This window comes from Streptacidiphilus sp. EB129, from assembly GCF_041262645.1.
Lineage (GTDB): Bacteria > Actinomycetota > Actinomycetes > Streptomycetales > Streptomycetaceae > Streptacidiphilus.
The window spans coordinates 1-57,671 of the sequence record NZ_JBGCCS010000032.1; the positions used below are offsets into that span (position 1 = coordinate 1).

At 72.0% G+C, this 57,671-nt stretch carries 50 protein-coding genes (1 of these 50 running past the window's edge); 26 read left to right on the plus strand and 24 right to left on the minus strand.

Annotation, left to right across the window (positions count from 1 at the left end):
- The first annotated feature begins 553 nt into the window (after positions 1-553).
- Entirely contained in the window at positions 554-1,873 is a 1,320-nt protein-coding gene (locus tag ABH925_RS29405; RefSeq protein ID WP_370152749.1) for a DUF222 domain-containing protein, read from the plus strand.
- A gap of 146 nt (positions 1,874-2,019) precedes the next feature.
- On the opposite strand, the gene ABH925_RS29410 is transcribed toward ABH925_RS29405, so the two are convergent.
- On the minus strand, positions 2,020-2,973 hold the full coding sequence (locus ABH925_RS29410) for a zinc-binding alcohol dehydrogenase family protein (RefSeq protein WP_370152750.1): 954 nt from the start codon (positions 2,971-2,973) through the stop codon (positions 2,020-2,022).
- Between the two features lie 192 nt (positions 2,974-3,165).
- Between ABH925_RS29410 and ABH925_RS29415 the strand changes: the two genes are divergently transcribed.
- Positions 3,166-4,917, plus strand: a complete 1,752-nt coding sequence (locus ABH925_RS29415) for an alpha-galactosidase (protein ID WP_370152751.1) — start codon at positions 3,166-3,168, stop codon at positions 4,915-4,917.
- Between the two features lie 724 nt (positions 4,918-5,641).
- Here ABH925_RS29415 and ABH925_RS29420 read toward each other — a convergent pair.
- The 6 genes from ABH925_RS29420 to ABH925_RS29445 form a co-directional block, all read right to left on the minus strand.
- On the minus strand, positions 5,642-7,024 hold the full coding sequence (locus ABH925_RS29420; protein WP_370152753.1) for an 8-oxoguanine deaminase: 1,383 nt from the start codon (positions 7,022-7,024) through the stop codon (positions 5,642-5,644).
- Between the two features lie 159 nt (positions 7,025-7,183).
- Positions 7,184-8,092 (minus strand): factor-independent urate hydroxylase, encoded by a 909-nt coding sequence (gene pucL / locus ABH925_RS29425; protein WP_370152755.1) that lies wholly within the window; start codon positions 8,090-8,092, stop codon positions 7,184-7,186.
- Positions 8,093-8,099: 7 nt separating this feature from the next.
- Positions 8,100-8,417 (minus strand): hydroxyisourate hydrolase, encoded by a 318-nt coding sequence (uraH, locus tag ABH925_RS29430; RefSeq protein ID WP_370152757.1) that lies wholly within the window; start codon positions 8,415-8,417, stop codon positions 8,100-8,102.
- A gap of 57 nt (positions 8,418-8,474) precedes the next feature.
- A complete protein-coding gene (gene uraD / locus ABH925_RS29435) occupies positions 8,475-8,990 on the minus strand; it encodes a 2-oxo-4-hydroxy-4-carboxy-5-ureidoimidazoline decarboxylase (protein WP_370152760.1) in 516 nt (171 codons plus the stop codon).
- Positions 8,991-9,105: 115 nt separating this feature from the next.
- On the minus strand, positions 9,106-9,486 hold the full coding sequence (locus tag ABH925_RS29440; protein ID WP_370152761.1) for a helix-turn-helix domain-containing protein: 381 nt from the start codon (positions 9,484-9,486) through the stop codon (positions 9,106-9,108).
- Positions 9,483-9,761 carry a thiamine-binding protein gene (locus ABH925_RS29445; RefSeq protein ID WP_370152763.1) on the minus strand — a complete coding sequence of 93 codons (279 nt, stop codon included), beginning with the start codon at positions 9,759-9,761 and terminating at the stop codon, positions 9,483-9,485. The genes ABH925_RS29440 and ABH925_RS29445 overlap by 4 nt, the downstream gene beginning before the upstream one ends.
- A 160-nt stretch (positions 9,762-9,921) precedes the next feature.
- Here ABH925_RS29445 and ABH925_RS29450 point away from each other — a divergent pair, with 160 nt between their 5' ends.
- From ABH925_RS29450 to ABH925_RS29490, 9 genes are all read left to right on the plus strand, one after another.
- A complete protein-coding gene (locus ABH925_RS29450; RefSeq protein ID WP_370152765.1) occupies positions 9,922-10,791 on the plus strand; it encodes a TIM barrel protein in 870 nt (289 codons plus the stop codon).
- A gap of 118 nt (positions 10,792-10,909) precedes the next feature.
- Positions 10,910-11,797 (plus strand): 2-hydroxy-3-oxopropionate reductase, encoded by an 888-nt coding sequence (locus ABH925_RS29455; RefSeq protein WP_370152767.1) that lies wholly within the window; start codon positions 10,910-10,912, stop codon positions 11,795-11,797.
- Between the two features lie 28 nt (positions 11,798-11,825).
- Complete coding sequence (gene gcl / locus ABH925_RS29460; protein WP_370152769.1) at positions 11,826-13,607, plus strand: glyoxylate carboligase; 1,782 nt, start codon at positions 11,826-11,828, stop codon at positions 13,605-13,607.
- A gap of 218 nt (positions 13,608-13,825) precedes the next feature.
- Positions 13,826-14,959: a glycerate kinase gene (locus tag ABH925_RS29465; RefSeq protein WP_370152771.1), complete on the plus strand. Its 1,134-nt coding sequence runs from the start codon at positions 13,826-13,828 to the stop codon at positions 14,957-14,959.
- A 247-nt stretch (positions 14,960-15,206) separates the two neighbouring features.
- On the plus strand, positions 15,207-16,565 hold the full coding sequence (gene allB / locus ABH925_RS29470) for an allantoinase AllB (RefSeq protein ID WP_370152773.1): 1,359 nt from the start codon (positions 15,207-15,209) through the stop codon (positions 16,563-16,565).
- Positions 16,562-17,797, plus strand: coding sequence for an allantoicase (gene alc / locus ABH925_RS29475; protein ID WP_370152775.1), 1,236 nt, complete (start codon positions 16,562-16,564; stop codon positions 17,795-17,797). Before allB ends, alc begins: the two co-directional genes overlap by 4 nt.
- A gap of 66 nt (positions 17,798-17,863) precedes the next feature.
- A complete protein-coding gene (locus ABH925_RS29480) occupies positions 17,864-19,324 on the plus strand; it encodes a catalase (protein WP_370152777.1) in 1,461 nt (486 codons plus the stop codon).
- 172 nt (positions 19,325-19,496) lie between these two features.
- Positions 19,497-20,273, plus strand: coding sequence for a VOC family protein (locus tag ABH925_RS29485; RefSeq protein ID WP_370152779.1), 777 nt, complete (start codon positions 19,497-19,499; stop codon positions 20,271-20,273).
- A gap of 59 nt (positions 20,274-20,332) precedes the next feature.
- Complete coding sequence (locus ABH925_RS29490) at positions 20,333-21,115, plus strand: IclR family transcriptional regulator (RefSeq protein WP_370152781.1); 783 nt, start codon at positions 20,333-20,335, stop codon at positions 21,113-21,115.
- A 134-nt stretch (positions 21,116-21,249) separates the two neighbouring features.
- Here the strand turns inward: ABH925_RS29490 and ABH925_RS29495 are convergent, their stop codons facing one another.
- From ABH925_RS29495 to ABH925_RS29515, 5 genes are all read right to left on the minus strand, one after another.
- Positions 21,250-22,458: an XdhC family protein gene (locus ABH925_RS29495; RefSeq protein ID WP_370152783.1), complete on the minus strand. Its 1,209-nt coding sequence runs from the start codon at positions 22,456-22,458 to the stop codon at positions 21,250-21,252.
- An 88-nt stretch (positions 22,459-22,546) separates the two neighbouring features.
- Positions 22,547-24,031 (minus strand): NCS2 family permease, encoded by a 1,485-nt coding sequence (locus ABH925_RS29500; protein ID WP_370152785.1) that lies wholly within the window; start codon positions 24,029-24,031, stop codon positions 22,547-22,549.
- A 326-nt stretch (positions 24,032-24,357) separates the two neighbouring features.
- Complete coding sequence (gene pucD, locus ABH925_RS29505; RefSeq protein WP_370152892.1) at positions 24,358-26,700, minus strand: xanthine dehydrogenase subunit D; 2,343 nt, start codon at positions 26,698-26,700, stop codon at positions 24,358-24,360.
- Positions 26,701-26,726: 26 nt separating this feature from the next.
- Complete coding sequence (locus ABH925_RS29510; RefSeq protein ID WP_370152787.1) at positions 26,727-27,212, minus strand: (2Fe-2S)-binding protein; 486 nt, start codon at positions 27,210-27,212, stop codon at positions 26,727-26,729.
- Complete coding sequence (locus ABH925_RS29515) at positions 27,209-28,114, minus strand: xanthine dehydrogenase family protein subunit M (RefSeq protein WP_370152789.1); 906 nt, start codon at positions 28,112-28,114, stop codon at positions 27,209-27,211. The genes ABH925_RS29510 and ABH925_RS29515 overlap by 4 nt, the downstream gene beginning before the upstream one ends.
- Positions 28,115-28,700: 586 nt before the next feature.
- Here ABH925_RS29515 and ABH925_RS29520 point away from each other — a divergent pair.
- The 4 genes from ABH925_RS29520 (at position 28,701) to ABH925_RS29535 (ending at position 34,460) form a co-directional block, all read left to right on the plus strand.
- Positions 28,701-30,722 (plus strand): M3 family metallopeptidase, encoded by a 2,022-nt coding sequence (locus ABH925_RS29520; RefSeq protein ID WP_370152791.1) that lies wholly within the window; start codon positions 28,701-28,703, stop codon positions 30,720-30,722.
- A gap of 138 nt (positions 30,723-30,860) precedes the next feature.
- Complete coding sequence (locus ABH925_RS29525) at positions 30,861-32,429, plus strand: PucR family transcriptional regulator (RefSeq protein ID WP_370152793.1); 1,569 nt, start codon at positions 30,861-30,863, stop codon at positions 32,427-32,429.
- 101 nt (positions 32,430-32,530) lie between these two features.
- Entirely contained in the window at positions 32,531-33,619 is a 1,089-nt protein-coding gene (locus ABH925_RS29530) for an ROK family glucokinase (RefSeq protein ID WP_370152795.1), read from the plus strand.
- Positions 33,620-33,821: 202 nt separating this feature from the next.
- Positions 33,822-34,460 carry an MBL fold metallo-hydrolase gene (locus tag ABH925_RS29535; RefSeq protein ID WP_370152797.1) on the plus strand — a complete coding sequence of 213 codons (639 nt, stop codon included), beginning with the start codon at positions 33,822-33,824 and terminating at the stop codon, positions 34,458-34,460.
- Between the two features lie 92 nt (positions 34,461-34,552).
- Here the strand turns inward: ABH925_RS29535 and ABH925_RS29540 are convergent, their stop codons facing one another.
- Together ABH925_RS29540 and ABH925_RS29545 are read right to left on the minus strand one after the other, a co-directional pair.
- Entirely contained in the window at positions 34,553-35,167 is a 615-nt protein-coding gene (locus tag ABH925_RS29540; RefSeq protein WP_370152799.1) for a phosphatase PAP2 family protein, read from the minus strand.
- The gene (locus tag ABH925_RS29545; protein WP_370152801.1) at positions 35,164-35,841 is read right to left on the minus strand and encodes a DedA family protein; all 678 of its coding nucleotides are present in this window, start codon (positions 35,839-35,841) and stop codon (positions 35,164-35,166) included. The genes ABH925_RS29540 and ABH925_RS29545 overlap by 4 nt, the downstream gene beginning before the upstream one ends.
- 160 nt (positions 35,842-36,001) lie before the next feature.
- On the opposite strand from ABH925_RS29545, the gene ABH925_RS29550 reads away from it, so the two are divergent.
- The 4 genes from ABH925_RS29550 (at position 36,002) to ABH925_RS29565 (ending at position 39,028) form a co-directional block, all read left to right on the plus strand.
- Positions 36,002-36,496: a BlaI/MecI/CopY family transcriptional regulator gene (locus tag ABH925_RS29550; protein ID WP_370152802.1), complete on the plus strand. Its 495-nt coding sequence runs from the start codon at positions 36,002-36,004 to the stop codon at positions 36,494-36,496.
- Positions 36,493-37,593 carry a M48 family metalloprotease gene (locus tag ABH925_RS29555; protein WP_370152804.1) on the plus strand — a complete coding sequence of 367 codons (1,101 nt, stop codon included), beginning with the start codon at positions 36,493-36,495 and terminating at the stop codon, positions 37,591-37,593. Before ABH925_RS29550 ends, ABH925_RS29555 begins: the two co-directional genes overlap by 4 nt.
- Positions 37,594-37,668: 75 nt before the next feature.
- Entirely contained in the window at positions 37,669-38,085 is a 417-nt protein-coding gene (locus tag ABH925_RS29560) for a secondary thiamine-phosphate synthase enzyme YjbQ (protein ID WP_370152807.1), read from the plus strand.
- A gap of 130 nt (positions 38,086-38,215) precedes the next feature.
- The gene (locus tag ABH925_RS29565; RefSeq protein ID WP_370152809.1) at positions 38,216-39,028 is read left to right on the plus strand and encodes an SGNH/GDSL hydrolase family protein; all 813 of its coding nucleotides are present in this window, start codon (positions 38,216-38,218) and stop codon (positions 39,026-39,028) included.
- 109 nt (positions 39,029-39,137) lie between these two features.
- Here ABH925_RS29565 and ABH925_RS29570 read toward each other — a convergent pair whose 3' ends face one another.
- Positions 39,138-39,347: a hypothetical protein gene (locus ABH925_RS29570; RefSeq protein ID WP_370152899.1), complete on the minus strand. Its 210-nt coding sequence runs from the start codon at positions 39,345-39,347 to the stop codon at positions 39,138-39,140.
- A 118-nt stretch (positions 39,348-39,465) separates the two neighbouring features.
- The gene (locus ABH925_RS29575; protein ID WP_370152811.1) at positions 39,466-41,316 is read right to left on the minus strand and encodes a long-chain fatty acid--CoA ligase; all 1,851 of its coding nucleotides are present in this window, start codon (positions 41,314-41,316) and stop codon (positions 39,466-39,468) included.
- Positions 41,317-41,622: 306 nt separating this feature from the next.
- Here ABH925_RS29575 and ABH925_RS29580 point away from each other — a divergent pair, with 306 nt between their 5' ends.
- The 4 genes from ABH925_RS29580 (at position 41,623) to ABH925_RS29595 (ending at position 46,186) form a co-directional block, all read left to right on the plus strand.
- On the plus strand, positions 41,623-42,591 hold the full coding sequence (locus tag ABH925_RS29580) for an alpha/beta fold hydrolase (protein ID WP_370152813.1): 969 nt from the start codon (positions 41,623-41,625) through the stop codon (positions 42,589-42,591).
- Between the two features lie 210 nt (positions 42,592-42,801).
- Positions 42,802-45,330: a nitrate- and nitrite sensing domain-containing protein gene (locus ABH925_RS29585; protein ID WP_370152815.1), complete on the plus strand. Its 2,529-nt coding sequence runs from the start codon at positions 42,802-42,804 to the stop codon at positions 45,328-45,330.
- The gene (locus ABH925_RS29590; RefSeq protein ID WP_370152817.1) at positions 45,327-45,743 is read left to right on the plus strand and encodes a roadblock/LC7 domain-containing protein; all 417 of its coding nucleotides are present in this window, start codon (positions 45,327-45,329) and stop codon (positions 45,741-45,743) included. Before ABH925_RS29585 ends, ABH925_RS29590 begins: the two co-directional genes overlap by 4 nt.
- A 5-nt stretch (positions 45,744-45,748) precedes the next feature.
- The gene (locus tag ABH925_RS29595; protein ID WP_370152819.1) at positions 45,749-46,186 is read left to right on the plus strand and encodes a DUF742 domain-containing protein; all 438 of its coding nucleotides are present in this window, start codon (positions 45,749-45,751) and stop codon (positions 46,184-46,186) included.
- On the opposite strand, the gene ABH925_RS29600 is transcribed toward ABH925_RS29595, so the two are convergent.
- The 7 genes from ABH925_RS29600 to ABH925_RS29630 form a co-directional block, all read right to left on the minus strand.
- Positions 46,161-47,159, minus strand: coding sequence for a carbohydrate kinase (locus tag ABH925_RS29600; RefSeq protein ID WP_370152821.1), 999 nt, complete (start codon positions 47,157-47,159; stop codon positions 46,161-46,163). The genes ABH925_RS29595 and ABH925_RS29600 overlap by 26 nt on opposite strands.
- A gap of 77 nt (positions 47,160-47,236) precedes the next feature.
- Positions 47,237-48,226 (minus strand): zinc-dependent alcohol dehydrogenase family protein, encoded by a 990-nt coding sequence (locus ABH925_RS29605; protein WP_370152823.1) that lies wholly within the window; start codon positions 48,224-48,226, stop codon positions 47,237-47,239.
- On the minus strand, positions 48,223-49,026 hold the full coding sequence (locus tag ABH925_RS29610; RefSeq protein ID WP_370152894.1) for a carbohydrate ABC transporter permease: 804 nt from the start codon (positions 49,024-49,026) through the stop codon (positions 48,223-48,225). Before ABH925_RS29610 ends, ABH925_RS29605 begins: the two co-directional genes overlap by 4 nt.
- Positions 49,027-49,109: 83 nt before the next feature.
- Positions 49,110-50,075: a carbohydrate ABC transporter permease gene (locus ABH925_RS29615; protein ID WP_370152825.1), complete on the minus strand. Its 966-nt coding sequence runs from the start codon at positions 50,073-50,075 to the stop codon at positions 49,110-49,112.
- Positions 50,076-50,079: 4 nt separating this feature from the next.
- Positions 50,080-51,450 carry a sugar ABC transporter substrate-binding protein gene (locus ABH925_RS29620; protein ID WP_370152827.1) on the minus strand — a complete coding sequence of 457 codons (1,371 nt, stop codon included), beginning with the start codon at positions 51,448-51,450 and terminating at the stop codon, positions 50,080-50,082.
- 97 nt (positions 51,451-51,547) lie between these two features.
- Positions 51,548-52,309, minus strand: a complete 762-nt coding sequence (locus ABH925_RS29625; protein WP_370152829.1) for a DeoR/GlpR family DNA-binding transcription regulator — start codon at positions 52,307-52,309, stop codon at positions 51,548-51,550.
- Positions 52,310-52,695: 386 nt separating this feature from the next.
- A complete protein-coding gene (locus ABH925_RS29630) occupies positions 52,696-54,900 on the minus strand; it encodes an alkaline phosphatase family protein (protein ID WP_370152831.1) in 2,205 nt (734 codons plus the stop codon).
- Positions 54,901-55,296: 396 nt separating this feature from the next.
- Between ABH925_RS29630 and ABH925_RS29635 the strand changes: the two genes are divergently transcribed.
- The 3 genes from ABH925_RS29635 (at position 55,297) to ABH925_RS29645 (ending at position 57,069) form a co-directional block, all read left to right on the plus strand.
- A complete protein-coding gene (locus ABH925_RS29635) occupies positions 55,297-55,641 on the plus strand; it encodes a hypothetical protein (protein ID WP_370152833.1) in 345 nt (114 codons plus the stop codon).
- Positions 55,638-56,366: a hypothetical protein gene (locus ABH925_RS29640; protein WP_370152835.1), complete on the plus strand. Its 729-nt coding sequence runs from the start codon at positions 55,638-55,640 to the stop codon at positions 56,364-56,366. The genes ABH925_RS29635 and ABH925_RS29640 overlap by 4 nt, the downstream gene beginning before the upstream one ends.
- Positions 56,367-56,448: 82 nt before the next feature.
- Positions 56,449-57,069 (plus strand): ATP/GTP-binding protein, encoded by a 621-nt coding sequence (locus ABH925_RS29645; RefSeq protein ID WP_370152837.1) that lies wholly within the window; start codon positions 56,449-56,451, stop codon positions 57,067-57,069.
- A 13-nt stretch (positions 57,070-57,082) separates the two neighbouring features.
- On the opposite strand, the gene ABH925_RS29650 is transcribed toward ABH925_RS29645, so the two are convergent.
- On the minus strand, positions 57,083-57,671 hold the end of the coding sequence (locus ABH925_RS29650) for a hypothetical protein (RefSeq protein WP_370152839.1). The gene runs 1,166 nt beyond the window's last position; only the last 589 of its 1,755 coding nucleotides appear in the window; its start codon lies beyond the right edge, outside the window — the gene reads right to left on this strand; it ends in the stop codon at positions 57,083-57,085.

Consider the following 57,671-nt stretch of genomic DNA (forward strand, 5'->3'; position numbering starts at 1 on the left):
CCGCCCGGGGCTTGTCCGCCATCCCACCCCCCCCCGGGAGCCCGCGCGTGCCCCGGGGGGCCCCCCCCCCCGGGGGGGGGCCCCGCCCCCCCCGGGGGGCGCCCCCCCCCCCCCCCCCCCCCCCGCCACCCCTCCTGCGGAGAACTGTCCGCCGTCACCGGAGACCTGTATCACCGGCTGCTTCCCCGGAAGCCCCGACAGGCGGGTCACCTGGTCTGAGCTGGGGTTTTTCACTCGTGTGGGTGATGGTTCGGGCTTGGTTGGGGAGTGGAGGGGGTGACATAATTGTTCTATGGACGCCTCGTTGTTCGGGGGCGAGTGTGGTGACGGCGATGCGTCCATGGGTGGGGTGGTCTCCCCGTCGGTGGTCACGTTCGGGTCGCAGGCTCGGTCTCCCCATACGCTCACACCACCGGCCGGGTCTGCGGCCGGGCCCGGGGATTCGTCGGCTGACTGGTCGTCGGGCTGGTTGGGCCTGCCGCGTGACGCGGACGGTGCCCGGCACATTGTGGGTACGCCGTGGTCCTCGCGGCAGGCGCGGTTCGCTGATCCGTTGCGGACCCTGCCCTCGGCCGTGCACGCGCTGCTGGCCGGGCTGGCGGGGCAGGACGAGCGGCAGTTGCAGGATGCCGGGGCGCGGGAGTTGGCGGAGCAGGTGCTGGCGTTGCAGCGGCTGGGGGAGATGCTGGCAGCGGAGCAGTCGCGTCGCCTGGCGGTGTTCGACCGCACGGGTGGGGCGGGTGTGGTGCGGTGCCGGTCGACCAAGGGGTTCCTGCGTACCCATGGGCAGTTGGCCGAGGGGCGGGCCGGGCGGATGGTGACGTTGGCGCGGGAGCTGGACCGGCTGCCCGGGGTGCGTGCGGCGCAGGCGCGTGGGGAGCTGTCGTGTGATCAGGTGGAGATCCTGGCCCGTGAGCTGGCCCCGATCCAGGATGACACGGCGCGTGGGCAGGCTGAGACGTTGATGGTGGAGCAGGCCCCGAAGCTGCACCTGGCGCATGTGCGTCAGGCCGCGAAGCAGATCCACGCCCACCTGGTCACCGACGCTCAGCCTGCCCAGACGGAGGCGCCGGCGGCGTTCCAGTCCTGGGTGAAGCTGTCGCCCACCGGGACCTCGGACGATCCGTTCTGGGTGCTGTCCGGGGAGCTGTCGCCGCTGGCCGGTGAGCGGCTGCGGATCGCGCTGGAGGCCGCCACCGCCGCCCCGGCCGACGGCGACCCGCGCAGCCACGCCCAGCGCATGGGCGACGCCCTGGCCACCGTCGCGGACCTGGCCCTGCGGTCGGACACCCTGCCCACCACCGGCGGCCAGCGCCCCCAGCTGACCCTGATCGCCGACCTCGACACCCTCGCACCCAACTGCCCCACCCACCCCACCCTCACCCCAAACGAGAACACCCACGCAGACACGGACACGGGTGAGGCCCGGCCCGGGAACCTGCTGGCGGGACTGCTGCGCCCGGTGGCCTCGGCGGCCACCACCCGTGGCTACCCGCTGGCGTCGGGGCAGCTGCGCAAGGAGGCGTGTGACTGCCGGCTGCGGGTGATCCTGACCCGGGGTCAGGACCGGCCGGTGTCCATCGGCCGCGCCACCCGGACCGTGCCCGCGCACCTGCGCGATGCGGTCGTCGCCCGCGACCGGCACTGCGTGTGGCCCGGCTGCACCCGGCCCCCGACCTGGTGCGAGGCCCACCACCTGGTCCACTGGGCCGACGGCGGCGACACCAGCCTGGACAACCTCGCCCTGCTCTGCGGCGAACACCACACCGACCTGCACCAGACCGGCTGGGAACTCCAGATGCGCAACGGCACCCCCCATGCCGTCCCTCCACCCGACATGTCCCCACCCCCCAACACCCGCCACCCCCACTGAACGCGCCCGTCGACGTCGCGGCATGGCACCGTAGTTGGACGGGGATCTGTTGTGTTCGACAACGAGGGCGTCACGGGCGTTTCGAGGGTCGGGGTCGGCATCCCGGACGACCGGACGGACAATGTCCGGTCGCCCGGGGGCGGGGCTCAGCGGGTGGGGTCGAGGATGAGCTTGCCGGTGGTGCGGCGGGCGCGGAGGTCCTCGTGGGCGCGGGTGGCCTCGGACATCGGGTAGGCCTCGCCGACCTGCGGGCGCAGCTCGCCGTTCGCGGTGAGCCGGAACAGCTCGGCCATCGGCTCGGCGTGCAGGGCCGGCTTGCCCACGCAGTGCATCAGCCAGAAGCCGACGACGGCACTGGAGTGCGCCATCAGGTTGGCGGCGGTGACCGGCTTGGGCTCCGTACGCGACGCCATGCCGTAGGTGACCAGCCGTCCGAACGGGGCCAGCGCGGCGAGTGAGGCGTCGAAGACCGGGCCGCCGGTCATCTCCAGCACGACGTCGACGGGCTTGCCGCCGTTCGCCGCGATCAGCCGGTCCCTGAGGCCTTCCGCCTCGGCCTCCACCGCGACGTCGGCGCCCAGCTCCAGGGCCAGGTCGCGCTTCTCCTTGGTGGAGGCGGTGGCGATCACCCGCCCCGCGCCGAAGTGCTTGGCGAGCTGGACCGCCAGTGAGCCGGTGCCACCGGCGGCCGCGTGGACGACCACTGTCTCCCCGGGGGCGATCCGCGCGGACGTGCGGAGCAGGTGCCAGGCCGTGAGGCCCTGCACGACGAGTGCCAGCGCCGCGCCGTCGGACACCCCGTCCGGGACGTCCAGCGCCATGTTCTCCCAGGCCACGGCCCGCTCGGCGTAGCCGCCGGTGGCGGTGAGCGCGACCACCCGGCGCCCGTCCGGGGTCCGGCCGACGACCTCGCCGCCCGGGACCATCGGCAGCGAGCTCCGGGAGAGGTAGGAGTCCTCGACGGAGTGGGTGTCCGCGTAGTTGACCCCGGCGGCGGCCACCTCGATCAGCAGCTGCCCCGGCTGGGGGGCCGGTTCGGGGACCTCCGCCAGGTGCAGCACCTCGGGTCCGCCGAACTCCGTGATCTGGATCGCCCGCATGCCAGCTCCTTACCTGTGAGTAGTACCTGCTGCAGTCAACATACCCGCTGGTATGTCGATGCGGCAGCGGCGGGTCGAAAGCCAAGTGATCAAACAAATATCGGCTGTGTTTCGCTCATTCTGCAACGGATATTGACTTGGGGCCTGCTCCGGAGTTGAGTGCTGCCGCCCCGGAGAGGATGGAGAACCCCCATGCACATCGGTACCCCCACCAGAATCGGACGGCTGGTAGCCGGCTTAGCGGCCGGCGCGGCCCTGGTCACCACGGCCCTGCTGTCCGCACCCCCGGTACAGGCGGAGAGCAACGGTGTCGGGCTCACGCCCGCACTGGGCTGGAGCAGTTGGAGTTTCGTCCGGCACGACCCCACCGCCGCGAAGATCGACGCCCAGGCGGACGCCATGAAGAGCAGCGGGCTGGCGGCCGCCGGCTTCACGTATGTCAACGTCGACGACTTCTGGTACCAGTGCCCGGGCAGTCAGGGGCCCAGCGTGGACCAGTACGGCCGTTGGGTCACCGATATCACCAAGTTCCCCAACTCGGGTTCCATCGACGGCATCCAGGCGGTGGCGGCGCATGTCCACGCGGACGGGCTGAAGTTCGGCCTGTACGTCACCCCGGGCATCTCGGCCCAGGCCGTCGCCCAGAACACCGCGATCCAGGGCACCGGTTACCACGCCAAGGACATCGCCACCACGGCCGGGGAGAAGAACTACAACTGCAAGGGCATGGTCGGCATCGACTACAGCAAGCCCGGTGCTCAGGCCTTCGTCAACTCCTGGGCGAACGAGTTCGCCGCCTGGGGGGTCGACTACGTCAAGATCGACGGGGTCGGCGCCAGCGATGTCGGCGACGTCCAGGCCTGGTCGCAGGCGTTGCAGCAGACCGGGCGGCCGATCCATCTGGAGCTCTCCAACAGCCTGGCCATCGGCAGTGCCGCGACCTGGAAGCAGTACTCCAACGGCTGGCGGACCGGCGGCGACATCGAGTGCTACAGCTGCGATTCGGGCGGCAGCAGCTATCCGCTGACCCACTGGGCGAGCGTGCAGTCCCGCTTCGCCCAGGTCGCGAGCTGGCAGCCCTACGGCGGTCCGGGCGCCTTCAACGACTACGACTCGCTGGAGGTCGGCAACGGCGGCAACGACGGGCTCACCGCCGCCGAGCGGCAGTCGCAGATGAGCCTGTGGGCGATGGCCGCCTCCCCGCTGATCCTCGGCACCGACCTGACGAATCTGGACGCCACCGACCTCGGCTACCTGAAGAACTCCCGGGTGCTCGCGGTCGACCAGGACGCCGTCGACGCCTCACGTATCGTCAGCAACGGTAACCAGCAGGCCTACAGCAAGACCGAGGCCAACGGCGACGTCATCATCGGCCTGTTCAACTACAGCGACACCTCCAGCACCACGGTCAGCGTTCCGCTGTCCAGCGCCGGCATCGGTGGCAGTGCCACCGCCACCGACGTCTGGTCGGGCGGTTCGCTGGGCACCATCAGCGGCACCTACAGCGTGACCCTGGCCCCGGGGGCGGTCCAGCTCATCCGGGCGACGCCGACCTCGGGCGGCGGCAGCGTACGGGTCGAGGCGGAGGCGGCCGGCAACACCATCGCGGGCGCGGCCCGGATCGCCAGCTGCGGTGCCTGCTCGGGCGGCGCCAAGGTCGGCTACATCGGCAACGGCGCGGCCAACTACGTGACCGTGAACGGCATCAACGAGGCGTCGGCAGGCAGCCGCACCCTCACCATCACCTATCTGCTCTCCGGCAGCCGCAGCTTCTCGGTGAGCGTCAACGGCGGCGCGGACGTCCGGGTGAACCTGACCGGAACCAGCTTCTCCACCCCGGCCAGCACCACGATCCCCATCACCGTGCAGGCGGGCGTCAATACCATCAAGTTCCACAACGACACCGCCTACGCGCCCGACCTGGACGTGATCACCGTCAGCTGACCCCCTCCGCCCCCGCCCCGCCGTGTTGTCTGGCGGTTGATGTTGCCGGTGGGGTACCGTCAGTTACGGAGAAGGCCCCCGCCCCGGACTGTGAATCCGAGACGGGAGCCCAACCGCAGGCGGTAGTCGATCAACGGCCCCTACCGGTTATAGGGGCCGCTGATCACCGCCGGAACCACCTCCTCGCCTTCGCTAGCGCGAGGCAAACGGAGAAGGCCCCCGCCCCGGACTGTGAATCCGAGACGGGAGCCCAACCGCAAAGCGGTAGTCGATCAACGGCCCCTAGTGCTCGTAGGGGCCGCTGATCACCGCCGGAACCACCTCCTCGCCCTGGCCAGCGCGATGCGCAGCCGGGTCCGGATTGACGGTGCTTCCTTGCGGTGACGCCCCATTGGACGCCCCCTTTCCCTCGGGTGCGGCCTTGAGCGGTGGCTGCGTCCGTAGGAAGCCCAGGCGTCGGGCTCCCTGGCGGAGAGTCCGACGGTTCCCTTGGGAAGGGGGCGCACCAGTGGTGCGCCGTGTGAGCACTGTATCACTCTGCGTTAGGCCGATTGAGCCGTCGCGGCATCGTCTTTGACCCTGCGTCACCCGCGTCCGGGCACGCCGCTGCCCCGGACCCTCGCCGTGGGTCCGGGGCAGCGGTCCTCCGCACCCGGGGGTGCGGAGGAGTCCGGGCGGCACACCGTCCAGTGGCGCCCGGAGTTCAGGGGGACTACGTCAGGGACTACGAACGCGAGGCGAGTTCCTTGGCGGCGTCGGCCGCGGCCTTCGCGATGCGGTCCTCGTTCACCGTGGTGAGGTAGCCGTTCTCGACCACCGGGCGGCCGTTGACCAGCAGCAGCGACAGCGGCGGAAGCGCGCCGAGGGTCAGCGCCGCGACCGGGTCGGCGATGGACGAGTGCATGATGCCGTCGATCTTCCACAGCGCCAGGTCGGCGAGCTTGCCGACCTCGATGGAGCCGATCTCGTTCTGCCGGCCGAGCACCCGGGCGCCGCCCATGGTGCCCAGGCGCAGCGACCCGCGCGCGGTCAGCGCGTCCGGGCGGCCGTGCAGGCGGTTGATCAGCAGCGCGTTGCGCAGCTCGGTGCCGAGCTCACCGGACTCGTTGGAGGCGGTGCCGTCGACGCCGAGGCCCACCGGGACGCCGGCCTTGAGCATGTCCGGGACCCGGGCGATGCCGGCCGCGAGGCGGGCGTTGGAGGACGGGCAGTGCGCGACACCGGTGCCGGTCTCGGCGAACTTGGCGATGTCGGAGTCGTTCATGTGGACGCAGTGCGCCATCCACACGTCCTCGCCGAGCCAGCCGGTCGACTCGAAGTAGTCGGTCGGGCCCATGCCGAACAGCTCCTTGCAGAACTGCTCCTCCTCGGCCGTCTCCGAGCCGTGGGTGTGCAGCCGTACGCCCTTGCGGCGGGCCAGCAGCGCGGCCTCGCGCATCAGCTCGGTGGAGACCGAGAACGGCGAGCAGGGCGCGATGGCGATCTGCAGCATGGAGCCGAAGGTGGCGTCGTGGTAGCGGTCCACGGCGGCCTCGGAGGCGATCAGGATGTCCTCGGTGTTCTCGACCGCGTGGTCCGGCGGCAGGCCGCCGTCCTTCTTGCTGCGGTCCATCGAGCCGCGCAGCGCGGTGAAGCGCAGGCCCAGCTCCTCGACGGCCTCGATCTCGGCGCCGAGGATGTCGCCGCCGTCCTTCGGGAACACGTAGTGGTGGTCGCTGGCGGTGGTACAGCCGGACTTCAGCAGCGCGGCGGCCGAGCCCTGCGCCGCGGCGTGGATCAGCTTGTCGTCGATCCGGGCCCAGGTCGGGTAGAGCGCCACCAGCCAGTCGAACAGGATGTTGTCCTGCGCCAGCCCGCGGGTGATCCACTGGTAGAAGTGGTGGTGGGTGTTGACCAGGCCGGGGGTGACCAGATGGCCCTCGGCGTTGATCCGGCGGGTGACACCCTGGAGCCACTGCGGGGCGGGGCCCTCGCCGACCGACTCGATCACGTTGCCGGCGATGACCACATGGCCGCGGCTGTACTCGTTGTCCGCGCCGTCGACGGTGGCGATGGCGGCGTTCTCGATGACGATTCTCTCGTCAGCGGGCGGGGGAAGGGTGGTCATGCGCTCGACTCCTCGGCGGCGACTGGTGGGCGCAGCGGCGGCCTGCCGCCGCACCCTCTGGTACCGCCGTCGGATGGTGCTGCCCAGGGCGGGACGGCGGGAGAATCCCTGGGGGGTGTCTGTTCGAGGCCAGACGGCTTCGGGGTCGGACCTGTCGGGTCAGGCCACCGGGATGACCGGGGTGACGCCCTCGCGGTGCACGGTACCTTCGATCAAACCATAGGGACGGTCCGCTGCGAAGTAGACCTCGTTGTTGTTCTTGAGACCGAAGGGCTCCAGGTCGACCAGGAAGTGGTGCTTGTTGGGGAGCTCCAGGCGGACCTCGTCCACCTCGGCGCGGTTGTTCAGCACCCGGGTGCCCATCGCGTGCAGGGTCTGCTGCAGCGAGTAGGAGTAGGTCTCGGCGAACGCCTCCAGCAGGTGCCGGCGTACGTGGGTGTACGAGCGCTCCCAGTTGGGCTGGGTCTCCTCGCCGCTCCAGGAGTGCTTCCAGCGGGCGGTGACCTGGGTGGCCAGGATCCGGTCGTACGCCTCCTTGAGGGTGGTGTACTTGTCCTTGATGTAGCCCCAGAACTCCGAGTTGGTGGAGTTCATCACGGTGAGCTCCTTCAGGCCGGTGATGACCTGGAAGCTGGTGCCGTCGTAGACGATCTCGGCGGTACGGATCTCGCCGCCGTTGCGGACGAAGGAGTGCCCGACCTCCTCGGACCCTATGAAGCGTGCGGAGTTGTCCGGGGTCCGGATGCGGTCCCAGGTGTACTCCTCGATCCGGATCCGGGCCCGGTGGATCGGCTCGTTGTTGTCGACGAAGTGCCGGGCGAGGTGGATGCCGAAGGCCTCCGCCGACTCGATGCCGTACTCCTTGGCGAACGCGTACACCGTGTTCTTGGTGGTGTCGGTCGGCAGGCAGTGGGCGTTGGAGCCGGTCAGGTGGACGTCGTCGAGGTCGCCGGAGAGCGCGACCGAGACGTTGAGGTCCTTGATCTCGTGACGCGTGGTGTCACGGTAGATGCGGACGACGCGGGTCTCCGCCTTGCCGTACTGGTTCTGTCCAAGCACGTGAGCCATGAGAGATCTAGCTTCCTCGGTAGACGGAGTAGCCGAACGGGTTCAGCAGCAGGGGTACGTGGTAGTGGGCCTGGGCCGGGTCCACGTCGAAGACGATGGAGACCTCGGGGAAGAACGGGCCCTCGGTGGTGAAGGTCAGGCGCAGCACCGTTCCCTCGGCCAGGGCCGGGACCGGAAGGTCCTTGCAGCGGCCGTCGGCGTCGGTGCCGGAAGCGCCGAGGACGGACCAGCCGCCGTCGGCGCCGCGCTGCGCCAGCTCGACCGGGATCCCTTCGGCGGGGCGCCCGGTGCTGGTGTTCAGCACGTGGGTGGAGATGGAGGTCATGGTTACCCGTCAGCTCTAGGTGGTCGGACGCTGTACGTGGTCAGACGCTGTAGGTGGTCAGACGTCGTGCAGAAGCCGGTCGAGGCGGATGTCGTTGATCTTCCGCAGCTCGCCGCGGACGATCTCGCGCTCGGTCGCCGCATCGTTGTCGAAGCGCTCGCGCAACGCGGCCAGCATGGTCTCCGCGGTGCGGCCGGTGGCGCAGATCAGGAAGACGTGGCCGAACTTCGCCTCGTAGCCGGCGTTGGCGGCGTGCAGCTCGTCCAGCAGGGCGGCGGCCGCGCCGTCGATGCCGGCCTGCTCGCGCTGCGAGGTGGCGTCGTCGGTCTTGGGCTTGCCGATGCGCGCGTGGCCGGACATGGCGTCGTGCAGGTCGGTCCCGTCCAGAGCGGCCATCGCGGTGGCGTTGGCGGCGTGCAGGGCCTCGGCGTCCGCCCAGGGGCGGGCGGCACGGACCAGCGTCGCCCAGGTCGGGCTGCTGCAGATCTCGATCAGCTGGGCGTCGAGTGCGGCGTCTGCGGCGCCGTTCAGCCGGGCAAGGCGGGAAAGCGGGGAGGTGGCGGACTCGGCCACGGGTGACCTCCTCAGAAGGGCGTCACCAAAAGTTAAGTCCCGCTCCCCGCTTCGTCAACAGTTTGTTGAACAAACCTGCGGATCGGGTCCCCGCCGTACGTCCCCGAGGGGGCGCTCAGGCGTCCTTGCCGCCCGCCTGCTGGCGGTTGAGGTAGTTGTACACGGTGAAGCGGCTGACCCCGAGGGCCGCCGCGACGGTCTCCACGCCGTGCCGGATGGTGAACGCGCCGCGTTCCTCCAGCTGGGCGACGACCCGCTGCTTGCTGGCGCGGTCCAGGACGGCCAGGTCGGCGCCGCCGAACTGCCGGCGCACCTCGCCCAGCAGCCGGTCCAGCGCGCTCTCCAGGCCGGGCAGCCGTACGGCCACGGCCGGCTGCTGATCCCACTCCAGCACCACGTCGTCGGGCCGGGCCTCGCCCGGGGCGACCGCGGTGGCGCCCACGGCGTCCAGCAGCGGCTTGATGGCCTCGGCCAGCGGATGGTCCAGGGCGCTCATCCGGACTGCTCCTCTCGGTCCGCTATCGGGGTGCCGTCCGCGTCCAGGGTGCTGACCTGGACCGAGATCCGGGTCGCGCCGCTGGCGAGGCTGTCCCTGAGCAGCCGGGTGACCGCGGCCAGGGCGTCGTCGGCCTCGCCCTCGGCGCTGGTGCCGAAGGGGCCGACGTCGACCGTCAGCCCTGCCTCGTCCACCGCGCGCCGGGCGGCCTTCGCATGGTCGGGGAAGCCGTCGAGTGCGAACGGCTCTGTCGTGAACTCCACCTTCAATCGCACGGGCGCAGCGTATCCGACGGTGCGAAGCGGGGGTTCCCGGCGCCTGGAGAGCGAGATTCGGGCAGCTTCAACATTTTGTTGCCGTTGGCCTTGACAGTCCGGTGAGGCCTCATGCGATAGTTCCATCAAGCAGAATCTTGCTTCCGCATTGTGGAATTGGATGGGTGACTTCATGACCGCCGCCGCACCGAACTGGCTCGACCAGCGCTGGACCGTCAACCTCTCGACGCTCTTCACCGAGCTGCCGCTGGTGGAGCGCCCCGCGGCGGCGGCAGCGGCCGGCTTCGACGCCGCCGAGATCTGGTGGACCCTCGACGGGCCCACCCCGCCGCAGAGCGAGCTCGACGCCCTGCGCCGCGCGTTCACCGACGCCGGCGTCCAGCTCACCGGCCTCAACTTCGACGCCGGCAACATGGCCGCCGGCTCCAAGGGCCTGCTGTCCCGCCCGGAGGACTCCCAGCAGTTCCGCGACAACATCGCGGTGGCCGTCGGTCTCGCCGACTCCCTGGGCTGCAAGGCGCTCAACGCGCTCTACGGCAACCGGGTCGAGGGCCTGGACCTCGCGGTGCAGGACGCACTGGCGCTGGAGAACCTCGCGCTGGCCGCCCACGCTACGCACGCCATCGGCGGAATCCTCTTGGTGGAAGCTCTGAACGCTCCCGAGGCCCCGCAGTACGGACTGCTGTCCAGCAAGGACGCGGTGTCCGTGGTGGACGCCGTGAACGAGGCCACCGGCCTGGGCAACACCTACTTCTTGTGCGATCTGTACCACCTGGCCCGGAACGGCGAGGATCTGCCCCAGGTCATCGACACCTACGCGGACCGCATCGGCCACGTGCAGATCGCGGACTCGCCGCAGCGGAACCAGCCCGGCACGGGCGAGCTCGACTTCGCCGCGCTGCTCGGCCGCCTCGACGCGGTGGGATACGGCGGCTACATCGGCCTGGAGTACAAGCCGGCAGCCGGCGTGGCCTCGGTGGACACCCTCGGGTGGCTTCCGCGGGGCCTGCGCGGCAGCGCCCGCAGCTAGTCACTCGGCGTCCAGGAGCGCCTGCGGGCAGGTGCGTGGTTTCGCGCGCAGTTCCCCGCGCCCCCAGGTAGTAACCGGTTCCCCTCTGAACTTGACTGACCCTCATTAGGAGCACGACATGTCCCGCAGCATCGCGTTCATCGGCCTCGGCATCATGGGCAGCCCCATGGCAGCCAACCTGGTCAAGGCCGGCCACACCGTCACCGGCTTCAACCTCCAGCAGGACGCGATCGACAAGCTCGTCGCGGCCGGTGGCAAGGGTGCCTCCAGCATCGCCGAGGCAGTCGCCGACGCCGATGTCGTGATCACCATGGTCCCCGCCGACCCGCAGGTCGAGCAGGTCATCCTGGGTGAGGGTGGCGTCCTGGAGAATGCCAGGGCCGGCGCGCTCGTCATCGACATGAGCAGCATCACCCCGCAGACCTCGATCAAGGTCGCCGCCGCCGCCAAGGAGAAGGGCATCCGCACCCTGGACGCCCCCGTCTCCGGTGGCGAGGCCGGCGCCGTGGAGGCCGTGCTCTCCATCATGGTCGGCGGCGAGGCGGCGGACTTCGCCGAGGCCAAGCCGCTGTTCGACGTGCTGGGCACCACGGTCATCCACGTCGGCCCGGCCGGCGCCGGCCAGACCGTCAAGGCCGCCAACCAGCTGATCGTGGCCGTCAACATCCAGGTCGTGGCCGAGGCCGTGGTGTTCCTGGAGAACGCTGGCGTCGACCTGCAGGCCGCGCTGGACGTCCTCGCGGGCGGCCTGGCCGGCTCCACCGTGCTGAACCGCAAGAAGGCCAACATGGTCAACCGCGAGTTCGCCCCGGGCTTCCGGATCGACCTGCACCACAAGGACATGGGCATCGTCACCTCCGCCGCCCGCGCGGTCGAGGCCCCGCTGCCGCTCGGTTCGCTGGTGGCCCAGCTGGTCGCCTCGGCCCGTGCCAACGGCGACGGTTCGCTGGACCACTCGGCCCTGCTGCGCGGCGTCGAGCGCCTCGCCGGCCGCACCGTCAACTGACCTCACCCGACAGCAGCAGGAGACCTCAATGGCTCGTATGACAGCCGCTCAGGCCGCGGTGGAGATCCTCAAGCGTGAGGGCGTCACCCACCTCTTCGGTCTGCCCGGTGCGGCGATCAACCCGTTCTACTCCGCGATGCGGACCAACGGCGGGCTGACCCACATCCTGGCCCGCCACGTCGAGGGCGCGTCGCACATGGCGGAGGGTTACACCCGCGCCAAGGCCGGCAACATCGGTGTCTGCATCGGCACCAGCGGCCCGGCCGGCACCGACATGATCACCGGCCTCTACTCGGCCGCCGCGGACTCGATCCCGATCCTGTGCATCACCGGCCAGGCGCCGGTGGCCAAGCTGCACAAGGAGGACTTCCAGGCCGTCGACATCTCCTCCATCGCCAAGCCGCTGACCAAGGCGGCGACCACGGTCCTGGAGGCCGCGCAGGTCCCCGGCGTGTTCCAGCAGGCCTTCCACCTGATGCGTTCGGGCCGTCCCGGCCCGGTGCTGATCGACCTGCCGATCGACGTCCAGCTGACCGAGATCGAGTTCGACATCGACCTGTACGAGCCGCTGCCGGTCTACAAGCCGTCGGCGACCCGGGCGCAGATCGAGAAGGCGCTGGACCTGCTCCAGGCCGCCGAGAAGCCGCTGATCATCTCCGGTGGCGGCGTCATCAACGCCGACGCCTCCGAGCTGCTGGTCGAGTTCGCCGAGCTGACCGGCGTCCCGGTGGTCCCGACCCTGATGGGCTGGGGCTCGATCCCGGACGACCACGCGCTGACGGCCGGCATGGTCGGCCTGCAGACCTCGCACCGCTACGGCAACGCGACGCTGCTGGAGTCGGACTTCGTGCTCGGCATCGGCAACCGCTGGGCCAACCGCCACACCGGCGCCCTGGACCAGTACACCGAGGGCCGCACCTTCGTCCACGTCGACATCGAGCCGACCCAGATCGGCCGGGTCTTCGCGCCGGACCTGGGCATCGCCTCGGACGCCAGGGCCGCCCTGGAGCTGTTCGTCGAGGTCGCGCGGGAGCGCAAGGCCGCCGGCGCGCTCAAGGACCGCTCCGCGTGGGCCGAGAGCTGCCAGGAGCGCAAGGGCCGGCTGCTGCGCAAGACCGACTTCGACAACATCCCGGTCAAGCCGCAGCGGGTCTACCAGGAGATGAACAAGGCCTTCGGCCGTGATACCCGCTACGTCACGACCATCGGCCTGTCGCAGATCCAGGCCGCGCAGATGCTGCACGTCTACGGGCCGCGGCACTGGATCAACGCCGGCCAGGCCGGTCCGCTGGGCTGGACCCTGCCGGCCGCGCTGGGCGTCGCCACCGCCGACCCCGAGGGCACGGTCGTCGCGCTCTCCGGCGACTACGACTTCCAGTTCATGATCGAAGAGCTGGCCGTCGGCGCGCAGTTCAACATCCCCTACATCCACGTCCTGGTGAACAACGCCTACCTGGGTCTGATCCGTCAGGCGCAGCGCGCGTTCGACATGGACTACCACGTCCAGCTGTCCTTCGAGAACATCAACGCTCCCGAGGTCAACGGCTACGGCGTGGACCACGTCAAGGTCGCCGAGGGCCTGGGCTGCAAGGCCATCCGGGTCTTCGACCCGAACGAGCTGGGCGCCGCCTTCGAGCAGGCCAAGAAGCTGGCCGCGGAGTTCCGGGTGCCGGTGGTCGTCGAGGTCATCCTGGAGCGCGTCACCAACGTCTCCATGGGCGGCGCCGGGCTGGACTCGGTCAACGAGTTCGAGCCGGTCGCCGAGCAGGCCTCGGACGCGCCGACGGCGCTGCTGAACACGCTCTCCTGAGCCGGGGGTCCTGTTCACCCTTCTGACGGGACCCCCCCACCTACCTCTCCCCGTGGCCGGAGATCCTTCCGGTCGTGCCCCCGGTCACGGGGAGGGAACCAGAGCTTCCTCCCGGCGGCGTGACCTGTCCCAGAATGGGATCCATCCGGTCGTGCCCGCGCCGCCGGGAGGAACTGTTCCAACCATCGATCGTGAGGACGCCCATGACGCCGCAGCGGATGACGACCGGACATGTGGTCATCGCCCCCGACAAGTTCAAGGGCAGTCTCACCGCCGCCGAGGCCGCCGAGCGGATCGCCGCCGGCATCCGCCGCGCCGCGCCCGGTACCGAGGTCCGGCTGCTGCCGGTCGCGGACGGAGGGGAGGGCACGGTGCTGGCGGCGCTCGCGGCCGGTTACCGGCGCGAGGAGGTCACCGTGAGCGGCCCCACCGGCGAGCCGGTGCAGGCGGCCCTCGCGGTGCTGGACCGCACCGCGGTCATCGAGGCGGCCCAGGCCAGCGGCCTGCAGCTGCTGCCGGGCGGCGTCCCGGCGCCGCTCGCGGCCGGCAGCTACGGCACCGGCCAGCTGATCGCCCGCGCCCTGGAGCTCGGCTGCACCCGGATCGTGCTCGGTCTCGGCGGCGTGGCCTGCACCGACGGCGGCGCCGGCATGGTCCAGGCCCTCGGCGTGACACTGCGCGACGCCGCCGGCGCCGAGCTGCCGCCCGGTGGTGCCGCCCTGAGCCGACTGCACTCCCTCGACCCGGGGCCGCTCGCGGACACCCTGGCCGGGGTCGAGGTGGTGATCGCCAGCGACGTGGACAACCCGCTGCTGGGCGAGCGCGGCGCGCCCGCGGTCTACGGACCGCAGAAGGGCGCGACGCCCGCCGACGTGGCCGAGCTGGACCGGGCGCTGGGCGTCTGGGCCGACGCCGTCGCCGCGCTGACCGGCACCGACCTGCGCGAGACGCCCGGCGCCGGCGCGGCCGGCGGACTGGGCTTCGGCGCGCTGGCCATGCTGGGCGCCAAGCTTCGGCCCGGGATCGAGCTGCTGCTCGATCTCCTGAGTTTCGACCAGGCGGTGCGGGGAGCCCGTCTGGTCGTTACCGGCGAGGGATGCCTCGACGTGCAGACACTGCACGGCAAGGCCCCCGCCGGGGTCGCTGCGGCCGCTACGGGGGCGGGGGTTCCCGTGGCGGCCGTGGCCGGCCGCATCGACCTGGACGAGCCCGCCTGGCGCGAGGCCGGCTTCGCCGCCGCCTACGCCCTCGGCGACCTGCTGCCGCAGGACGGCGCCCCGGGCGACAGCATCACCCGCGCGGCGGAACTCGCCGAGCTCGCGGGGGAGCGGCTCGCCGCGGAGTTCTTGTAACCGGGCCGCTTGCCACTGGCCGCGGACCGCAGCACTGCCGTCTGAACACAGGCCTACGATCCGACGATCAGAACATTGACGTTTTGTTGAAGGCGGTCGTAGGCTCGCCCTACCTGAAACCACCTGGCTGTTCCGGTCGCACGGCACCCACCTGCGGCTTTCCCAGCCGCAACGCGCCGTGCCTGCACTACTCGCCACCTTGACGGGGAGGCCGCAGCCGCCCCGCCGATCCAGCCCGGAGGTTTTGTTGTCCGCCTCGCCGTACACCGTGTTCCGCTCCCGCCGTGCCGTGCTCCCCGAGGGTGAGCGCCCCGCGGACGTGGTGGTCCGCGACGGCCGGATCGCCGAGGTACTCGACTACGGCACGGCCCCCGCGGGTGGCGAGCTGTTCGATCTCGGCGAGCTCGCGCTGCTGCCCGGTCTGGTCGACACCCATGTGCATGTGAACGAGCCCGGCCGGACCGAGTGGGAGGGCTTCGCCACCGCCACCCGGGCGGCCGCGGCCGGCGGGGTCACCACGGTGGTCGACATGCCGCTCAACTCGATCCCGCCGACCACCACCCTGGAAGGGCTGGAGGCCAAGCGGAAGGCGGCCGAGGGCCGGACCTTCGTGGACGTCGGCCTCTGGGGCGGTGCGATCCCCGGCAACACCGCCGACCTCGAACCGCTGCACGCGGCCGGGGTGTTCGGCTTCAAGAGCTTCCTCGCCCCCTCCGGGGTGGACGAGTTCCCGCACCTGACCGGCGCGCAGCTGGAGCAGGCGCTGACCGAGCAGGCCCGGATCGGCGCCCTGGCGATCATCCACGCCGAGGACCCGGCGGTCCTGGACGCCGCGCCGCACACGCCCGGCCCCCGCTACGCCGACTTCCTCGCCTCGCGTCCGGACGACTCCGAGACCACCGCCGTCAGCACGCTGCTGGAGCTGGCCCGGCGCACCGGCGCCCGGGTGCACATCCTGCACGTGTCCTCCGCCGCCGTGCTGCCGCTGCTGCGGGCGGCGCGCGCCGAGGGTGTCCAGGTCACCGCCGAGACCTGCCCGCACTACCTCACCCTGGCCGCCGAGCAGGTCCCCGACGGGGACACCGCTTTCAAGTGCTGTCCGCCGATCCGGGACGACGCCAACCGCGACCTGCTCTGGCAGGCGCTGGCGGACGGCGAGTTCGCGGCCGTGGTCTCGGACCACTCGCCGTCCACCCCGGACCTCAAGCACCTCGCCCGCTACGGCGGCGACGGCGACTTCGCCGCCGCCTGGGGCGGTATCGCCTCGCTGCAGCTGGGCCTGGCCGCGATCTGGACCGAGGCCCGCAGCCGCGGCTTCGCCCTCAGCGACGTGGTGCGCTGGATGAGCTCGGGCCCGGCGGCCCTGGTCGGGCTGGCCACGAAGGGCGCCATCGCCCCCGGCCTGGACGCCGACCTGGTCGCCTTCGACCCCGACGCGGACTTCGCCGTCGACCCCGACGGCCTGCACCACCGCAACCCCGTCACCCCGTACGCAGGCCGCACGCTGACCGGCGCCGTCCGCACCACCTGGCTCCGCGGCCGGGCGCTGGAACTGGGCGCGGACGCCCGTCCCATCGGCCGCATCATCGCCCGAGGAGAAGCATGACCGACAGTCAGAGTCCCGCCGCCTTCACCGAACTGGTCAACCTCGCGGCGCGCAGCCTGGGCGCCGGTGTGGTCGACAGCAACGACGAGACCTTCGCCGAGAAGGAGAACCTGCTCGTCGCGGCGGCGGCCGAGTTCCGTCCGCACACCTTCGGCCACAAGGGCCAGATCATGGACGGCTGGGAGAGCCGCCGCCGCCGCGGCGTCTCCGCCGAGGAGCCGCACCCGACCGACGAGGACCACGACTGGGCCGTGATCCGGCTCGGCGCGGCCGGGGTGATCCGCGGCGTGATCGTCGACACCGCCCACTTCACCGGCAACTACCCGGAGGCCGGCTCGGTCCAGGCCGCCTCCGTGCCCGGTCTGCCCTCGCCGGCCGAGCTGGCGCGGGCCGAGTGGGTCGAGATCGTGCCGCGCACCGCGCTCAGGGGCGACACCGTGCACGAGTTCCCGGTGGAGGTGGAGCAGCGCTTCACCCACGTCCGGCTGAACATCTTCCCGGACGGCGGCGTGGCCCGGCTGCGGGTGCACGGCGAGGTCGTCGCCGACCCGCGCGACCTGGCCGGACTCACCTTCGACCTGGCCGCGCAGGAGCACGGCGGGGTCGCCACCGGTGCCTCGGACCGTTACTTCTCCTCCCCGCACAACCTCAACTCCCTGGGCCGCGCCGCGGTCATGGGCGAGGGCTGGGAGACCCGGCGGCGGCGCAACAAGGACAACGACTGGGTCGAGCTCGACCTGGCCGGCACCGGCGAGGTGCTGGCGATCGAGATCGACACCACCCACTTCGTCGCCAACTGCCCCGGCTGGGCCTCGGTCTCCGGCCGTGACGAGTCCGGCGAGTGGTTCGACCTGCTGCCGCGCACCCGGCTGCAGCCCGACACCCGGCACCGGGTCCGGGTCGAGCCGCAGCGCCCGGTGACCGCGGCCCGCCTCAACGTCTACCCGGACGGTGGTGTGGCCCGGCTGCGGCTCACCGGGCGGCTCACCGAGGCCGGCCAGGCCGCGCTGGCGCTGCGCTGGCTGAACCTGGTCCCGGCGGCCGAAGCCGTGCAGGCGCTCACCGAGGCCGGGCTCACCGCGGCCGAGGCGGCGGCCGTCACCGCCGCCCGCCCCCTCGCCGACACCGCCTCGGTGCGGTCGGCGGAGGCCGCGCTGCAGCCCGCCGACACCCCCGACGGTGCGGAGACCTCCCGCCGCCGGGCCGCGATCTGGCGGCTGCTGGGCGTCTGACGACGGCCCGCCCAGCAGTCGCCCCCCAACGTCCCCACCCTTCACGTCACATTTTGAGGTACTCCCATGTCTGACATCCTGACCACCGAGGCCGGCGCGCCGGTCGCGGACAACCAGAACTCCGCGCAGGCGGGCATCGGCGGCCCGGTGCTGATCCAGGACCAGCAGCTGATCGAGAAGCTGGCCCGCTTCAACCGTGAGCGCATCCCGGAGCGCGTGGTCCACGCCCGCGGCTCCGGCGCCTACGGCCACTTCGAGGTCACCGACGACGTCAGCGCCTACACCCGGGCGAACTTCCTCGGCGAGGTCGGCAAGCGCACTGAGGTGTTCCTGCGCTTCTCCACCGTCGCGGGCAACCTCGGCGCCGGCGACGCGGTGCGCGACCCGCGCGGCTTCGCGCTGAAGTTCTACACCGAGGAGGGCAACTACGACCTCGTCGGCAACAACACCCCGGTGTTCTTCATCAAGGACCCGATCAAGTTCCCCGACTTCATCCACTCCCAGAAGCGCGACCCGTTCACGGGCATCCAGGAGGCGGACAACGTCTGGGACTACTGGTCCTACTCGCCCGAGTCGCTGCACCAGATCACCTGGCTGTTCGGCGACCGCGGCATCCCGGCGTCCTACCGTCACATGAACGGCTACGGCTCGCACACCTACCAGTGGACCGCCGCCGACGGCTCCGCCTACTGGGTGAAGTACCACTTCAAGACCAACCAGGGCATCCGCTCGCTGGACGGCGCCCAGGCCGCCGAACTGGTCGGCCAGGACGCCGACAGCCACCAGCGCGACCTGCACCAGGCGATCGAGCGGGGCATCTTCCCGTCCTGGACCGTGCACGTGCAGCTGATGCCGGTGGCCGACGCGGCCGACTACCGCTTCAACCCGTTCGACCTCACCAAGGTGTGGCCGCACGCGGACTACCCGCTGCAGAAGGTCGGCCGTCTGGTCCTGAACCGGAACCCCGACAACGTCTTCGCCGAGGTCGAGCAGGCAGCGTTCTCGCCGAACAACTTCGTGCCCGGCATCGGCCCGTCGCCCGACAAGATGCTCCAGGGCCGGCTGTTCGCCTACGCGGACGCGCACCGCTACCGCCTGGGCGTGAACCACACCCAGCTCGCGGTCAACGCCCCCAAGGCCATCACCGCGCAGAACTACGGCCGCGACGGCCTGGGCGCGGTCAACGCGGCCGGCCGCGCCAAGAACTACGAGCCGAACTCGTACGACGGCCCGCGCCAGACCGACCAGGCCCTGTCCGCGCCCACCGCGGTGTCCGGCTGGACCGGCGCCCACGTCGCCCCGGCACACGCCAAGGACGACGACTTCTTCCAGGCCGGCGAGCTGTACCGGCTGATGTCGGCGGGCGAGAAGTCCCGCCTGATCGCCAACCTGGCCGGCTCCATCGGCTCGGTCGGCCGTGACGACGTGGTCGAGCGCGTGCTCCCGTTCTTCCACGCCGCGGACGCCGACTACGGCAAGCGCCTGCAGGCCGCGGTCGAGGCGATCCGCAACGCCGAGGAGAGCTGACCCCGGCTCTCGTCCGGCCACACGGAACCAGCGGGCCCCGGTGCAACGCCGCACCGGGGCCCGCTCCGTGCGTTACCGGACACGTCCGCGTGTCCGGTAGCGAAGCGACTGCGGAAGGTGAAGAGTGTCCGCGGGGGGTCCGTCCGTACGCTCCGATCCGGAGGCTGCACCGATGCCCGAAGTCAACGCCCCGTACGCGCCCGGCACTCCCTGCTGGGTCGACCTGATGGTCCCCGACCAGCGTGCCGCCCTGGACTTCTACCAGGACCTGTTCGGCTGGCAGGGCGAGCCGGGCCCGCCGGAGACCGGCGGCTACGCGATGTGCACCCAGAAGGGCCGGCCGGTGGCCGGCATCGGCCCGTCGATGGACCCGTCCACCCCGACCGTCTGGACCACCTACCTGGCCAGCGACGACGCGGACGTCACCCTCGCCAGGATCGAGTCGGCCGGCGGCAAGGTGCTGATGCCGCCCATGGACGTGCTGAAGTTCGGCCGGATGTTCGTCGCCAGCGACCCGGCCGGGGCGGTCTTCGGCGTCTGGGGCCGCGGCGAGTTCTTCGGCGCCCAACTGGTCAACGAGCACGGCGCGATCACCTGGAACGAGTGCAACACCCGGAACGCCGACGCCTCCGCCGCCTTCTACCACAAGGCCTTCGGCGTGGACGTCACGCCGATGGAGCAGGCGCCCGGCTACCGCACCCTGGACATCGGGGGCCGTCCGGTCGGCGGCCTGCAGGCGATGACCGAGCCGCCGTTCATCCCCGAGGTGCCCTCGCACTGGATGACCTACTTCGCGGTGGAGGACACCGACACCACCGTCGACCAGGCGGTGAAGACCGGCGCGAGCGTCATCCTGCCGCCGACGGATTCCCCCTTCGGTCGCGTGGCCACCCTGCGCGACCCCTGGGGCGCGGTGTTCTCGGTGATCCGCACCGAGCAGCCCGGCTGACCCGTTCCACCGCGTCGTCGCCGTGCCCATCAGCCCAGTTGACGGATAGTCTGATGGGTATGGCGACCCGCAACAGCAGTCGGCAGACCGACCGGGACCAGGCCGCGCCCGGACCGCGCAGTACGGTGCAGCGCACCCTGCGGATCCTGGAGGCGGTGGACCGCAGGCCCTGTGGCGCGACCGCGGCCGAGCTGGCCCGGGAACTCCGGCTCCCGGTCGAGGTGGTGCGCCGGCTGCTGCGCTCCCTGGCCCGCGAGGAGTACCTGCAGCCGCTCGACGACGGCGGCTACGTCCTCGGCGGCGCCCTGGCCGCTCTCGGCCAGGGCAGCCGCGAGCAGATGATGCAGTCCCGGCTGCTGTCCAGACTCGCCTCGCTCCGCGACGAACTGGGCGCCGCCGTCTACTTCAGCCGCTACCAGGACGGCGAGGTCTCGGTCGACGCCGTGGTGGACGGCCCCACCGCGCCGAGCGTGCACGAGTGGGTGGACTTTCGGGCCACCGGCCACGCCAGCGCCATCGGCAAGTGCCTGCTGGGCCAGCTCGACCACGACGCCCGCAGGGAGCACCTCAGCCGCCACCCGGTCACCCGCTTCACCTCCCGCACCATGGTCGACGACGACGTGCTGCTGCACCGCCTGGACCGCCAGCCGGCCACCGTCCCGGTGCTCGACCTGCAGGAGTACGCCCTCGGTACGGTCTGCGCGGCCGTCCCGGTCACCGCCGGCGCCAGTGTCGGGTGCCTGGCCTTCAGCCTGCCGCTGCAGCAGGCCTACCGGCTCCGCGACGCCGCCGAGACCCTCGCCGCCCGTGCCGCCCCGGTCCTGCTCGCCCTCGCGCTCTGACCCTCCCGCCGGTGACGACGCGACCCGGTGACGACGAACGGCGCCGCCCACAGGGAACGTGGGCGGCGCCGTCTGCTGGTCTGCCACATGCTGCTGGTCTGCGACGTGTTGCCGGTCGCCGAGCTGCGAGCCGGTCAGGCTATCCGGCGGGGCTGCTCCTCGGCGCGGAGCGGGTGGTCGTGGTGGATCGGGCCGTTGTGGGCGCTGAGCGGGAGGCAGGAGCCGCCGCGGCGGTGGGCGACGATCTCGGCGGCCACCGCGACCGCGGTCTCCTCCGGGGTGCGCGCGCCCAGGTCCAGGCCGATGGGGGAGCGCAGCCGGTTCAGCTCGACCTCGGTGAGGCCGACCTCGCGCAGCCGCTCCAGGCGCTCGTCGTGGGTCCGGCGCGAGCCCATCGCGCCGACGAAGCCGAGCGGCATCCGCAGCGCCCGTTCCAGCAGCGGGATGTCGAACTTGGCGTCATGGGTGAGCACGCACAGGGCGGTTCGCCCGTCGAGACGGCCGGCGGCGGCCTCGGCGTCCAGGTAGCGGTGCGGCCAGTCGACCACCACCTCGTCGGCGGTGGGGAAGCGGCGCCGGGTGGCGAAGACCGGGCGGGCGTCGCAGACGGTGACGTGGTAGCCCAGGAAGCCGCCGATCCGGGCCACGGCGGCGGCGAAGTCGATGGCGCCGAAGACGATCATCCGGGGGGCCGGGACGTGCGACTCGACGAAGAAGGTGGCGGCCTCGGCGGCGGCGCCCGTCGGTGCGTCAGTGGGAGCGCAGGGGCGGCCGTCCAGGGCCAGCGTGAACTGCCCGGTCCGGCCGGCGTCGAGCATGGCCCGGGCCTGCAGCACCGCGGAGTTCTCCAGCGCGGCGCGTCCGTGCTCGGCCAGCGAGCCGTGCTCGGCCAGCGAGCCGTGGTGGGCGTCGGCGGTGACCGCGACGCAGGCGCCGAGCAGTTCCCCGGGGCCGTCGATGATCCGGACCACGGCGACCGCGGTGCCGGAGTGGACGTAGGCCAGGGCCGCGTCCAGGCCGGCCGAGGCGCCGGGGGTGACCGGCTGGACGAACACGTCGATGATGCCGCCGCAGGTCAGCCCGACCGCGAAGGCGTCGTCGTCGGAGAAGCCGAAGCGGTGCAGCACCGGGCGGCCGGTGCCGAGCGCCTCCTGGCACAGCTCGTAGACCGCCCCCTCCACGCAGCCTCCGGACACACTGCCGACGGCCTCGCCGTCGGAGTCCACGGCCAGTGCCGCTCCGGGGTCGCGCGGGGCGCTCCCGGAGACGGACACCACGGTGGCCACGGCGAAGGCGCGTCCAGCGGAATGCCAGGCGTTCAGCTGCTCGGCGATGTCCTGCATGGTGGCTCCTTCGCGCGGATGGTGTGGTCGGGGATCAGTGTGGCCAAGGCCGGGGAGGGGGCGGTACGGGACCTGCTGTGCGGGACCGCTAGTGGATGCCGAGCCAGTCCTTGAGCGGGTGCAGGGCGAAGAACACCACGAACACCACGGACAGGGCCCACATCAGGATGCCGGGCTCGCGCCACTTGCCGTTGCCGGCCTTGATGACGCAGTAGGAGATGACGCCCGCGCCCACACCGGCGGTGATGGAGTAGGTGAACGGCATCAGCGCGACGGTGAGGAAGGCCGGGATGGCGATCTCGCGGTCCGACCACTCGATGTGGCGGGCCTGGGAGAGCATCATCGAGCCGATGACCACCAGGGCCGCGGCGGCGACCTGGCCGGGGACCATGCTCGCCAGCGGTGTGAAGAACAGCATCAGCGCGAAGACCGTACCGGTCACGACGCTGGAGAGGCCGGTACGGGCACCGTCGCCGACGCCGGTCGCGGACTCGATGAACACGGTCTGGCCGGAGGCGCCGGCGAGGCCGCCGATGGCACCGCCCGCACCGTCGACGAACAGCGCCTTGGACAGGCCGGGCATGCGGCCCTGCTTGTCGGCCAGTCCGGCCTCGGTGCCGATGCCGATGATGGTGGCCATCGCGTCGAAGAAGCCGGCCAGGACCAGGGCGAAGACCGCGAAGCCCGCGCTCAGCGCGCCCATGCCGTTGCTGCCGAAGGCGCCGAACAGGTCGACGTGGCCGAAGAGGCCGAAGTTCGGGGCGGAGACCGGGTTGCCGGGGAACTTGGGCACCGCCTCGCCCCAGGCCGAGTCGGGCAGCTTGGCGATCGCCTGGACGACCAGCGAGAGCACGGTGCCGAAGACGATGCCGATCAGGATGGCGCCGCGGACCTTGCGGACCTGCAGCACGAAGATCGTCAGCAGCGTCACGCAGAAGATCAGGACCGGCCAGCCCTGGAGGTTGTTGTTGATGCCCAGGCCCATGGGGGTGGGGGAGTGGGCGGCGTCCGGGAGGCGGTTCACGAAGCCGGCGTTCACCAGGCCGATCAGCGCGATGAACAGGCCGATGCCGATGGTGATGGCGTGCTTCAGCGCCAGCGGTATGCCGTTCATGATCATCTCTCGGAGGCCGGAGACGACCATGAGCACGATCACGAGACCGTAGATGACGCAGAGACCCATGGCCTGTGGCCAGGTCACATGAGGGGCCATCACGGCGGCGAGGGTGTTGGACACGCTCAGGCCGGCGGCCGCGGCGAGCGGCGCGTTGCCGACCACGCCGAGCAGGATCGTGGTGACCGCCGCGGCGAGCGCGGTGGCGGTGGTGACCTGCGCGTGGTTGAGATGGTTCCCGTTGACGTCCGCGACCGACAGGATGATCGGGTTGAGCAACAGGATGTAGGCCATAGCCATGAAGGTGGTGAGGCCGCCGCGGATCTCGTTGCCGAGGGAGGACCCCCGGGCGCTGATCCTGAAGTACGCGTCCAGCGCGTGCTTCGGTGCGGTGGGTGCTGACGGGGTCGCGGCCTCGTTCTCAGCGGTAACTCTGGATTCCGTGGGGATCTGGGTCACGGGTTCCACTCCCAAGGTTCATAGGGGGTTGGGGTGGGGCTCGCGGCCGGCCTGGGGCCCGTCAGGTGGGGGGTGCAGGGGACGGTACGGCGCGCTGGTGCTGCTGGCTCTGGGTACGGCCCCGGCGAGGGCGGTGTACCGCAGCGGGCGGTGCTGATCCGGTCGTGCGCGTGCGGGTACTGCATGGAAGGCTCTTCACTGCTGGGTACTGACTGGTGGTGCCGGGTGTACCGCGGTCACCGCGGGTGGTGCGGTGCTGCGGTCGTGCTCCCCGGGGCGGCAGTGGGAAGACTGGACGTCCGCCCCGGGGAAGAATCGATGGACCGTCAGGTGCCGGTGATGTGCTCCGGACGGACCGGGACCCGGTTCAGTGCCAGGCCGGTCGCGGCGCGGATGGCCGAGACGATCGCGGGGGTGGAGGAGAGGGTGGGGGCCTCGCCCACACCGCGCAGTCCGTACGGGCTGTGCGGGTCCGCGAGTTCGAGGATCTCGACCGGCTGCGGCGGGGTGTCCAGGATGGTGGGGATCAGGTAGTCGGTGAAGGAGGGGTTCCGCACCTTGCCGTCCTTGGTGATGATCTCCTCCATCACCGCCAGACCGAGGCCCTGGGTGGAACCGCCCTGGATCTGGCCGATCACCGACAGCGGGTTGAGCGCCTTGCCGACATCCTGCGCGGCGGCCAGCTCGACCACCTTGACCAGACCCAGCTCGACGTCGACGTCCACCACGGCGCGGTGCGCGCAGAAGGTGTACTGGACGTGGCCGAAGCCCTGTCCGGTCTCCTTGTCGAAGGGGACGGTCGGCCGGTGGTGGTGCTCCCGGGTCAGGTCGATGGCCTGGTCCCCGAGCAGGTCGACCATGGAGATCAGCACGCCGGCCGAGGCCGAGACCACCTTGCCGCCGACCAGCGACATGTCGTTGTAGGTCCAGCCGTAGCGCGAACGCCCCAGGTTGAGCAGCTCGTTGCGGACCGCCTCGGCGGCCAGCTTCACCGCGCCGCCGGTCATGTAGGTCTGCCGCGACGCGGAGGTGGAACCCGCCGAGCCGACCTCGGTGTTGGCCGGGTGGATGGTGACCCGCTCGACGCCCAGCTCGGTACGGGCGATCTGCCCGTGGACGGTGACGCCGCCCTGGCCGACCTCGGCCATCGCGGTGTGCACCATGGCCACCGGCTCGCCGCCGATGACCTCCAGCCGGACCCGCGCGGTCGAGTAGTCGTCGAAGCCCTCGGAGAAGCCGACGTTCTTCAGGCCGACCGCGTAGCCGACGCCGCGGACGATGCCCTCACCGTGCGAGGTGTTGGACAGCGCGCCCGGCAGCTCGCGGATGTCGAGGTGGGTGGTGTCCAGGGCCGGCGGCAGCGGCAGGTCCTTGACCTTCTGCAGCAGCTCGGCCACCGGGGCCGGGGCGTCGATCATCTGACCGGTCGGCAGGTACGAGCCCTGCGAGACGGCGTTGAGCTGGCGCAGCTCCACCGGGTCCATGCCCAGCTCGGCGGCGAGCTTGTCCAGCTGGGTCTCGTAGGCGAAACAGGCCTGGACCGCGCCGAAGCCGCGCATCGCGCCGCAGGAGGGGTTGTTGCTGTAGAGGGCCACCGCCAGCACGTTGACGTTGGGGATCTCGTAGGGGCCGACGCTCAGCGAGGAGGCGTTGCCGACCACGGCCGGGGAGGCGGAGGCGTAGGCGCCGCCGTCCAGCACGATCCGGGCCTCCATGTAGACCAGCTTGCCGTCGCGGGTGGCGCCGTGCTCGTAGCGCATCTTCGCGGGGTGGCGGTGCACATGCCCGAAGAAGGACTCCTCGCGGGAGTACACGATCTTGACGGGCTTTCCGGTGCGCTGCGCCAGCAGGCAGGCGTGGATCTGCATGGACAGGTCCTCGCGGCCGCCGAAGGCGCCGCCGACACCGGCCAGGGTGAGCCGCAGCTTGTTCTCGGGCAGACCGAGCACCGGGGCGACCTGCTGACGGTCCACGTGCAGCCACTGGGTGGCGACGTAGAGGTCGATGCCGCCGTCCTCGGCGGGCACCGCCAGGCCGGACTCCGGGCCGAGGAAGGCCTGGTCCTGCATGCCGACCTCGTAGTCGGAGGTGACGATCACGTCGGCGAGCGCGCGGACGTCGTCGTTCACCCCGAGGCCGGAGACGACCTTCTGCTGGTGCACGATGTTGCCGGAGGCGTGGCCCTTGTACTCGGCCGGGTCGTGCACGTAGCCGTAGGTCTCCGGGTCCAGGCACTGCTCCTCGGTGGTGATCGGGGGGAGTACCTCGTACTCGACCTTGACCTTCGCGAGGGCGCGGCGGGCGGTCTCCGGGTGGTCCGCCGCGACGATGGCGATGGCCTCGCCGTGGTAGCGGATCTTGTCCATGGCCAGCGCCGGCTGGTCCTGGATCTCCAGGCCGTAGAACTTGCTGCCGGGGATGTCCTCGTGGGTCATCACGGCGTAGACGCCGGGCAGGGTGAGCGCCTCGGAGATGTCCACCGAGAGGATCTTCGCGTGGGCGTGCGGCGAGCGCAGCGCCATGCCCCACAGCATGTCCTCGTGCCACAGGTCCGAGGAGTAGGCGAACTCGCCCTTGACCTTCAGCGTGCCGTCCGGGCGCAGTGGCGAGCCGCCGATGCCGTCCGGGTGCGCCGTGGTGATGTCCTGGAGGTTCTTCTCGCCGCGGATCGTTCTTGTCGTCTGCGTCTTGATCGTCACTGGGACACCTCCGACTGGTGACACTTGCGGGCGGAGGCGAGGCGGACGGCGTCCATGATCTTCTCGTAGCCGGTGCAGCGGCAGAGGTTCCCGGACAGGGCCTCGCGGATGTCGCTGTCGCTGGGCTGCGGCTCGCGCTCCAGCAGGTCGTGGGTCTGCACCAGCAGGCCCGGGGTGCAGAAACCGCACTGGACGGCGCCGGCGTCGACGAACGCCTGCTGCACCGGGTCCAGGCCGTTCTCGTCGGCCAGGCCCTCGACGGTGCGGACCTCGCGGTCCTGCACCTGTCCGGCCGCGACCAGGCAGCTGCAGACCGGCGCACCGTCCAGGTAGACCGTGCAGGAACCGCACTCGCCCTGCTCGCAGGCGTTCTTGGAGCCCGGCAGGCCCAGCCGCTCGCGGAGCATGAAGAGCAGGCTCTCGCCCTCCCAGACGTCGTCTGCCTCGACCTCGCGGCCGTTGGCGTTGAAGGTCACCCTCATGCTGCGCTCCTCAGGGACTGCGTGTACTCGTTCCAGGTCCAGGTCAGCGTCCGGCGCGCCATCACCGCGAGTGCGTGGCGGCGGTAGGCCGCGCTGCCGCGCACGTCGTCGATGGGGGACGCGGCGGCGGAGACCAGCTCGCCGAAGCGCTGGATCGCGGCCGGGCCGATCAGCCCGCCGCTGCTCCAGAGGTTGCGCTCGGCCAGCTCGGCGGCGAGGAACTCCTCGGCCTCGACGGCGCGGCGCGGGGTCGGCGCGGCGGACCCGATGCCGGTGCCCACCGTCCCGTTCTTGGGGTGCAGCGCGAAGCCGAAGGCGCAGACCGCGATGACCATCGCGTTGCGGGTGCCGATCTTCGAGAACTGCTGGGGGCCGTCGGCGACCGGGATCCGGATCGCCCGGATCAGCTCGTCGGGCTGCAGGCTGTTGCGCTTCACCCCGACGTAGAAGTCGTCGATGGCGATCAGCCGGGTGCCGCGGACCGAGGCGGCCTCAACGAAGACGTCCTTGCCGGCCGCCAGCAGGGCGGGGTGGGCGTCACCGGCGGGGGAGGCCCCGCCGAGGTTGCCGCCCACACTGCCCCGGTTGCGGATCTGCGGGGAGCCGACGGTGTTGCCCGCGATGGACAGACCCTGCAGCGGACCGGACAGCTCCGCGCTGATGCGGGCGTACGGGACCGCGGAGCCGAGGCGGACGACCTCGCCCTCCTGGCCCTCGTACGTGCCGGACTCCCACTCGGTCAGCTCGCCGATCCGGTTCAGGTCGAGCAGGGCGGACGGGCGGTGGCGGTCGAAGTTGAGCTCGACCATCACGTCCGTGCCGCCGGAGATCGGCACTGCGGACGGATTCTCGGCCTTCGCCGCGAGTGCCTCGTCCCAGGTGGCGGGCCGCAGGAACTCCATGCGGTGACTCCTCTGTGTCAGGTCTGGTGGTGCTGTCGTGCGGGGCTCGCCCGTGGTGTCGCTCAGGTCGAGTGCTACAGCAGTGCGGGTCGGTGACGCGGAAGGCGCCGGTTCGGCGGCGCGTCGCCCGATCGGGTGTGACCCTGCGGTCTGGGTGCTTCGGTGTGCAGGTGCCTCGGTGTGCAGGTGCTTCGGTGTGGGTGTCAGTACACAATCGTGAGGGCGGCACCAGGCAGTCACTGATGCCATGAAGCCGCCACTCGCCGTGTGGCGTCAGGGCTGTACTTTTCTCCAAGCCCAACGTCGGTTCCCCGCCATCCCGGCGTGGCTTCGGGTTCACTTGGTGCCGGTGGGTCGGGGCCTGGTCGCACCGGGCGCGCGGCTCCGTCGACTACGCACCGTCGTAGCGTGCAGGTGGGGGCCTTCCGGGCGCTCGAAACCCGGGCCGCGCGGCCTCGAACAAGTTGTCGGTGCATGCTCATGGATGAACCGCCGACGCCCTGGCCGCGCCCCGCCGGAATCCGGTGTCCGGGCCTGCCACCACGAGGCGTGCGGAGCTGCCACCACGGGGCGTAGTGTCCGGTGGATGACTATGGAAAACCCCCTCCTCGTGCCCAGTGCCCTGCCGTTCGAGCTGCCGCCGTTCGCGGACATCCGGGAGGAGCACTACCTGCCCGCGTTCGAGGCGGGCATGGCGGAGCAGCTGGCCGAGACCGCCGCCGTCGCGGCCGACCCCGAGCCGCCGACCTACGCCAACACCATCGAGGCGCTGGAGCGCTCCGGCGCGCTGCTGCGCCGGGTCTCGGCGGTGTTCTTCAACCAGTCCTCGGCGGACAGCAGCCCCGCGGTGCAGGAGATCGAGGCCGGGATCAGCCCCCGGCTGGCCGCCCACAGCGACGCGATCCACCTCGACCCGGCGCTGTTCGCCCGGATCGACGCGCTGCACGCGCGGCGTGCCGAGCTCGACCTCGACGCCGAGTCGCGCTGGGTGCTGGAGCGCTACCACGCGAAGTTCGTCCGGGCCGGGGCCCGGCTCGGCGCGGACCAGCAGGCCCGGCTGCGCGAGCTGAACGCGGAGCTGGCCACCGCCGCCACCGCCTTCGAGCAGAACATCTTCGCCGACACCCGCGCCGCCGCCCTGGTCCTGGACGACGTGGCCGACCTGGCCGGGCTCTCGCCGGACGCGGTCGCCGCGGCCGAGGAGAACGGGCGCGCGCTGGGCCGCGACGGCGGCTACGTCATCAGCCTGAAGAACTTCTCCAACCAGACCGAGCTGGCCGCCCTGGACGACCCCGGGGTGCGCCGCCGGCTGCTCGCCGCCTCGCTGGCGCGCGGCATCGAGTCCAACGGCGCGCTCGCCGCCCGGATGGCCGCGCTGCGCGCCGAGCGCGCCGCGCTGCTCGGTTTCGACAGCCACGCCGCCTACGAGGTCGCCGACCAGACCGCCGGCAGCACCGAGGCCGTCGACGCGATGCTGGGCCGGCTGGTCGGCCCCGCCGTCGCCAACGCCCGCCGCGAGGCGGAGGCGCTGGCCGCCGAGGCCGGCGTGGACCGGATCGCGGCGGCGGACTGGCAGTACTGGTCGGAGAAGGTCCGCAAGGCCCGCTTCGCCATCGACAGCTCGGTCATGCGCCCCTACCTGGAGCTGGAGACGGTGCTGCGGGACGGGGTGTTCTTCGCGGCCGGCCTGGTCTACGGGATCTCCTTCACCGAACGCCCGGACCTGGTCGGCTACCACCCGGACGCCCGGGTGTTCGAGGTGACCGACGCCGACGGCAGCCCGCTGGGCCTGTTCCTGGGCGACTTCCACGCCCGGGAGTCCAAGCGCGGCGGCGCCTGGATGAACGAGCTGGTCACCCAGTCGCGGCTGCTCGGACAGCTGCCGGTGGTGGTCAACAACCTCAACATCGCCAAGCCCCCGGCGGGCGAGCCGGTGCTGATGACCTGGGACGAGGTCACCACCCTGTTCCACGAGTTCGGCCACGCGCTGCACGGGCTGTTCTCCGACGTGCGCCACCCGCTGGTCGCCGGCACCGAGGTGCCCAGGGACTTCGTCGAGTACCCGTCCCAGGTCAACGAGATGTGGGCGGACTGGCCCGAGGTGCTGGCCAACTACGCCCGGCACCACGAGACCGGTGAGCCGATGCCGGCCGAGCTGGTCACCCGGATGAAGGCGGCCGAGAACTTCGGCGAGGGCTTCCGCACCGTCGAGTACCTGGCCGCGACCCTGCTCGACTGGGCCTGGCACACCCTCCCGGCCGGTGAGCGGCCGGACGACGCCGAGGCCTTCGAGGCGGACGCGCTGCGGCGGTACGGGCTGGCGCTGCAGGAGATCCCGCCGCGCTACCGCACCGGGTACTTCTCGCACATCTTCGCGGGCGGCTACGCCGCCGGGTACTACGGCTACATCTGGTCCGAGGTGCTGGACGCGGACACCGTCGAGTGGTTCAAGGAGGACGGCCGGACGATCCGCGAGAGCGGCGAGATCTTCCGCCGCGAGCTGCTCGGACGCGGCGGCAGCGTGGACTCCATGGGCGCCTTCGCGGCGTTCCGCGGACGCGCCCCGGAGATCACCCCGCTGCTCACCCGCCGCGGCCTCACCGTCTGACCGCGGCCGGACCGGCCGACCGCGGCCGATCGCGGCCGGCCGTGGAACGGGTTGTCGTCCGGGAGGCAGCGTCGGGTAACGTGCGGCAACATCTGAGCCACGTCCGGCGACGACCCCCCAGCAGACGGAGGTACCCCCGTGCGGATCGGCGCGCTGCTCGCCCCCACCGCCCCGCGGCTGCGCCTGCTGGCCGGGCGCGAGGAGCTGGACCGGGTGGTGTCCGGGGTGATGACCACCGACCTGCACGACCCCGGCCGTTACCTGCAGGGCGGCGAGCTGGTGCTCACGGGCATGCTGTGGCGGACCGGTCCCGAGGACTCCGAGCGCTTCGTCCGGGGCCTGGCCGCGGCCGGGGCGGTCGGGCTCGCGGCCGGTGAGGCCGAGGTCGGGCCGGTCCCCGCGGACCTGGTGGAGGCCTGTGAGCGGCACCGGATGCCGCTCTTCGCCGTCCCCGAGGACGTCGCGTTCGCGCAGCTCACCGAGTACGTGGTGCGGCAGGTCTCGGCCGACCGGGCGGCCGACCTGTCCGCGCTGGTGGACCGGCACCGGGTGCTGGTCTCCGCCGCCGGGGGCGCCGGTCTCGACGCCGTGCTGGAACTGCTCGGCGGCGACCTCGACCTGGACTGCTGGGTGCTCACCCCCAGCGGCCGGGTGGTCGCCGGACCACCCGACCGGCTCAACGCCGCCGAACGCGACCAGCTGGTGCGTGCGCACCTGGACGGCCAGCGCCGCCGCCCCGGACCGTCGGTCCGGGCCCGGCTCGGCAACCGCCAGTTCTCGGTGCTGCCGGTCGCGGGCGGGGACAGCGGGCTGCTGGCCCAGTGGCTGCTGGCGGTCGAGGGCGACGTCACCGAATGGACCCCCAAGCGCCAGCAGCTCGCCGAGAACCTGGCCCGGCTGGCCGGCGCGGAGCGCGAGCGGCGCGACGAGAGCCGCAGGCTGCGCAGCCGGCTCGCCGACGAGGTGATCACCCTGCTGCAGCGGGACGCCCCGCCGGAGGAGCTGGGCCGTGCGCTGGACGCCTCGCTGGCGATGGTGGCCGGTGGCGCCACCGCGCCCGAGGCCTGGGTCGCCATCTCCGCCGAGGGCCTGGCCCTGCCCGACGGGGCGGTACGTTCCGCCCTGGTCGAGGCGCTGAGCGGCGAGGACGACCGGACCCTGATTGGCGGCGGAGGCTCGGGGGCGATCCTGCTGGTCCCCGAGGCCGAGGACGGCGAGCCGATGGCCGAGCGGCTGCGGCGGCTGCTCGCCCCGCTGGAGGCCGGGCTGGGCGCGGAGGGCCGGCTCACCCTGGGCGCGAGCGCGCCGTCCCCCTCGGCGGGCGGGCTGCGCGGCGCGCTGGAGGAGGCCCGGCACGCGCGCCGGATCGCGGCCGCCCGGGTCGGCCGGATCTGCGTCAGCGGCCCGGAGGAGCTGGCCTCGCACGTGCTGCTGCTGGCAGCGGTCCCGGACGAGGTGCGACGGGCCTTCCGCAGCCGGCTGCTGGACCGGGTCGTCGGCTACGACCTCGAACACCAGGCCGATCTGGTCCGCACCCTGGAGGCGTTCCTGCGCTACGACGGCTCCTGGACCCGCTGCGCCGCCGCGCTGCACGTCCACGTCAACACCCTGCGCTACCGGATCGGCCGGATCGAGGAACTGACCGGCCGTGACCTGTCCAAGCTGGAGGACCGGGTCGACTTCTACCTGGCGCTGGAACTGTCCTGACGCCGCGCCGGCGCCGTGCCGGGAGGCTGCGGCGCTGGAAGACTGCGGTGCTGGAAAGATGTGGCAGCAGCACACCCCGGTGAAGGAACGGATCCGACCACGTGACCACCCCGCGCAGCCCCTACCTCCGCACCAGCGTCCGCCGTAGCGGTCCCCGCCGGGACGGGGCACCGCGCCCGGCGCGGCTGCGGCTGCCCACCGTCGGCATCGACATCGGCGGGACGAAGATCGCCGCCGGGGTGGTGGACGGCGAGGGCCACATCCTGGAGCAGCTGCGCACCGAGACCCCGCACCGGAGCAAGAGCCCGCAGGTGGTCGAGGACGTCATCACCGAGCTGGTGCTGCAGCTGGCGGACCGTCACGACGTGCACGCGGTCGGCATCGGGGCGGCGGGATTCGTGGACGCCGGACGCTCCCGGGTGCTGTTCGCGCCGCACCTGTCCTGGCGCAACGAGCCGCTGCAGGAGGCGCTCAGCTCGCGGCTGAAACTCCCGGTCGTGGTGGAGAACGACGCCAACGCGGCGGCCTGGGCCGAGTGGCGGTTCGGCGCGGGGGCCGGTGAGGAGCACCTGGTGATGGTGAACCTCGGCACCGGGATCGGCGGCGCCATCGTCAGGGACGGCTGGCTGGAGCGCGGCCGCTACGGCATGGCCGGCGAGTTCGGCCACATGACCGTGGTCCCGGGCGGGCACCGCTGCCCCTGCGGCAACCGGGGCTGCTGGGAGCAGTACTCCTCGGGCAACGCCCTGGTCCGCGAGGCCCGCGAGCTGTGCGCCGCCGAGTCCCCGGTGGCGCAGCCGCTGCTGGACCGGGTCGGCGGCGACGTCGGTGCCATCACCGGGCCGCTGGTCACCGAAGCCGCGCAGCAGGGCGACGCGGTCGCCGTCGAGCTGCTGCAGGAGATCGGCCAGTGGCTGGGCGCGGGCATCGCCAATCTCGCGGCCGCGCTGGACCCCGGACGGTTCGTCATCGGGGGCGGCGTCTCGGCCGCAGGTGAGCTGCTGATCGGCCCGGCCCGGGAGTCCTTCCGGCGCAGTCTCACCGGGCGCGGCTTCCGCCCCGAGGCGGACATCGTGCTGGCCCGGCTCGGCAACGAGGCCGGTCTGGTCGGCGCGGCCGACCTGGCCCGGCAGGTGGCGCGCCGCTTCCGTACCGTCAAGCGCCGCCGGGTGGAGCGCGGCGGACGCTGACACCGGCAGCCGCTGGTACACAGCCGGCGGATGAAGGCCCGGGCAGCGTCCGGGTGAAGCGGGTGGGCCAAGCCGGGTGGGATCGGTACCTGCCTGCGGGGTGTGTCCGTGCCGCGGCCGGAGGACGGTGCAGGATGAGCCGGAACGATCATGCGCCAGCGAACGGTCGTCGTACCCGGCCGTCGCAGTACCGAGGAGAACCATGCGTCTCACCAAACTGGGCCACGCCTGCGTCCGGATCGAGCAGAACGGGCGGACCCTGGTCCTGGACCCGGGCGTCTTCACCGAGCCCGAGGCCCTCGACGGTGCCGATGCCGTCCTGGTCACCCATGAGCACTTCGACCACTTCCAGGAGGACCGGCTGCGCGAGGCCGCGGCGGCCAGCCCGGGGCTGGAGTTCTGGACCAACGGCGCGGTGGCCGAATCGCTGACCGGCCTGGGCGCCGGACGGGTGCACGTGGTCGAGCACGGCGACGCGTTCACCGCCGCCGGCTTCTCGGTCCAGGTCTACGGTGAGTGGCACGCGGTGGTCCACCCCGACCTGCCGCAGGTCGGCAACATCGGGTTCCTGGTCGACGGGGAGGTGTTCCACCCCGGTGACGCGCTGACCGTGCCCGACCGTCCGGTCCGGACGCTGCTGCTGCCGGTGCACGCGCCGTGGTCCAGGACCGCCGAGGTGGTCGACTACACCCGGGCGGTCGGCGCCGACCGGGCCTACGCCCTGCACGACGCCCTGCTCAGCCCGATCGGGCTGGCCGGCGTCGAACGCTTTGTCAGCACCCTCGTCAAGGACACCGCCTACACCCGGCTGGCCCCCGGCGAGGCCGTCACCCTCGGCTGACCCGCCCTGCCGGATCCCCCTGCCGGATCCCGGTGCGAGGGCGCGGCCCCGGCGCGGGCCGCGCCGGGGCCGGGTGGCGGAGTGCCGGTACGTCAGGCGGTGAGCAGCGGGCGGAGGAAGCCGGACTCCAGCCGGACCACCAGGGGTGGGCCGTAGCGCTTGGCGAGCAGCATCGAGGGGACCGCGACCACGGCGCCGACGACCAGGCCGACCAGCACGTCGTGCGGGTAGTGCGCGCCCACCCAGATCCGGGAGAAGCCCATCACCAGCGCGGCCAGGGTGGCGATGACGCCGAGCTTGCGGCTGATCATCCAGAGGGCCGCGGCGGCGGCCGCCGCGATGGCCGAGTGGTTGCTGGGGAAGGCCCAGTCGCCGACGCCCGGGCAGGGCTGGATCGTGGCCGGGGAGGTGATCACCTGGCACGGTCGGGCCTCGTCGAACACGCTCTTCACGATGTCGTTGGCGACGTACGCCAGGACCACCGCGACCGGCACGGCCAGTGCCATCGCCATCGCGGTGGAGTCGCGCGCCGCACGGGCGCGCCACCAGCACCAGATCATCATCAGGGCGAACAGCCCCAGACCGTAGCTGGCGTAGAACGAGATCAGGTTGTCGAACCAGTGCGGAGCGTTCTGTGCCCGGGTGATGAACCAGTGGTACAGCCCGCCGTCGATCGAGGCGCCGTTCAGAGAAGCGAGGTAGGTCACTTGCCGGACTCCGAGGGGGTCGTGCTGGTGGTGGCCGTCCTGCGGCTGCGCATGATCTCCAGGGCGATCGGGATCAGCGAGACGACCACGATCAGGGCGATGATGGGCAGCAGGTAGGTGTCGATGCTGGGGATGGTGTTGCCCAGGGCGTAGCCGGCGAGGGTGACGCCGATCGTCCAGACCAGGCCGCCGATCACCTGCCACAGGGTGAAGGTGCGCACCGGGACGTTGAGCGCCCCGGCCATCGGGTTGAGCACCGTGCGCACCACCGGGATGAAGCGGCCGATCACGATCGCCTTGGCGTGCCCGTACTTGGTGAGGATCTCCTCGGCCCGTACCGCGCCCTGGACGATGTGCTTGTTCTTGCTGCGGGCCAGCAGCGGCTTGCCGCCCTTCTGCCCGATCACATAGCCGACCTGGGCGCCGGCCAGCGCGCCGATGACGGCGCAGACCAGCACCAGGCCCAGGTTCAGGTGGATCCCGTTCTTGGTGGTGGTGCAGAGCAGACCCGCGGTGAACAGCAGCGAGTCGCCGGGCAGGAAGAAGCCCACCAGCAGTCCGGTCTCGGCGAACAGGACGGCGGCGATGCCGAGTGCCCCGAACGCGCCGAGCAACGAGGTGGCGTCCAGCGGGTTCACCGCCAGGTTGATCAGGGCCGTCGGGTCGTGGGCCATGGCCGTCACTCTCCTGCAATGAGGGACACTGTTCGAGTCCCGGTGGCGGATCAGTCTCGTTGTCTACATTGATGTAGTCAACGTGTGCCACTCTAGTGGATGGCAGCGGTCACCTCGGGGGGCCGGACACGTGCGAGTGGGAGGCGGGAGTCCCTTGACGGTGATCGGACCGCAACGTCGCCATCCGGGCGAACTCGAAGCCGACGTCCTCGCCGTGCTGTGGGCCGGGGGCCGCGCGCTCACCCCCGGCGACATCCAGCGCGCTCTCGGCGGGGACCTCGCCAGGACCACCGTCAACACCATCCTCTCCCGTCTGCACGAGAAGGGGGTGCTGGTGCGCCATCGTGTCGGGCGCGCGTTCTCGTACGCGCCGGCGCAGGAGGCGCAGGACGCGCCGGGGCTCGCGGCCCGGCGGATGCGCAGTGAGCTGGAGAAGGAGGCGGACCGGCAGACCGTGCTGGCCCGCTTCGTCTCCGGACTCAGCGACGCCGACGAACAACTGCTCCGCAGTCTCCTCGCGGACGGCGACGGTGCGGCGGACGGCGCCGCAGGTGGCGACGGCGCCGGGTCGGGTGCGGGCGGCGGGACCGCGTCCGACGGTGGGGGCCGGGCGGACGGTGGGGGCCGGGGCGACGGTAGGGGGGAGGGGCGGTGACGTTCGACGTCTGGGCGCCGCTGGTGCTCCCGTTGCTGCTGCTGCCGCTGCTCGCGCTTCCGGTGGTCCGCACGCTCCCGGACCGGCTGCATCCGCGCCTGGCCTGCTGGCTGCTCACCGGCACCGCGGTCGGCCTGGCCGGCGCGGGCACCGGCGCGCTCGCGCTGCTCGCCGTGGCCGCGCTGCTGCGGCTCCCCTTCGTGGCCGCCCTCGGCCACCTCGACCTGCCCGTCGCCGCGCACCTCTCCCCGGGCGCGGTGGTCCCGGCCGGGACCGTGGCCGGCGTACTGCTGCTGCTCGCGGGCTGGCGTGCGGCCCGGGCGCTGCACCGCCATCTGCGCGTCCACAGCGAGGCGCGGCGGCTGATCGACCGCCACCGCGCCGAGAGCCCGGCACGCGGCGACGCCCACGGCACCAACGCCGACGCCATCCACACCGGCGCCATCCACACCGACGGCGTCAACACCGACAACGGCGACCTGGTCGTGCTGCCGGATCCGGCCCCGGACGCCTACGCGATCCCCGGCGGTCCGCTGCCGCGTGACCGGGGCCGGGGCCGGGTGGTGGTCACCGCGGGCATGCTGGCGGCGCTCAGCGCGCCGGAGCGCGCGGTGCTGCTGGCTCACGAGCGCGCCCATCTGAGCTGCCGTCATCATCGCTTCCTGCTGCTCGCGGAGCTCTCCGTGGCGCTGCACCCGCTGCTGTCCCCGCTGCGCGAAGGGGTTGCCTACAGCGTCGAGCGCTGGGCGGACGAGACGGCAGCCGCCTCGGTCGCCGACCGCCGGCTGGTGGCCCGGGCCATCGGCCGGGCCGCCCTCGCCGCCCGCGCGGGCGCGGGCCAGGACCGCTCCTCCCGGCTCGCCGGGGTTGCCCTGGGCGTGGCGGCGGGTCCGGTGCCACGCCGGGTCGCGGCGCTGCTCGGCCGGGAGCCGGAGCTGTCGCCGGCCCGGACCCGGCGCGGTTCGGCGCTGACCGCGGCGCTGCTGGTCGGCATCCTGGCACTGTCCCTGGGCACCACCCTGGACGCGGCCAAGGACCTGCACCACCAGGTCGAGGCCGCCCAGCAGAACGCCACGCCGGGCGAGGCACACGGTTGACCGACCCCGCCTGACCGACCCCGCCTGACCGACCCCGCCTGACCGACCCCGGGTCCGTGGGTGAGGATGGGGCCCATGGCCTTTGACACGTTGACCTTTGAGCTCAGCACCGGCAGCCACGAGACCACCCATGACCTGACCGACCGCTGCGCCGCCTTCCTGGACGACGTCGCGGCCGGGCGCGACGGTCTGCTGAACGTCTTCGTCCCGCATGCCACGGCGGGCATCGCCGTGATCGAGACCGGCGGGGGCAGTGACGTCGACCTGCTGGCCGCGCTGCGCCAACTGCTCCCCGCCGACGACCGCTGGCAGCACCGGCACGGCAGTCCGGGCCACGGCCGGGACCATGTGCTGCCGGGTCTGGTGGCCCCGCACGCGACGCTGCCGGTGATCGGCGGGCGGCTCGCGCTGGGCACCTGGCAGTCGGTCGTGCTGGTGGACACCAACGGGGACAACCCACGACGTACCGTCAGATTGTCATTTCTCGGCTGATCTTCCTTGTCCAGCAGTATTTCTGACTGTCCAAAAGTTTCTTGGCATGGACACTGTTGCAAAGGGGTTACTGGTTGGTATCCATGTGAGTGGCACACATCACGTGTCCCTCACCTGCCGTGGAGGCACCATGCGCCCACCCCGCGCACGCTCGCTCCGCACGCTGTCCGTAGCCCTGCTCTCCGCCCTCGGCCTGGCCGCCGCCGGCATTGCCGCCGCCGCCCCGGCCGGGGCTTCGGCATCCGGGTACGCCGCCCTCGGGGACTCCTACTCCTCCGGTGTCGGCGCCGGTAACTACATCAGTTCCAGTGGCAGTTGCGAACGCAGCACCAACGCCTACCCCTACCTGTGGCAGTCGTCGAACGCGCCGTCCTCGTTCGACTTCGCCGCCTGTTCCGGCGCCACCACCGCGGACGTTCTGAGCAGCCAGCTGTCGGGCCTGAACAGCTCCACCGGCCTGGTCAGCATCACCATCGGCGGCAACGACGCCGGGTTCTCCTCGACCATGGAGACCTGCGTCCTGGAAGGCACCAGTGCCTGCCTGTCCGCCGTGTCCACGGCGGAGAACTTCGCCAACACCCAGCTCGCCCCGAAGCTGGACGCCGTCTATGCGGCGATCCACGCGGACGCCCCCAACGCCCATGTCGTCGTCCTCGACTACCCCCACCTCTACCAGGTCCCCGGCAGCTGCTGGTTCGGCATCAGCGACACCTCCCGCAACGCCATCAACGGCGCGGCGGACGACCTGGACGGCGTGATCGCCAAGCGCGCCGCCAACGCCGGCTTCAGCTTCGTGGACGTGCGCAGCGCCTTCACCGGCCACGAGATCTGCTCCAACGACTCCTGGCTGCACAGCACCACGTTCCCGATCGACGAGTCGTACCACCCGACCGCGGCCGGCCAGTCCGGCGGCTACCTCCCCGGCTTCACCTCAGCGGCCTGAGCCACCGCACCACGTGCGCTGCCGACCGTCCACCCCACTGGGCGGTCGGCAGCCCCGTTTCCGGCTGCTTCCGCAGCGTCGTCCGCCGCGGTGTCTCCCTCTGTCGGTGCTACTTCTGCCAGCCGACGATCGTCCAGTCGGTCGAGGCGAGGCCGGAGGCGCCGAAGTTGGCCAGGCCCTTCCGGTCGGCGATGATCTGCGGGCGCTGGAACAGCTCGATGGAGTGGCCCAGCTGCCAGATCTGGGCGTCCGCCTGGTTGTAGAGGGCGTCGACGACCCGGCCTCCCGGGCCCTCGGCCCCGCCCTGGTGGCCTGCCACTTCGCCCCGGACCCGGTCGCCGAGGCAGCAGCGACGGCGGTGGCCGGGCCGCAGTGAACTGCCGCACGGGGCGGCCGGGACGACGTGGTCCGGACTCGCGCGGTCAGGGCCGGCGCGGTCAGGACTGCGGGCTTCGGTAGAGGGCGTCGATCTCGGCGGCGAACACCTTGGTGACCGCGCGGCGGCGGAGCTTGAGCGACGGGGTCAGCAGCCCGGCCTCCTCGGTGATGTCGCCGGGAAGCACCCGGAAGGCGCGGATCGACTCGGCGCGGGAGACCGCCGTGTTGGCCACGGCCACCGCGCGCTGCAGCTCCGCGTGCAGCTCGGGGTCGTTGCGGACGGCGAGCGGGGAGTCCTCGGCCTTGCCGTGGCGGCGCTGCCAGTGGGACAGCGCGTCCCGGTCCAGGGTCAGCAGCGCGGCGATGTACGGGCGGTCGTCGCCGACCAGCATGCAGTGCGCGACCAGCGGATGCACCCGGACCCGGTCCTCCAGCAGGGTCGGGGCGACGTTCTTGCCACTGCTGGTGACGATGATCTCCTTCTTGCGGCCGGTGATGGTCAGATAGCCGTCGCCGTCCAGGTGGCCCAGGTCGCCGGTGGCGAGCCAGCCCTGACGGAGGGTCGCCCCGCTGGCGCCGGGATCGTCCAGGTAGCCCTGGAACACCTGCGGCCCCTGCACCCAGACCTCGCCGTCCTCGGCGATGCGGACGGTGGTGCCAGGGATCGGGTGGCCGACGGTGCCGAAGCGGGGCCGGTCCGGCGGGTTGGCGGTGGCTGCGGCCGTGCACTCGGTGAGTCCGTAGCCCTCGTAGACGGTGATCCCGGCCCCGGCGAAGAACAGCCCCAGCTCCCGGTTCATCGCCGAGCCGCCCGACATCGCGTGCCGGACCCGGCCGCCGAGCACCGCGCGGACCTTCCCGTACACCAGCCGCTCGTGCAGCTGGTGCTGCAGCCGCAGGCCGGGTGACGGCCCCGGGCCGTCGCCGAAGGCGTGGCGTTCCACGGCGGCGGCGTAGCGCACCGCCACCTCCACGGCCTTCTCGAAGACGCCGAGCTTCCCGGAGTCCTCGGCGGCCGCACGGGCCCGCTGCATCAGCTTCTCGAAGATGTACGGGACGGCGAGGACGAAGGTCGGCCGGGTGGCGGCCAGCGAGGGCATCAGGTCGGCCGGGGCCAGGCTCGGTTCGTGTGCCAGTCGCACCCCCGCGCGCAGCGCGGCGACCTGCACCATCCGGCCGAAGACATGGGCGAGCGGCAGGAACAGCAGGGTGCTGGGCTGCTCGCTGGCGTTGTTGCGGAACACGTCGTGGTAGCGGGCGATCAGATTGTCCGTCTCGGCGGCGAAGTTGCCGTGGGTCAGCACGCAGCCCTTGGGGCGCCCGGTCGTGCCGGAGGTGTAGATGACGGTCGCGACCGAGTCGGGGGTGACCGCCTGCCGGTGGCGTTCCACCAGGTCGTCGGGGACGCCACGGCCGGCCAGCTCCAGCTCGCGCAGCGCTCCGGCGTCCAGCTGCCAGATCCGGCGCAGCTCCGGCAGCGCGTCGCAGACCGAGCCGACGGTCATGGCGTGGTCCTCGTGCTCGACCACGCAGGCGACGGCGCGCGAGTCGGCGATGATCCAGCGCAGTTGCTCGGGCGAGCTGGTCGGGTAGACCGGGACGGGCTGGGCGCCGATGGTCCACAGCGCGTAGTCGAGCAGGGTCCACTCGTACCGGGTGCGGGACATCAGCGCGACCCGGTCGCCGAAGCGGATGCCCTGGTGCAGCAGGCCCTTGGCCAGGGCCACCACCTCGTCGCGGAACTGCATCGCGGTGACGTCCTGCCAGCTGCCGTCACCGCCGTCCGCCGGCATGCTGCGGCGGGACAGCTGCAGCAGGCCGGGGTCCTCGGCGGCGACCTGGAAGACGGATTCGGCGAGGCCTCCGGTGCGCAGCGGGTAGGCCAGGGCCGGGACCGAGAACTCCCGCACGTCGCGCTCCTGCCGTCTCCGCGCCGGGGCACCGTCGCCGCCGGGTCTCGAAAGTTACCGGACGGAAACTTTGCTGGACAGGGGGCGCGTCCCGTTGTCTCCCGATCTCCTTTCTTTGATCATCGGATCTCCTCAGGAGGGACGCGGGCCGGAGCCCCGGCCTGGTGTGCGGGCAATCGCGCGGTGCGGAACTCATTGACGGGGCGTCGGCCGGGCCCATAACTTACCAATCAGTAGGTTTTCCGTGTCCACTGTTCTCTCCTCAGTCCCGCGTCCTCCTCTGTCCTGCGTGCAAGGAAGTGGCCCATGCCCGCGACCCCGCCCTGCTCCTCGCTCAGCGTCACCGCGACCGACGGCGCGTCCCTCGCCGTCCGGGTGGACGGTGCCGACGACGCCCCGGTGACCCTGGTCCTGGCCCACGGCTGGACCCTGGACGCCCGGGCCTGGGAGCGGCACGCGCGTGAACTGGCCGCCGACGGAACGGTCCGGGTGGTGCGTTACGACCAGCGCGGCCACGGCGGCTCCGGCGGCGGCAGCATCCGCCCGTGGAGCATCGACCTGCTCGGCGACGACCTGGCCGGGATCATCGACGCGGTCGCGCCCGGCGGTCCGCTCGTGCTGGGCGGGCACTCGATGGGCGGCATGACGATCATGGCGCTGGCCGCCGCGTACCCGGAGCTGGTCACCGACCGGGTCGCCGGCGTGCTGCTCACCAGCACCTCGGCCGGACAGCTCGACGCCCGGCGACGGCGCTCGGTGCCGCTGCGCCTGCGGGCGCTGGGGCACGTCGAGTCGGCGTTCTTCGCCTACTGCTCGCGCACCGCCGAGCGCTCCGCGCGGATCCGCGACCATCTGCCGGGACCGGACGGCCGGTTCAACCCCGCACTGGTCAAGCGCTACCTCTACGGTCCCGACGCGCCGGGGGAGGCGGTGCTCGCCGGGGCACGGATGATCCACGCCTGCCCGATGCCGGCGGTCGCCGACTGGTTCCCGGCGCTGATGACGCATGACAAGGCGGGTGCGCTGGGCGCGCTGCGGGAGCTGCCGGTCGAGATCGTGGTCGGCTCGCTGGACCGGCTCACCCCGGTGGCGCACAGCCGCCGGCTGGCCCGGGAACTGCCGCAGGCCGCGCTGCACATCGAACCGGAGTGCGGGCACATGCTGCTGCTGGAGCGGCCGGCCGTGGTGACCGAGCGGCTGCGGTCGCTGTGCGCGGGCGCGGTGGCCGGAGTCGGTGTCGGGGCGGGCATCGAGGCGAGGACCGAGGCGGGCTGACCGTCCGTCGGAAAACGGAGCGGGAGCGTCGAGTGCAAACAGTTGGCCGAATCTCGAACTGCCGGGTGGGCGAGTAGTAGGCTGCGGCCGAAACTCGTGTCCGCCCCGTCCGGTCACCCCTCGCCGGTCACTCCTGTTCGTCACCGCAGCACCTCGTTCAGACACCCAGTCGCCTCCGCGTGCACCCCTGCGGCCGGCCCGGAGGAGCCCATGCGCTTTCGCAGCAGATCGGTCCGCGCGAAGATCACCGCGCTGCTCCTGGTGCCGCTGGCCTCGCTGACCGGCCTGTGGGCCTTCACCACGGTCGAGAGCGTCAGCCAGGTCTGGTCGCAGATCCAGGTCAGCTCCGACTACCGCTGGTTCGGCACTCCCGCGGACGACCTCTCCCGGGCGCTCCAGGACGAGCGCCGCGCGGCCGTGGCCTACGCCGCCGCGCCCCAGGCCACGGCCGACCAGACCACGCTGCAGCGGGCCGAGGCCGCGAGTGACCAGCAGATCGCCGTCTTCCGCAGCCACGCCGCCGACAACGGCCGGCTGCAGGACCTGACCGCCGGCCAGCACCAGGCGCTCAACTCCATCCTGAACCAGATCACCGCCCTGCAGGGGCTGCGCGGCCAGGTGGCCACCCGGCAGTACGGCTGGGACGCGGTCTACCAGTGGTACACCGAGGCGCAGACCCCCTTCTTCGACCTGCGGCTGCAGCTGAGCAACCTCCAGTCGGGCAGCCTCAGCCGGGAGGCCGCCGACATCATCGAGCTGGTCCGGGCGCGCGAGTACATCTCCCGCGAGGACGCGCTGATGTCCGGGGCGCGGGCCGGCGGGCTGTTCAGCCAGAGCGAGTTCCAGGAGTTCACCGCCACCAGCCAGGGCGAGCAACTGCTCTTCACCGTCCACCAGCCGCAGCTGCCGCAGCAGGAGGGCGCCCTCTACCAGGACTTCCTCGACGGCGGGGGCTACGCCGCGCTGTCCAACCTGGAGGACTCGGTCGCCCTCTACGGCCCCGACCACGCGGTCCACAACATCGACGCGGTCAGCTGGCAGCGCACCCTCAACTCGACACTGACCCAGCTCGCCGGGATCGACCTGCAGGCCGCCACCATCGCCGGCGACCGGGCCAGTTCCGCCGCGATGGACGTGGTCTGGCGTGACGGCGCGGTCGGCCTGGTGGGCCTGCTGGCGGTGCTGGCCTCGGTGCTGGTGTCGCTGCGGATCGGCCGGGGCCTGGTCCGCGAGCTGGTCGGACTGCGCGACTCGGCCTTCGACCTGGCCGGGGTGCGCCTGCCGGACGTGATGCGCAGGCTGCGCGACGGCGAGGCGGTCGACATCGCGGCCGAGGCGCCGCCGGTCACCCTGCCGAGCCGGACGCGGGACGAGGTCGCCCAGGTGGGGCGGGCCTTCGACGCGGTGCAGCGGGCCGCGGTCCAGGCCGCCGTGGAACAGGCCGAGCTGCGCCGGGGCGTCGCCGCTGTCTTCCTCAACCTCGCCCGCCGCAGCCAGACCCTGCTGCACCGGCAACTGACGCTGCTGGACGCGATGGAGCGGCGGGTCGACGACCCCGACGAGCTGGAGGACCTGTTCCGGCTGGACCACCTCACCACGCGGATGCGCCGCCACGCGGAAGGCCTGATCATCCTCTCCGGCGCGGCTCCGGGCCGCAGTTGGCGCCGCCCCGTGCGGATCCTGGACGTGGTCCGGGCCGCCGTCGGCGAGGTCGAGGACTACGCCCGGGTCCGGGTGCACCGGATGCCGCCGGTCGCCGTGGTCGGCGGGGCGGTCTCCGACGTGGTGCACCTGGTGGCCGAACTCGTGGAGAACGCGGCCGTGTTCTCCCCGCCGCACACCCAGGTCCGGATCCAGGGGGAGCAGGTCGCCCACGGCTTCGTGCTGGAGATCGACGACCGGGGCCTCGGCATGGGAGAGGAGGCGCTGACCGCCGCGAACGACCGGCTGGTGGTCGGCGGCGACTTCGACCTCAGCGACAGCGACCGGCTCGGCCTGTTCGTGGTCAGCCGGCTCAGCGCCAGGCACGGGGTCCGGGTCTCGCTGCGCCGTTCGCCCTACGGCGGCACCACGGCGGTGGTGCTGCTGCCGACCGACCTGATCACGGCGGTCCCGGCGCGGGCCGGTGACGCCTCGTCGGCCGGTCGTACCGGCCTCTCCGACGAGACCTCGGAGCTGGCCCTGCCGGCCGCCCGGCAGCGTCTGGGCCGGGAGCTGCCGCGCGGCGGCGGCTCCGGAACCCCGACCCGGCTGCCCGGTTCGACCGGACCACGGCACGCGGCACCGAGGCGCGAGTCCCAGCACCTCGAACTGACTCCGTCGACCGGACCGACCTCGCCGACCGAACCCACGGCCACGACCGAACCGACACTCGCCAGCGAAGCCACACCCGTGACCGGGTCGACCCCCGCGACCGAGCTCGCCGCGACCGAAAGCACCGCAGACATGCCGCTGACCCCGGCGACCCCGCTGCTGCCGCGCCGGGTACGGCAGGCCAGCCTGGCGCCCGCCCTGCGCTCGGCCCCCGCCGTTCCGGGCGACGCCGAGCCGAGGCCGCATCCGGCCCAGGTCGACACCCCCGAGCGGGAGCGCTCGCCCGAGGAGGTCCGGGCCACCTTCTCCTCGTTCCAGCGCGGCCTCAGCCGGGGCCGGGCCGACCACTCCACCGACCCCGTGCCACTCTCCTCGGACTCCTCCGACTCCTCTGACGACGTCTCTGCGGAAGGACCGGTCTCGTGACCGCACCCACCAAGCCCTCGGGCGATCTCAACTGGCTACTGGACGACCTGGTCCGGCGGGTCGCGGAGATCCGCCACGCCGTGGTGCTGTCCAGCGACGGGCTGGCCACCGGGGCCTCCTCCTCGCTGACCCGGGAGGACGCCGAGCACCTCGCGGCGGTCGCCTCCGGATTCCACAGCCTGGCCCGTGGCGCCAGTCGGCACTTCGAGGGCGGCGCGGTCCGGCAGACCATGATCGAGCTGGAGCACGCCTTCCTCTTCGTCACCGCCGCCGGCGACGGCAGCTGCATGGCGGTGCTCAGCGAGGCGGACGCCGATGTCGGCCTGGTGGCCTACGAGATGGCGCTACTGGTCAAGCGGGTCGGTGAACATCTGGGCAGCGAGCCCCGCACGGACCTGCCCGGAACGCGGTAACCGGGATGGACCTCACGGGGGAGGCCGGCCCGGACTCGGCTGACGAGAAATGGGCCGCCGAGGAAGAGGAATGGGCCGACGAGGAGTCGGAGCAGGCGCAGCTGGTGCGCCCCTACACGCTCACCCGGGGCCGCACCCGGCACGCCGACGGGGACGCGTTCGACGTCATCGCGCAGGTCGTCGCCCGCGACCGGGGGCCCGGCGCCGACACCGACAACGCCGAGGACCCGGAGCACCAGGCCATCCTGGAACTGGTACGCGCGCGTCCGCTCTCGGTGGCCGAGGTCGCCGCCGAGACGGACCTGCCACTGGGTGTGGTCCGGATCCTGCTCGGCGACCTGCTGGACGCCGAGCTGATCCACGTCAGCCGCCCCGTGCCGACGGCGCTGCTCCCGGACGAACGCGTACTCCGCGAGGTCATCCAGGGGCTCCGCGCCCTGTGACACGGGCGGTCCCGGCGAACGCGGCGAGCTCGGCGCCGGTTGGCGGGTCGGCGCCCGGGCGGGCGCAGGTGATCGCCGCCGCGCGGGCGGCCAGGGACAGCGCCGCGACGACGCCGGGGTCGGCGTCGGCCTCACCGCCCGCGGCCCACAGCCGGGCGCGCGCCGTGGTGCCGCCCAGCAGCCCGGCCCGGATCAGCCCGCTGAGCAGGGCGGCCATGAAGGAGTCGCCCGCGCCGACGGTGTCGACCACCCGGGTCGGTTCCGGCGGCACCGCGCAGCTTCCCCGGCGCCAGAAGGCGAGCGCGCCGTGTTCGCCCAGGGTGAGCACGACCAGGGCGGGCCCGGCCTGGGCCCAGCGGGCGGCGACCGTGCGGGCGTCCTCGTCCGGGCAGAGCCAGGCGAGGTCCTCCGCACTGGCCTTCACCAGGTCCGAGGCCGCCACCAGGGCCTCGACCCCGGGGCGCTCCCAGTCGGGCGGGCCCAGCAGCGCGGGCCTCAGATTGGGGTCGTAGGAGATCGTGGTCGCCCCGCGCGCGGACCTGACGGCGGCGAAGACCTGTGCCGCCCCCGGCGCCAGCGACGTCGCGAGCGAGCCGGTGTGCAGGTGCGCGATCCCGTCCGGGGCGCTCCACTGCGCCAGGCTTCGCTGCGGCAGGGCCCATTCGAGGTCGAACTCGTAGCTGGCCACGCCGTCGGCGGTGAGCACGGCGGTGGCCGTGGATGTACCGCCGTCGACCACGGACCCCTCGGCGAGCTGGACTCCGCTGCGTCCGAGATGGTCCCGCAGCAGCCGGCCGTACTCGTCCCGGCCCACCCGGGTGGCCAGCCGGACCGGGTGGCCGAGCCGGGCCAGGCCCAGCGCCACGTTGGCCGGGCTGCCACCGGGGTGGACCTGGCGTCGTCCCTCCGCATCGGTCAGGATGTCGGCGAGGGCCTCACCGATCACGAGGACGGGTGGTTCCTGCTCCTTCATCCGTGCTCCTTCGTCGGTGCTCTTCACGCTGGTCTTCACGCTGGTGGCTTCGGGCTGGTGGCTCCAGGACTCCGGCGTCAGGGGGTCACCAGGATCTTGCGGCCCTTTCCCGCCTGGAAGCGCTGCAGGGCCGTACCGTAGTCGCTCAGGGCGAGCCGGTCGCTGATGAAGACCGTCGGGTCCAGTACACCCGAGGCGAACAGCTCGGCCGCGCGCTGGTAGCTGTGCAGCACCGCCATCGAACCGGTGATGGTGATCTCCTGGTTGTAGATGCGGTAGGGCTCGATCACGGCCCGCGTCGCGTAGTTGGCGACGCCGAACTGCAGGTAGGTGCCGCCCTTGCCGACCCGTCCCAGCCCGTCCTGGATCGCCTGCTCGTTGCCGGTGGCGTCGATGACGACGTCCCAGCCGCGCGGCCGCTCGACGGCGTCGGCCGAGTCGACGGCGTTGGTGCAGCCCAGCAGCCGTGCGGTGGCCAGCCGTTCGCTGTTGATGTCGACGACGTCGACGGTGGCGGCCCCGGTGCGCTTGGCGAGCTCCAGCATCATCAGGCCCATGGTGCCCGACCCGTAGATCAGCACATTGCTGGCGAGCTGGCTGCGCAGCACGTCGTATCCGCGTACCGCGCAGGAGAGCGGCTCGATCAGCGCGGCGTCCTCGGTGCGGACGTGCTCCGGGAGCTTGATGCAGTTGCCGGCGGGCGCGAGGGCGTACTCGGCGGCGCCGCCGGGTTCGGTGACGCCGATCGCGGCCCAGTTCAGGCAGAGGTTCCCGCGTCCGCGCCGGCAGTAGTGGCAGGCGTGGCAGGGCAGCGAGGGGTCGACCGCGACCTGGTCGCCGAGCGCGAGGTCCTTCACCCCGGTACCCAGGGCGACCACCTCGCCGGCGAACTCGTGGCCGGGGATGATCGGCAGCGTGGGTGCGAACTCCCCCTGGAGGATGTGCAGATCGGTCCCGCACAGGCCGCAGGCCGCGACCCGGACCACCACCTGTCCGGGGCCCGGCGTGGGGTCGTCCACGCTCTCGATGTCGACCACACCGGGTGCGCTGATGACGGCTGCCTTCACTTGACGGCTCCCAGGGAGAGGCCCTGGACCAGCTTGTCCTGGGCGGCGAACCCGGCGACGAGCACCGGTACGGAGATGCAGACGGCGGCGGCGCACACCTTCGCCAGGAACAGGCCCTGGCTGGTGACGAAGCCGGTGAGGAAGACGGGAGCGGTGCCGGCCACGACGCCGGTGAGCACCCGGGCGAACAGCAGTTCGTTCCAGCTGAAGATGAAGGAGATCAGAGCGGTCGCGGCGATTCCGGGGGCGGCCACCGGGGCCACGATCCGAGCCAGGGTGGTCAGCAGTCCGGCGCCGTCGATGGACGCCGCCTCCAGCATCTCCTTGGGCACCTCGGCCAGGAACGAGCGCATCATCCAGACCGCGATCGGCAGGTTCATCGAGGTGTAGAGGATGACGAGCAGCCAGATGTTGTCCAGCAGACCGGCGTTCTGCGCGATCAGGTAGATCGGCAGCAGCCCGGCCACGGCCGGCAGCATCTTGGTGGAGAGGAAGAAGAACATCACGTTGGTCCACTTGCGCACCGGCTTGATCGCCAGCGCGTAGGCGGCCGGGATCGCCAGGGCCAGCACCAGCAGGGTCGAACCGATGCTCGCGGTCAGCGAGTTGATCAGCGGGGGCCAGGGGCTGACCCCGGTGCCCGCGCCGAAGAACTCCCGGTAGCCCTGCAGGGTGAGCGCGGCGCCGACGCTGGGCGGGTTGGTCGCGGCGCTGGACTCGCTGTGCAGCGAGGTGAGCAGCATCCAGGCGAAGGGCAGGAAGAACAGCAGGGCGCAGATCCAGGCCGCCAGGCCCAGCATCCGGCCGCCCCGCCCGCCCAGGCCGCCGCCGCGGGCGGTGCGGGCGGGGCGGTTGGTGCGGTTGCCGCGGGTGATTCCGATGGTCACAGCGACTCCTCTCGGAACAGCGAGGAGACGGTCCGCAGCGCGACGGTGGCGATGGCGATGGAGCAGATGACCACGATGACTCCCTCGGCGGAGGCCTGGCCGTAGTCGTGCCCCTCGTAGAAGGTCTGGTAGACGGCGTAGGGGAGGTTGGCGGTGCCCAGGCCGCCGGAGGTGATGGTGAAGACCGCGTCGAAGTTCTGGACCACGTAGATGCTGCCGAGCAGGGCGGCGAGCTCCAGGTAGCGGCGCAGGTGCGGGAAGGTGAGGTAGCGGAAGACCTGCCAGGTGCTCGCGCCGTCGACCCGGGCCGCCTCGACCACGTCCATCGGCCGGCTCTGCAGTCCGGCCAGCAGGATCAGCATCATGAACGGGGTCCACTGCCACACCAGGGACGCCTCGACGGAGATCAGCGGGATGGATGAGAGCCAGTCGGGCTGGGGCGCGTGGCTGCTGCCGAACAGGCTCCAGACCCAGGTGAGGGTTCCGTTGAGCAGTCCGTAGGTGGCGTTGTAGATCGCGTGCTTCCAGAGCAGCGCGGAGGCCACCGGCACCACCAGGAACGGGGTGATCAGCAGGGTCCGGACGATGCCGCGGCCGAGGAACTTCCGGTCCAGCAGCAGCGCCAGGCCCAGCCCGAGCAGCAGGCTGACCAGGACCACCGAGGCGGTCAGCACCACGGTGGTGACGATCGCCGAGCGCAGCGCCGGATCGGTGAGCGCGGTCGTGTAGTTGGACAGGCCGCCGAAGCCCCGGTTGGCGGGGTCCAGCGCGTTCCAGCGCATGAACGAGATCACCACGGTGCCGACGAACGGCAGTTGGGTGACCACGATCATGAAGATCAGGGCCGGCAGCAATGGCGCCCGGCGGGCCCAGGCGCCGCGCGGCCGGTTCGTCGCGGCCGGGCCGGGATGCCGCGCGGTGCGCGGCATCCCGACGCGTCGGGTGAGCGAGGGTGCGGTCATCGGATCACTGTCCGGCGTGCTGGGCGGCGACCTTGGCGGCCAGTGCCTGGCTGTTCGTCAGCGCCTGGGCGACACTGATCTGTCCGGCGATGGCGGAGCTGATCTGCTGGGAGACCTGGGTGCCCAGGTCCTCGAACTCCGGTATGCCGACGAACTGGATACCGGGGGCGGGCCGCGGCTGAACGCCCGGGTTCTGCGGGTCGGCCGAGGTCAGCGCGGTCAGCGTGGGCCCGGCGAAGGCGGAGGCGGCGGCCGTGTAGCCGGGGTCGGAGTAGGTCGAGGTGCGCTTGCCGGCCGGGACCCGGGACCAGCCCAGGGTGGTGCCGACCAGGTTCTCGTACTGCTTGCTGGAGGCCCAGGAGATGAACTTCCAGGCGTCGTCCTGGTGCTTGCTGGCCTTCTGCAGGCCCCAGGCCCAGGTGTAGAGCCAGCCGGAACTCTGGGTCTGGTCCACCGGGGCGGGCACGTAGCCCATCTTCCCGGCGACCGGGGAGCCCGAGCCGTCCAGCAGTCCGGCGGCGGAGGTGGCGTCGTACCACATGGCGACCTTGCTCTGCTCCATGTCGTTGAGGCACTCGGTGAACCCGGCCTGCGGGGCCCCGGCCTCGCCGTGCGCCCGGACCAGGTTGACGTAGAAGCTGGTCGCCTTCTCGAACGCGGGGCTGTCCAGCTGGGCCTTCCAGCCCTGGTCGAACCAGGTGCCGCCCATGGTGTTCACCACCGTGGTCAGCGGCGCGATCACCTCGCCCCAGCCCGGCTGCCCGCGCAGGCAGATGCCCTTCATCCCCGGCTGGGCGCCGTCGGCCTGGGCGGCCAGCGCGGCGACCTGGTCCCAGGTCGGCTTGGCCGGCATGGTGAGGTGCTTGGCCGCGAAGACGTCCTTGCGGTACATCAGGAACGAGGACTCGCCGTAGAAGGGCTCGGCGTAGATCTGGCCGCCGGAGGTCAGCGACTGCTGGATCGCCGGCAGGATGTCGGCCTGGTCGAAGCCGGTGTCGCTCTTCGCGTACGAGGACAGCGGGGCCAGCCAGCCGTTCTTGGCGAAGATGGGCGTCTCGTAGTTGCTGATGGTGGCCACGTCGTACTGGCCGGCCTGGCTGGAGAAGTCCTGGGTGATCTTGTCGCGGACGTCGTTCTCCGGCAGCACGGTGAAGTTGACGGTGATCCCGGTCTGCTTGGTGAAGTTGGCCGCGGTCAGCTTCTGCAGGTCTGCCATCTGCGGGTTGTTCACCATCAGCACGTTGATGGAGTGCGACGCGGCCCCGCCGATGCCGCCCGCGCCGCCGGCGCCGCCGCAGGCGGTGAGCAGACCGCCGCACAGGAGCAGAGCCCCGAGGGGAGCGGTGCGGCGCATCAGGGTGTGTCTGGTCGTCATGGTGGGTCCTGCTTTCCGGAGTCCGGTCAGGTGGGTGGTTGTGCGCATGACATGCAGTGTCGCGGCGGGCCGCGGGGGGTGTGCGGCCCGCCGCGGGTCAGACCCTGATGACGTGCGGCCCCATCAGGGAGTAGCGGTGCGCCTCCGCGCTGGACAGTCCGGTGTCGGTGACGATCGCTTCGAAGTCGCCGACCTGCGCGAAGCGGCAGAAGCTGCTGGCGCCGAACTTGCTGTGGTCGCCCAGGAAGACCCGTCGCCGGGACACCTCGACGGCCTTGGCCTTGACGTCGGCCACCACGGGGTCGGGGGTGGTCAGGCCGAGTTCCCGGGAGATCCCGTTGGTGCCGAGGAACGCCAGGTCGATGACGAAGCCCGAGAGCATGGCGCAGGCCCAGGAACCGACCGTGGCCAGGGTCCTGGCCCGGACCCGGCCACCGAGCAGCAGCACGGTGAGGTTGGCGGAGTCGGCGACCGCCGCGGCGGTGGACAGCGAGGCCGTCACCACGGTCAGCGGCCGGTCGGTCGGCAGCAGGGCGGCCAGTATCTGCGGGGTGTAGCCCTCGTCCACGAAGACCGTCTCCGCGTCGCCGACCAGGGTGACCGCCTCGGCCGCTATCCGGCGCTTGTTCTCGACGTTCAGGGTGACGCGCTGGGCCAGGTCGGTCTCGAAGCCCGCGCTCTCCACGGGGTAGGCGCCGCCATGGGTGCGGCGGACCAGGCCCCTGCGCTCCAGTTCGCTCAGGTCGCGCCGGATGGTCTCCAGCGCGACACCGTAGTCGGCCGCCGCGACGGCGACCTCGACCCGCCCCTGGTGCCGGGCCTGAGCCAGGATCCGGTGCTGCCGTTCCTCCGCGCGCATGCCCCCGCCTGTCCCTCGGTGTTCGTTCGACTGTGCCCGTTCGACTTGCCCGTTCGACCGTGCCCGTTCGGACATCGGAAGCCCGAATCTGCCCGTGACAGATTTATACCGCTGCCACAGTGCCCGGTGGCGGTCCGAAGCGGGCAGAATGAAGCCCGCTTTTTGCCCGGTTCCCCGCGGTGGGGCTACTGGTGAACGAGGGTCTGCTGGGTTCGCCGGGACGCATTCATGCCCGGAGTGCTGCTTTCGCCACCCGATTCATGCCCGGACCAACCCCACACGCCGCCACAACACGGTGCGCCGGTCGCAGCCGCCGTGGGAGTGGCGGCCGCGACCGACGCGGGGGAGTGCTCTGGTCGGTACGGAGGGAGGGGTGGGCGCCCGCGTCAGCCGGCGGGGTGGAACTCCGCCAGCGGTACGCGTCCGTTGGCGGAGTTGTCGATGCCGACCGCCCACAGCGCGCCGGCGCTGCCGCCGATGCCGCCGAAGACGGTGTCGCCGACCCCCGGGTCGGGCCCGGCCGACTGCTGCCAGCCGCCGTCGCCGAGGTGGGCCAGGATCGGCTTCTGGTTGCCGCTCGGGGCGTCGAAGTAACTCCCGACCAGCCAGGGTGTCCCGTTCGCGACCGCGACGCCGGTCACGTCGCTGAAGCCGGAGCCGAGCCCGGCCGGGAGGGTGCCGGTCCACTGTCCGCCGCCGAGGTGCTCGACCAGCGGACGCGCCTGATGGGCCGCGTCGTCCGACTGGCCGACGGCCCAGACCTGGCCGCCGGAGACGGCGACGCCCTGCAGCAGCGCGCCCTCGGTGCCGCCTGACGGTACGTCGACGACGGACCAGGCCCGGCCGTCGAAGTGCTCCACCAGCGGCTGGTCCCCGGTCGGACCGTTGCGCTGGCCCACCGCCCACACGTCGTCGGCGCCGTCCGCCGCGACGCCCCAGAGGTGGTCGCCCGAGCTGCCCGGGTTCGGGCTGGGCACCACGCACCAGGCGCGGCCGTCGTAGTGCTCGACCAGGGTGCGGAACACCCCGTCCTGGCCCTGCTGGTCGCCGACCGCCCAGACGTCCTGGGCGGACACCGCGGTGGCCGCGTTGAGCAGGTCGCGCTGCGAGCCGAGGCCGGGCAGCCGCTGCGGGTGCCAGGCGGAGCCGTTCCACGCCTCGACCTGGCTGTGCGCCCGGTAGCCGGCGTCCATCGCCACGCCCACCGCCCAGGCCCGGCCGGGTACCGCGGCCACGCCGAGGAGGGTGTCGAAGTTGGGCCCGCCGTCACCGATCGGGGTGCTGGTCCACTGGGTGCCGTCGAAGTGGGCGGCGAGGTTCAGGGTGGCGTCGGTGTTGCTGGCGGAGGTGTCCGGCAGGTAGTTCCCCACCGCCCAGACGTCGGATGGGGAGACCGCCGCCACCGCGCCGAAGGAGTTGTCCGCGCTGCCCAGGACCGGGGTGCTCTGCACCGTCCAGCCGTCCGAACTGCCGCTGTCGGTGCTGCGGGACAGCGGTTCGGCCGGCACCGGGGTCGGCGTCGGGTAGCCGGGCACCGGCAGGGCGTGGAACGGCTGTGCGGCCGCGCCGCTCACCGCCAGCAGCGCGGACATCGGACGGGTCGCCGGGTCGCAGGAGTGCTGCAGGCAGTCCACGCCGAAGTTGTCCTGCAGCGTCCGCAGCAGCGAGTAGTGGCTGTAAGGGGTCGGGTCCTGCAGCCCGCGCGGGCCGTGGCTGGTGACCACGACGTCGGCGGTCTGCCCGCCGCCGCCGGTGTTGTCGTCACCCTCGTCGTAGACGATGTCGATGGCGTTGTTGCCCTGGGCCCAGAATCCGACCCCGGTGATCTCGGCGACCAGGCCGCCGAGGTACGCGTCGCCCTGGGCCACCAGACGCTGGTCCTGCGGGTCGGAGCCGCCGGGGTTGCCGGAGTCGACGCAGTACGGAGGGTCGCCGTGCTGGTCGTCGCACTCGCTGGGGACGACGTAGCCGAAGGCCGGCACCCGCCCGCTGCGCAGGTCGGCGCCCAGCTGGTCGACCGGCACCTGCCGGGCCCGGTCGGCGGCGTTCCAGGAGGTGGTGAAGTTGCTGACGCCGTTGTGCTTGGACGCGTACAGCGGGTCCTTGTCGGGCGCGCCGTTGCAGTTGGCCGGATAGCAGATGCCCTGGTAGCCGGGGTGCGGCAGGCCCTGGAGGTAGGCCTTCCAGTCGACCTGGGCACCGTCCAGCTGGCTGATCAGGCTGGGCGCGTTCACCTGGTTCAGGTAGTACGCGTTGTCGTCGGCGACACCGAAGGTGCTGCCGCCCAGCATGGCCACGTAGTTGGGCTCGCTGGGGTGGGACACGGCGTAGTACTGGGTGGCCGAACCGTACTCGGCCGCCAGTGCGTTGAGGTTCGGCGCGGCCGGGTTGCCGATCAGGTCGGCGTAGCCGTGGTTCTCCTCGACCACGACGAAGACGTGGTCGTAGTGGGCCGCGCCGGAGGTGGCGGCGGTGTGGGACGGGGTGGCGGCGCCGGGCAGTGCGGTGGCGCTTCCGGCGGGTGACGCCAGTAACAGGCCACCGGCGGCCAGAGCGGCCGTGGTCAGCGTGCGGGCTCTCGCAGCGAGCATGGTCCGGATCCCTTCGTGCGGTCAGATGCCGTAGGACGTACGGAAACCACTGGGGACACCACGGTGCGAGTAAGCATCATGTACGCGTCAGCGGGACCCCGCCCCGCGCCGGGCCACCGTCCTGGCGAACACTGCGTGAACCCTCGCAAGCTCGGCGAGGGAACGGCCGGGTGTTCGATGATCTTTTCCCCGGTCGGGTGAGTTCCGGCCGCCTGACGATGCATCGGGCCCTGGCCTGGAAAGTTGCTGCTCATGCAGCACATCAGCAGCCTGTCGCATCATCACTGGCCCTGCGCCGCACCACCCCCACCGGTGCCGCCCCCGCCGCTACCGGTGCCGCCCGGGCCGCCGGGGCCGGGCGGGCCCGGGGGTGGTCCGCCTCTGCAGCCCCGACCGGTGCAGCCGTCCCCACCGCCGTTCCCGCACCCGCACTGCACCGGGCCGAAGCCCCCGCCACCACCCGCGCCACCACCCGCGCCGCCGCCGCACCGGACCGTGCTGCCGCCCGCGCCGGCGGTCACGCGTCCGCACCCGCTCGCGGTGCTGCCCAGCCGGCCCGCGCCGGCCCAACTGCACCCGGTCACCGCCGCGCCGTACCAGCCGCCGGTGATCCAGGAGAGCGCGCCCGCGCCGGCACCCGCCTCGCCCGAGGCCGCGTTCGTCTTCGTCGCCATCACCCTGCCCGCGCTGATCTCCGCAGGCGCGAGCTTCCTCAGTCACGCCGTCGGGAGACACCGTTGATCCTGGGTTTCGTTCTCTGCGCGCTGCTCGGTGGCGCCGTCGCCGTCAGCATCCTGGCCGCCTTCGGCCGTACCACCCGCTCCAAGGAGGGGTCGTTCTCCGGAGGTGCGCTGGGGTTCCTCGGCTCCGCCTCGCTGTCCTCGTTCATCCTGGTCGCCGCGTTCCTGATCGCCGGCTCCTGGTCCAACCTCAACACCGCGCGCGGCCACACCTGGGACGAGGCGCGCGCCCTCAACGCCGCGTACACCGACGCCGACCAGACCACCCGTCCGCTGCTGCGCAGATACGTCACTTCGGTGATCGGCACCGAGTGGGCCAGCATGGCCCGCAGCACCGCGAGCCCGATCACCTGGAACGACCTCGACGCGGTGCGGGCGCATGTCGAGGCGCTGCCGAACACCCCCGCCCGGGCCCAGGAGCTGACCGACCTGGCGTCCGTCTACACGGCCCGGCAGATCAGGCTCGCGGACACCTCGGCCACCCTGCCGGCCCCGTTGTACCCGGCGCTGATCGGCACCGGGCTGCTGGTGCTGCTGTACGCGCCGATCGCCGGACTCACCTTCCACCTGCGTGAGTCCGTCGCGCTCGGCCTGGTCGGGGCGATCGTCGGCTTCGGCATCTACATGGTGCTGCACATGACCCACCCCTACACCGGGCCCATCCATGTGACCCCGGTCGCCTACACCCAGAGCCTCGCCCGGTTCGCTCAACTGTCCGGCGGCTGAACCGGACGGCAGGTCGGGGGCGGCAGGTCGGGGGCGGCGTCGGGCCGACCGGTCCGGAACGTACGGGTCTAGGATCGCGCGCGTGGATTCCTACGCGCATTCGACAGCCGAGGTCCCTGTCGCCCCCGTCGCTGCCGTCGCCCCCGTCGCTCTCAAGATCCTGGTGGCAGGCGGCTTCGGCGTCGGAAAGACCACCCTGGTCGGTGCCGTCAGCGAGATCAGGCCGCTGCGGACCGAGGAGCGGCTGAGCGAGGCCGGCCGGCCGCAGGACTCCACCGCGGGGGTCGAGGGCAAGCGAACCACCACCGTGGTCATGGACTTCGGCCGGATCGACATCCGCGAGGGTCTCGCCGTCTACCTGTTCGGCACCCCCGGGCAGGACCGGTTCTGGTTCGTCTGGGACGAGTTGGCGATCGGCGCGCTCGGGGCGGTGGTCCTGGCCGACACCCGGCGGCTGCAGGACTGCTTCCCCTCGGTCGACTACTTCGAACGGCGCCGCATCCCCTTCGTGGTCGCGGTCAACTGCTTCGAGGGCGCCCGCCCCTACCCGCTGGACCAGGTGCGGGCCGCCCTCGACCTGGATCCGGACATCCCGTTGCTGCAGTGCGACGCCCGCTCCCGGGACTCCGTCAAGGAGGTCCTGGCCGAGGTCGTCACGCTCGCGCTGACCTACGGCTGCCGACCGGCCGAGGGGCTCCGTTGAACTGACGGGCCTGCTAACCGATCGGGAGCGCGGCGCTGGTCAGGGTCTGCGGATCGTCGGACAGCACCCGCAGATAGGTGTGCCCCTTCGTGCTGGCCTCCATCGGGACCCTGCGGTGCTGCAGCCGGTAGCTGCCGCTCTGGCCGGGGGCCAGCATGCGCGGGCCCGCCTGCACCGTCCAGCCGGTGTCGAGCCAGGAGTCGTTGCTCACCGCGAAGGTGGGCGTGAGCGGATGACCGGACACATTGCGCAGGTCCACCCGGATGCCGGCCACCGTCGGCACCCCGTCCCTGGGAGCGCCCTCGGTCAGTGCGGTGACCCTCAGCTCCAGTGGCACCGGTGAGCACACCGCCGCCAGCAGGCAGGCCAGGGCCGGCAGTGCCAGCAGCGCGGGCAGCGCCAGCCGCACCCGGCGGTCCCGCAGCGGCCGGGGCCGCCACTGCCACAGGCGGTCGAAGTCGGTGCTGCGGCAGGTCGCGTAGGCGACCAGCCACACCGGGGCGAGCAGCACGAAGTAGGTCTCGGTGGAGCGGGTGGAGAGGTAGAACGCGGGCCAGGGCAGCACCGCCAGCGCCGGGGCCAGCCGGCGCGGGAACAGCAGG

Coding starts and splice junctions, on each gene's coding strand:
- ABH925_RS29410 (WP_370152750.1), bottom strand. CDS start 2,973: ATGCGGGCGATCCAGATCACGGAGTTCGGCGGACCCGAGGTGCTGCAC.
- ABH925_RS29415 (WP_370152751.1), top strand. CDS start 3,166: ATGCACATCGGTACCCCCACCAGAATCGGACGGCTGGTAGCCGGCTTA.
- ABH925_RS29420 (WP_370152753.1), bottom strand. CDS start 7,024: ATGACCACCCTTCCCCCGCCCGCTGACGAGAGAATCGTCATCGAGAAC.
- pucL (WP_370152755.1), bottom strand. CDS start 8,092: ATGGCTCACGTGCTTGGACAGAACCAGTACGGCAAGGCGGAGACCCGC.
- uraH (WP_370152757.1), bottom strand. CDS start 8,417: ATGACCTCCATCTCCACCCACGTGCTGAACACCAGCACCGGGCGCCCC.
- ABH925_RS29440 (WP_370152761.1), bottom strand. CDS start 9,486: ATGAGCGCCCTGGACCATCCGCTGGCCGAGGCCATCAAGCCGCTGCTG.
- ABH925_RS29450 (WP_370152765.1), top strand. CDS start 9,922: ATGGGTGACTTCATGACCGCCGCCGCACCGAACTGGCTCGACCAGCGC.
- ABH925_RS29455 (WP_370152767.1), top strand. CDS start 10,910: ATGTCCCGCAGCATCGCGTTCATCGGCCTCGGCATCATGGGCAGCCCC.
- gcl (WP_370152769.1), top strand. CDS start 11,826: ATGGCTCGTATGACAGCCGCTCAGGCCGCGGTGGAGATCCTCAAGCGT.
- ABH925_RS29465 (WP_370152771.1), top strand. CDS start 13,826: ATGACGACCGGACATGTGGTCATCGCCCCCGACAAGTTCAAGGGCAGT.
- alc (WP_370152775.1), top strand. CDS start 16,562: ATGACCGACAGTCAGAGTCCCGCCGCCTTCACCGAACTGGTCAACCTC.
- ABH925_RS29480 (WP_370152777.1), top strand. CDS start 17,864: ATGTCTGACATCCTGACCACCGAGGCCGGCGCGCCGGTCGCGGACAAC.
- ABH925_RS29485 (WP_370152779.1), top strand. CDS start 19,497: ATGCCCGAAGTCAACGCCCCGTACGCGCCCGGCACTCCCTGCTGGGTC.
- ABH925_RS29490 (WP_370152781.1), top strand. CDS start 20,333: ATGGCGACCCGCAACAGCAGTCGGCAGACCGACCGGGACCAGGCCGCG.
- ABH925_RS29495 (WP_370152783.1), bottom strand. CDS start 22,458: ATGCAGGACATCGCCGAGCAGCTGAACGCCTGGCATTCCGCTGGACGC.
- ABH925_RS29510 (WP_370152787.1), bottom strand. CDS start 27,212: ATGAGGGTGACCTTCAACGCCAACGGCCGCGAGGTCGAGGCAGACGAC.
- ABH925_RS29515 (WP_370152789.1), bottom strand. CDS start 28,114: ATGGAGTTCCTGCGGCCCGCCACCTGGGACGAGGCACTCGCGGCGAAG.
- ABH925_RS29520 (WP_370152791.1), top strand. CDS start 28,701: ATGACTATGGAAAACCCCCTCCTCGTGCCCAGTGCCCTGCCGTTCGAG.
- ABH925_RS29535 (WP_370152797.1), top strand. CDS start 33,822: ATGCGTCTCACCAAACTGGGCCACGCCTGCGTCCGGATCGAGCAGAAC.
- ABH925_RS29545 (WP_370152801.1), bottom strand. CDS start 35,841: ATGGCCCACGACCCGACGGCCCTGATCAACCTGGCGGTGAACCCGCTG.
- ABH925_RS29560 (WP_370152807.1), top strand. CDS start 37,669: ATGGCCTTTGACACGTTGACCTTTGAGCTCAGCACCGGCAGCCACGAG.
- ABH925_RS29565 (WP_370152809.1), top strand. CDS start 38,216: ATGCGCCCACCCCGCGCACGCTCGCTCCGCACGCTGTCCGTAGCCCTG.
- ABH925_RS29580 (WP_370152813.1), top strand. CDS start 41,623: ATGCCCGCGACCCCGCCCTGCTCCTCGCTCAGCGTCACCGCGACCGAC.
- ABH925_RS29585 (WP_370152815.1), top strand. CDS start 42,802: ATGCGCTTTCGCAGCAGATCGGTCCGCGCGAAGATCACCGCGCTGCTC.
- ABH925_RS29595 (WP_370152819.1), top strand. CDS start 45,749: ATGGACCTCACGGGGGAGGCCGGCCCGGACTCGGCTGACGAGAAATGG.
- ABH925_RS29600 (WP_370152821.1), bottom strand. CDS start 47,159: ATGAAGGAGCAGGAACCACCCGTCCTCGTGATCGGTGAGGCCCTCGCC.
- ABH925_RS29610 (WP_370152894.1), bottom strand. CDS start 49,026: ATGCTGGGCCTGGCGGCCTGGATCTGCGCCCTGCTGTTCTTCCTGCCC.
- ABH925_RS29615 (WP_370152825.1), bottom strand. CDS start 50,075: ATGACCGCACCCTCGCTCACCCGACGCGTCGGGATGCCGCGCACCGCG.
- ABH925_RS29620 (WP_370152827.1), bottom strand. CDS start 51,450: ATGACGACCAGACACACCCTGATGCGCCGCACCGCTCCCCTCGGGGCT.
- ABH925_RS29625 (WP_370152829.1), bottom strand. CDS start 52,309: ATGCGCGCGGAGGAACGGCAGCACCGGATCCTGGCTCAGGCCCGGCAC.
- ABH925_RS29630 (WP_370152831.1), bottom strand. CDS start 54,900: ATGCTCGCTGCGAGAGCCCGCACGCTGACCACGGCCGCTCTGGCCGCC.